This is a genomic window from Rhodococcoides corynebacterioides (assembly GCF_019834675.1).
GTDB lineage: Bacteria > Actinomycetota > Actinomycetes > Mycobacteriales > Mycobacteriaceae > Rhodococcoides > Rhodococcoides corynebacterioides_A.
In genome coordinates this window covers 1-56,941 of record NZ_JABUBU010000009.1, presented here as the reverse complement: position 1 = coordinate 56,941, position 56,941 = coordinate 1, and the positions used below count along the sequence as shown (strand labels likewise).

General features: G+C 70.8%; 56 protein-coding genes and 1 pseudogene (1 of these 57 cut by a window edge). 14 read left to right on the top strand and 43 right to left on the bottom strand.

From position 1 onward, the window contains the following. Positions 1 to 906: the 3' portion of an alpha/beta hydrolase gene (locus HQ603_RS11510; RefSeq protein ID WP_222684674.1), read on the top strand. Its footprint begins 138 nt before the window's first position; the window shows 906 of its 1,044 coding nt (coding positions 139-1,044); the start codon falls outside the window, past its left edge; it ends in the stop codon at positions 904 to 906. Beyond that, complete coding sequence (mtr, locus tag HQ603_RS11505) at positions 903 to 2,294, top strand: mycothione reductase (RefSeq protein WP_222684673.1); 1,392 nt, start codon at positions 903 to 905, stop codon at positions 2,292 to 2,294. The genes HQ603_RS11510 and mtr overlap by 4 nt, the downstream gene beginning before the upstream one ends. Positions 2,295 to 2,387: 93 nt before the next feature. Here mtr and HQ603_RS11500 read toward each other — a convergent pair whose 3' ends face one another. Further along, the gene (locus tag HQ603_RS11500) at positions 2,388 to 2,930 is read right to left on the bottom strand and encodes an alpha/beta fold hydrolase (RefSeq protein ID WP_222684672.1); all 543 of its coding nucleotides are present in this window, start codon (positions 2,928 to 2,930) and stop codon (positions 2,388 to 2,390) included. A gap of 104 nt (positions 2,931 to 3,034) precedes the next feature. Between HQ603_RS11500 and HQ603_RS11495 the strand changes: the two genes are divergently transcribed. From HQ603_RS11495 to HQ603_RS11485, 3 genes are read left to right on the top strand one after another with little or no spacing between them, the layout of a single operon-like run. Beyond that, the gene (locus tag HQ603_RS11495; protein ID WP_222684724.1) at positions 3,035 to 3,424 is read left to right on the top strand and encodes a GntR family transcriptional regulator; all 390 of its coding nucleotides are present in this window, start codon (positions 3,035 to 3,037) and stop codon (positions 3,422 to 3,424) included. Beyond that, positions 3,421 to 4,305 (top strand): ATP-binding cassette domain-containing protein, encoded by an 885-nt coding sequence (locus HQ603_RS11490; RefSeq protein ID WP_222684671.1) that lies wholly within the window; start codon positions 3,421 to 3,423, stop codon positions 4,303 to 4,305. Before HQ603_RS11495 ends, HQ603_RS11490 begins: the two co-directional genes overlap by 4 nt. Further along, a complete protein-coding gene (locus tag HQ603_RS11485) occupies positions 4,302 to 5,036 on the top strand; it encodes an ABC transporter permease (RefSeq protein WP_222684670.1) in 735 nt (244 codons plus the stop codon). Before HQ603_RS11490 ends, HQ603_RS11485 begins: the two co-directional genes overlap by 4 nt. Position 5,037: 1 nt before the next feature. On the opposite strand, the gene HQ603_RS11480 is transcribed toward HQ603_RS11485, so the two are convergent. The 7 genes from HQ603_RS11480 to dxr form a co-directional block, all read right to left on the bottom strand. After that, positions 5,038 to 6,558, bottom strand: a complete 1,521-nt coding sequence (locus HQ603_RS11480) for a cobyric acid synthase (RefSeq protein WP_222684669.1) — start codon at positions 6,556 to 6,558, stop codon at positions 5,038 to 5,040. Then, positions 6,555 to 7,412, bottom strand: coding sequence for a type I methionyl aminopeptidase (map, locus tag HQ603_RS11475; protein ID WP_222684668.1), 858 nt, complete (start codon positions 7,410 to 7,412; stop codon positions 6,555 to 6,557). The genes HQ603_RS11480 and map overlap by 4 nt, the downstream gene beginning before the upstream one ends. Before the next feature lie 20 nt (positions 7,413 to 7,432). Next, a complete protein-coding gene (locus tag HQ603_RS11470) occupies positions 7,433 to 9,226 on the bottom strand; it encodes a penicillin-binding transpeptidase domain-containing protein (RefSeq protein WP_222684667.1) in 1,794 nt (597 codons plus the stop codon). A gap of 69 nt (positions 9,227 to 9,295) precedes the next feature. Beyond that, a complete protein-coding gene (locus HQ603_RS11465; RefSeq protein ID WP_222684666.1) occupies positions 9,296 to 10,129 on the bottom strand; it encodes a GNAT family N-acetyltransferase in 834 nt (277 codons plus the stop codon). Positions 10,130 to 10,159: 30 nt separating this feature from the next. Beyond that, positions 10,160 to 11,314 (bottom strand): flavodoxin-dependent (E)-4-hydroxy-3-methylbut-2-enyl-diphosphate synthase, encoded by a 1,155-nt coding sequence (gene ispG, locus HQ603_RS11460; protein WP_308126473.1) that lies wholly within the window; start codon positions 11,312 to 11,314, stop codon positions 10,160 to 10,162. A 76-nt stretch (positions 11,315 to 11,390) separates the two neighbouring features. Continuing rightward, on the bottom strand, positions 11,391 to 12,605 hold the full coding sequence (locus HQ603_RS11455) for a M50 family metallopeptidase (RefSeq protein WP_222684665.1): 1,215 nt from the start codon (positions 12,603 to 12,605) through the stop codon (positions 11,391 to 11,393). Between the two features lie 2 nt (positions 12,606 to 12,607). Beyond that, on the bottom strand, positions 12,608 to 13,816 hold the full coding sequence (dxr, locus tag HQ603_RS11450) for a 1-deoxy-D-xylulose-5-phosphate reductoisomerase (RefSeq protein ID WP_371831043.1): 1,209 nt from the start codon (positions 13,814 to 13,816) through the stop codon (positions 12,608 to 12,610). Between the two features lie 49 nt (positions 13,817 to 13,865). On the opposite strand from dxr, the gene HQ603_RS11445 reads away from it, so the two are divergent. Continuing rightward, positions 13,866 to 14,420 carry a DUF1990 family protein gene (locus HQ603_RS11445; protein WP_308126472.1) on the top strand — a complete coding sequence of 185 codons (555 nt, stop codon included), beginning with the start codon at positions 13,866 to 13,868 and terminating at the stop codon, positions 14,418 to 14,420. Between the two features lie 108 nt (positions 14,421 to 14,528). After that, positions 14,529 to 14,804 (top strand): DUF2631 domain-containing protein, encoded by a 276-nt coding sequence (locus HQ603_RS11440; RefSeq protein ID WP_222684664.1) that lies wholly within the window; start codon positions 14,529 to 14,531, stop codon positions 14,802 to 14,804. A gap of 10 nt (positions 14,805 to 14,814) precedes the next feature. On the opposite strand, the gene rlmN is transcribed toward HQ603_RS11440, so the two are convergent. Next, positions 14,815 to 15,927: a 23S rRNA (adenine(2503)-C(2))-methyltransferase RlmN gene (gene rlmN / locus HQ603_RS11435; protein ID WP_222684663.1), complete on the bottom strand. Its 1,113-nt coding sequence runs from the start codon at positions 15,925 to 15,927 to the stop codon at positions 14,815 to 14,817. A 139-nt stretch (positions 15,928 to 16,066) separates the two neighbouring features. On the opposite strand from rlmN, the gene HQ603_RS11430 reads away from it, so the two are divergent. Next, on the top strand, positions 16,067 to 16,459 hold the full coding sequence (locus HQ603_RS11430; protein WP_222684662.1) for a LapA family protein: 393 nt from the start codon (positions 16,067 to 16,069) through the stop codon (positions 16,457 to 16,459). Positions 16,460 to 16,546: 87 nt separating this feature from the next. After that, complete coding sequence (locus HQ603_RS11425; protein ID WP_222684661.1) at positions 16,547 to 17,392, top strand: HpcH/HpaI aldolase/citrate lyase family protein; 846 nt, start codon at positions 16,547 to 16,549, stop codon at positions 17,390 to 17,392. Between the two features lie 3 nt (positions 17,393 to 17,395). On the opposite strand, the gene HQ603_RS11420 is transcribed toward HQ603_RS11425, so the two are convergent. The 7 genes from HQ603_RS11420 to rpsB form a co-directional block, all read right to left on the bottom strand. Further along, positions 17,396 to 19,777: an ATP-binding cassette domain-containing protein gene (locus tag HQ603_RS11420; RefSeq protein WP_222684660.1), complete on the bottom strand. Its 2,382-nt coding sequence runs from the start codon at positions 19,775 to 19,777 to the stop codon at positions 17,396 to 17,398. A 46-nt stretch (positions 19,778 to 19,823) separates the two neighbouring features. Further along, complete coding sequence (locus tag HQ603_RS11415) at positions 19,824 to 20,519, bottom strand: class I SAM-dependent methyltransferase (RefSeq protein ID WP_222684659.1); 696 nt, start codon at positions 20,517 to 20,519, stop codon at positions 19,824 to 19,826. Between the two features lie 13 nt (positions 20,520 to 20,532). Then, complete coding sequence (locus HQ603_RS11410; protein WP_222684658.1) at positions 20,533 to 21,414, bottom strand: phosphatidate cytidylyltransferase; 882 nt, start codon at positions 21,412 to 21,414, stop codon at positions 20,533 to 20,535. Next, complete coding sequence (frr, locus tag HQ603_RS11405; protein ID WP_068151319.1) at positions 21,411 to 21,968, bottom strand: ribosome recycling factor; 558 nt, start codon at positions 21,966 to 21,968, stop codon at positions 21,411 to 21,413. The genes HQ603_RS11410 and frr overlap by 4 nt, the downstream gene beginning before the upstream one ends. A gap of 52 nt (positions 21,969 to 22,020) precedes the next feature. Continuing rightward, complete coding sequence (gene pyrH / locus HQ603_RS11400; protein WP_068151321.1) at positions 22,021 to 22,743, bottom strand: UMP kinase; 723 nt, start codon at positions 22,741 to 22,743, stop codon at positions 22,021 to 22,023. A gap of 168 nt (positions 22,744 to 22,911) precedes the next feature. After that, positions 22,912 to 23,736 carry a translation elongation factor Ts gene (gene tsf, locus HQ603_RS11395; RefSeq protein WP_222684657.1) on the bottom strand — a complete coding sequence of 275 codons (825 nt, stop codon included), beginning with the start codon at positions 23,734 to 23,736 and terminating at the stop codon, positions 22,912 to 22,914. A 138-nt stretch (positions 23,737 to 23,874) separates the two neighbouring features. Then, a complete protein-coding gene (gene rpsB / locus HQ603_RS11390; protein WP_222684656.1) occupies positions 23,875 to 24,771 on the bottom strand; it encodes a 30S ribosomal protein S2 in 897 nt (298 codons plus the stop codon). Positions 24,772 to 24,910: 139 nt separating this feature from the next. On the opposite strand from rpsB, the pseudogene HQ603_RS11385 reads away from it, so the two are divergent. Continuing rightward, positions 24,911 to 25,519: pseudogene (locus HQ603_RS11385) on the top strand (peptidoglycan DD-metalloendopeptidase family protein); the annotation flags it as partial. A gap of 115 nt (positions 25,520 to 25,634) precedes the next feature. Here HQ603_RS11385 and HQ603_RS11380 read toward each other — a convergent pair. The 4 genes from HQ603_RS11380 to HQ603_RS11365 form a co-directional block, all read right to left on the bottom strand. Beyond that, positions 25,635 to 26,810 (bottom strand): MinD/ParA family ATP-binding protein, encoded by a 1,176-nt coding sequence (locus HQ603_RS11380; RefSeq protein WP_222684655.1) that lies wholly within the window; start codon positions 26,808 to 26,810, stop codon positions 25,635 to 25,637. Between the two features lie 139 nt (positions 26,811 to 26,949). Then, complete coding sequence (locus HQ603_RS11375) at positions 26,950 to 27,918, bottom strand: tyrosine recombinase XerC (RefSeq protein ID WP_222684654.1); 969 nt, start codon at positions 27,916 to 27,918, stop codon at positions 26,950 to 26,952. Next, positions 27,857 to 28,627, bottom strand: a complete 771-nt coding sequence (locus HQ603_RS11370; protein WP_222684653.1) for a siderophore-interacting protein — start codon at positions 28,625 to 28,627, stop codon at positions 27,857 to 27,859. The genes HQ603_RS11375 and HQ603_RS11370 overlap by 62 nt, the downstream gene beginning before the upstream one ends. A gap of 92 nt (positions 28,628 to 28,719) precedes the next feature. Next, entirely contained in the window at positions 28,720 to 29,064 is a 345-nt protein-coding gene (locus HQ603_RS11365) for a histone-like nucleoid-structuring protein Lsr2 (protein WP_222684652.1), read from the bottom strand. Between the two features lie 252 nt (positions 29,065 to 29,316). On the opposite strand from HQ603_RS11365, the gene HQ603_RS11360 reads away from it, so the two are divergent. Then, the gene (locus tag HQ603_RS11360) at positions 29,317 to 30,693 is read left to right on the top strand and encodes a DNA cytosine methyltransferase (RefSeq protein WP_222684651.1); all 1,377 of its coding nucleotides are present in this window, start codon (positions 29,317 to 29,319) and stop codon (positions 30,691 to 30,693) included. On the opposite strand, the gene dprA is transcribed toward HQ603_RS11360, so the two are convergent. From dprA to HQ603_RS11315, 9 genes are all read right to left on the bottom strand, one after another. After that, positions 30,583 to 31,680 (bottom strand): DNA-processing protein DprA, encoded by a 1,098-nt coding sequence (gene dprA, locus HQ603_RS11355; RefSeq protein ID WP_222684720.1) that lies wholly within the window; start codon positions 31,678 to 31,680, stop codon positions 30,583 to 30,585. The two genes, HQ603_RS11360 and dprA, sit on opposite strands and share 111 nt — an antisense overlap. A 38-nt stretch (positions 31,681 to 31,718) precedes the next feature. After that, the gene (locus HQ603_RS11350) at positions 31,719 to 33,248 is read right to left on the bottom strand and encodes a YifB family Mg chelatase-like AAA ATPase (protein WP_222684650.1); all 1,530 of its coding nucleotides are present in this window, start codon (positions 33,246 to 33,248) and stop codon (positions 31,719 to 31,721) included. Further along, positions 33,248 to 33,661, bottom strand: coding sequence for a YraN family protein (locus HQ603_RS11345; RefSeq protein ID WP_222684649.1), 414 nt, complete (start codon positions 33,659 to 33,661; stop codon positions 33,248 to 33,250). The genes HQ603_RS11350 and HQ603_RS11345 overlap by 1 nt, the downstream gene beginning before the upstream one ends. 152 nt (positions 33,662 to 33,813) lie before the next feature. Then, positions 33,814 to 34,119: a DUF2469 domain-containing protein gene (locus HQ603_RS11340; protein WP_027505026.1), complete on the bottom strand. Its 306-nt coding sequence runs from the start codon at positions 34,117 to 34,119 to the stop codon at positions 33,814 to 33,816. A gap of 7 nt (positions 34,120 to 34,126) precedes the next feature. Beyond that, positions 34,127 to 34,855 (bottom strand): ribonuclease HII, encoded by a 729-nt coding sequence (locus HQ603_RS11335; RefSeq protein WP_222684648.1) that lies wholly within the window; start codon positions 34,853 to 34,855, stop codon positions 34,127 to 34,129. Continuing rightward, positions 34,852 to 35,604 carry a signal peptidase I gene (gene lepB / locus HQ603_RS11330; protein WP_222684719.1) on the bottom strand — a complete coding sequence of 251 codons (753 nt, stop codon included), beginning with the start codon at positions 35,602 to 35,604 and terminating at the stop codon, positions 34,852 to 34,854. The genes HQ603_RS11335 and lepB overlap by 4 nt, the downstream gene beginning before the upstream one ends. A 118-nt stretch (positions 35,605 to 35,722) precedes the next feature. Next, positions 35,723 to 36,064 (bottom strand): 50S ribosomal protein L19, encoded by a 342-nt coding sequence (rplS, locus tag HQ603_RS11325; protein WP_068150377.1) that lies wholly within the window; start codon positions 36,062 to 36,064, stop codon positions 35,723 to 35,725. Positions 36,065 to 36,257: 193 nt separating this feature from the next. Beyond that, positions 36,258 to 37,127 carry a hypothetical protein gene (locus tag HQ603_RS11320; RefSeq protein WP_222684647.1) on the bottom strand — a complete coding sequence of 290 codons (870 nt, stop codon included), beginning with the start codon at positions 37,125 to 37,127 and terminating at the stop codon, positions 36,258 to 36,260. Positions 37,128 to 37,213: 86 nt separating this feature from the next. Continuing rightward, positions 37,214 to 39,586: a Tex family protein gene (locus tag HQ603_RS11315; protein ID WP_308126470.1), complete on the bottom strand. Its 2,373-nt coding sequence runs from the start codon at positions 39,584 to 39,586 to the stop codon at positions 37,214 to 37,216. 73 nt (positions 39,587 to 39,659) lie between these two features. Between HQ603_RS11315 and HQ603_RS11310 the strand changes: the two genes are divergently transcribed. Further along, on the top strand, positions 39,660 to 40,640 hold the full coding sequence (locus HQ603_RS11310; protein ID WP_261773712.1) for a class A beta-lactamase-related serine hydrolase: 981 nt from the start codon (positions 39,660 to 39,662) through the stop codon (positions 40,638 to 40,640). Here the strand turns inward: HQ603_RS11310 and trmD are convergent. The 8 genes from trmD to HQ603_RS11270 form a co-directional block, all read right to left on the bottom strand. After that, a complete protein-coding gene (trmD, locus tag HQ603_RS11305) occupies positions 40,637 to 41,317 on the bottom strand; it encodes a tRNA (guanosine(37)-N1)-methyltransferase TrmD (protein ID WP_222684718.1) in 681 nt (226 codons plus the stop codon). The genes HQ603_RS11310 and trmD overlap by 4 nt on opposite strands. A gap of 20 nt (positions 41,318 to 41,337) precedes the next feature. Beyond that, the gene (rimM, locus tag HQ603_RS11300) at positions 41,338 to 41,880 is read right to left on the bottom strand and encodes a ribosome maturation factor RimM (protein ID WP_222684644.1); all 543 of its coding nucleotides are present in this window, start codon (positions 41,878 to 41,880) and stop codon (positions 41,338 to 41,340) included. Positions 41,881 to 41,890: 10 nt separating this feature from the next. Beyond that, positions 41,891 to 42,133, bottom strand: coding sequence for an RNA-binding protein (locus tag HQ603_RS11295; protein ID WP_068100637.1), 243 nt, complete (start codon positions 42,131 to 42,133; stop codon positions 41,891 to 41,893). Further along, complete coding sequence (gene rpsP, locus HQ603_RS11290; RefSeq protein WP_222684643.1) at positions 42,130 to 42,588, bottom strand: 30S ribosomal protein S16; 459 nt, start codon at positions 42,586 to 42,588, stop codon at positions 42,130 to 42,132. Before rpsP ends, HQ603_RS11295 begins: the two co-directional genes overlap by 4 nt. Positions 42,589 to 42,817: 229 nt before the next feature. Further along, positions 42,818 to 43,207, bottom strand: a complete 390-nt coding sequence (locus HQ603_RS11285) for a universal stress protein (protein WP_222684642.1) — start codon at positions 43,205 to 43,207, stop codon at positions 42,818 to 42,820. Continuing rightward, positions 43,204 to 44,730: a tripartite tricarboxylate transporter permease gene (locus HQ603_RS11280; RefSeq protein ID WP_222684641.1), complete on the bottom strand. Its 1,527-nt coding sequence runs from the start codon at positions 44,728 to 44,730 to the stop codon at positions 43,204 to 43,206. Before HQ603_RS11280 ends, HQ603_RS11285 begins: the two co-directional genes overlap by 4 nt. Beyond that, entirely contained in the window at positions 44,730 to 45,266 is a 537-nt protein-coding gene (locus tag HQ603_RS11275; protein WP_308126469.1) for a tripartite tricarboxylate transporter TctB family protein, read from the bottom strand. Before HQ603_RS11275 ends, HQ603_RS11280 begins: the two co-directional genes overlap by 1 nt. After that, entirely contained in the window at positions 45,263 to 46,231 is a 969-nt protein-coding gene (locus HQ603_RS11270) for a Bug family tripartite tricarboxylate transporter substrate binding protein (RefSeq protein ID WP_222684639.1), read from the bottom strand. The genes HQ603_RS11275 and HQ603_RS11270 overlap by 4 nt, the downstream gene beginning before the upstream one ends. A gap of 131 nt (positions 46,232 to 46,362) precedes the next feature. Here HQ603_RS11270 and HQ603_RS11265 point away from each other — a divergent pair, with 131 nt between their 5' ends. Beyond that, positions 46,363 to 47,985 (top strand): sensor histidine kinase, encoded by a 1,623-nt coding sequence (locus HQ603_RS11265; protein WP_222684638.1) that lies wholly within the window; start codon positions 46,363 to 46,365, stop codon positions 47,983 to 47,985. A 30-nt stretch (positions 47,986 to 48,015) separates the two neighbouring features. After that, complete coding sequence (locus HQ603_RS11260) at positions 48,016 to 48,696, top strand: response regulator (protein ID WP_222684637.1); 681 nt, start codon at positions 48,016 to 48,018, stop codon at positions 48,694 to 48,696. A 49-nt stretch (positions 48,697 to 48,745) separates the two neighbouring features. Here the strand turns inward: HQ603_RS11260 and HQ603_RS11255 are convergent, their stop codons facing one another. The 6 genes from HQ603_RS11255 to ftsY form a co-directional block, all read right to left on the bottom strand. Next, complete coding sequence (locus HQ603_RS11255; protein WP_222684717.1) at positions 48,746 to 49,822, bottom strand: amidohydrolase family protein; 1,077 nt, start codon at positions 49,820 to 49,822, stop codon at positions 48,746 to 48,748. Positions 49,823 to 49,846: 24 nt separating this feature from the next. Then, positions 49,847 to 51,400, bottom strand: a complete 1,554-nt coding sequence (gene ffh / locus HQ603_RS11250) for a signal recognition particle protein (protein WP_222684636.1) — start codon at positions 51,398 to 51,400, stop codon at positions 49,847 to 49,849. Between the two features lie 79 nt (positions 51,401 to 51,479). Beyond that, on the bottom strand, positions 51,480 to 53,957 hold the full coding sequence (locus HQ603_RS11245; RefSeq protein WP_222684635.1) for a [protein-PII] uridylyltransferase: 2,478 nt from the start codon (positions 53,955 to 53,957) through the stop codon (positions 51,480 to 51,482). Positions 53,958 to 54,066: 109 nt separating this feature from the next. Further along, positions 54,067 to 54,405, bottom strand: coding sequence for a P-II family nitrogen regulator (locus HQ603_RS11240; RefSeq protein WP_068100623.1), 339 nt, complete (start codon positions 54,403 to 54,405; stop codon positions 54,067 to 54,069). A 1-nt stretch (position 54,406) separates the two neighbouring features. Then, the gene (locus HQ603_RS11235; protein WP_261773719.1) at positions 54,407 to 55,720 is read right to left on the bottom strand and encodes an ammonium transporter; all 1,314 of its coding nucleotides are present in this window, start codon (positions 55,718 to 55,720) and stop codon (positions 54,407 to 54,409) included. 231 nt (positions 55,721 to 55,951) lie between these two features. Next, positions 55,952 to 56,941: signal recognition particle-docking protein FtsY (ftsY, locus tag HQ603_RS11230; RefSeq protein ID WP_222684633.1), on the bottom strand; the 990-nt coding region annotated here is incomplete at its 5' end.

The following is a 56,941-nucleotide window of genomic DNA, read 5'->3' as shown; positions in this document are numbered from 1 at the left end:
GCGGTTCTCTACGTCCACGGGTTCACGGACTACTTCTTCCAGCGCCACCTCGCCGAGCACTTCGTCGACCGGGGCTACGCGTTCCACGCACTCGACCTGCGCAAGTGCGGGCGCTCCCTCGACGAGGGCCAGTCGCCGCACTTCGTCTCCGACCTCGAGCTCTACGACGAGGAGTTGAACCGCGCCCTGGCCGTCGTGCGCGAGGAGACCGGCGCCCCGGTCCTGGTGGCCGCCCACTCCACCGGCGGGTTGATCGTCCCGCTGTGGCTCGACCGTCTCGAACACGCCGGCGGCAGCGCCGCGGCCGGGGTCGCCGGGCTGATCCTCAACAGCCCGTGGTTCGACCTGCAGGGCCCGCCCCTGGTCCGCAGTGTCGGCACCGTGGCGCTCGGCGTTCTGGGCAAGGTGGCACCGAAGCGCGATCTGCCGGGCATGGGGCTCGACACGTACGGCTCGTCCATCAGCGCGCAGGCACGCGGCGACTGGAGCTACGACCTGTCCTGGAAGCCGCTCGCCGGTTTCCCCATCAAGCTGGGGTGGATCCGCGCCGTGCGCCGGGGACACGCGCGTCTCCATCGGGGCCTGGACGTCGGCGTTCCGTCGTTGATCCTGCGGTCCAAGGTCACCCGCTTCTCCAAGCAGTACATTCCCGAGGTCGACGCCGCGGACGCGGTGCTCGACGTCCGACAGATCGCCCGCTGGGCCGGCTGCCTCGGCAACCGCACCACCGTCGTGCCCGTCGAGGGCGCGCGGCACGACGTCTTCCTCTCCACCGACGAGCCCCTCGCGCGGGCGTTCCACGAACTCGACGCGTGGCTCGACGATCACGAGGCGCGGGCCGCCGCGACCGTCGGCGGTGACGCCGCGACCGGCGGCGACCACGCCGAGATGGCGACCGGCGCATGAGCACGAGGGAGCAGCACGTCGACGTCGCGATCATCGGGTCCGGCTCCGCCAACACCATCCTCGACGAGCGGTTCGACGGGTTGTCCGTCGCCATGTTCGAGGAGTCGATCTTCGGCGGCACCTGCATCAACGTGGGCTGCATCCCCACCAAGATGTTCGTCTACGCCGCCGAGGTCGCCAACACCGTGCGCCGCGCCGAGCGCTACGGCATCGACGCCCGCCTCGAGCGGGTCCGGTGGCAGGACATCGTCGACCGCGTCTTCGGTCGTATCGACCCCATCGCCGAGGGCGGCGAGAACTATCGGCGCGGCGACGGCTCCCCCAACGTCACGCTGTACTCCTCGCACGCGACGTTCGTCGGGCCGCGTCGGATCGACACCGGCGACGGTCGCATCGTCACGGCCGACCGCGTCGTCGTCGGCGCGGGGTCCCGCCCGGTGATCCCCGAAGCCATCGCCACCAGCGGCGTCCGATACCACACCAACGACGACATCATGCGGCTGAAGGACCTACCGGAACACCTGATCGTGGTCGGGTCGGGGTACATCGCCGCGGAGTTCGCGCACGTCTTCTCCGCCCTCGGCTCCCGCGTCACCGTGCTCGTCCGCAAGGACCGCATGCTGCGCAAGTCCGACGAGGAGCTCTCCGCCCACTTCACCGATCTCGCCGCGGCCAAGTGGGACGTGCGGCGCGGAGTCGAGGCCGTCGGCGCCCGCGAGGACGGCTCCACCGTCGTCGTCACGCTGTCCGACGGCTCCGAGGTCACCGGCGACGCTCTCCTCGTCGCGGCGGGTCGCGTGCCCAACGGCGACCGCATCGGCGCCGAGGCCGCCGGCATCGAGCTGCGCGACGACGGCGGCATCCGGGTCGACGAGTTCGGCCGCACCACCGCCGAAGGCGTCTTCGCCCTGGGTGACGTGTCCTCGCCGTACCAGCTCAAGCACGTCGCCAACGCCGAGGCGCGCGTGGTGCAGGACAACGTGCTGCGGCCCGACTGGACCGACACCACCGGATGGGCGACGTTCGACCACCGCTACGTCCCGTCGGCGATCTTCACCGACCCGATGATTGCCGAGGTCGGCCTCACCGAGCGCGAGGCCCGCGACCAGGGGTACGACGTCGCCGTCAAGGTGCAGAAGTACGCCGACGTCGCCTACGGCTGGGCCATGGAGGACCACGAGGGGCTGTGCAAGGTCGTCGCCGACCGCGCCACCGGGCGTCTGCTCGGTGCGCACATCATCGGCGAGCAGGCTCCGACGGTGATCCAGCCGCTCATCCAGGCCATCACCTTCGGGCAGACCGTCCGGGAGATCGCCCGCGGCCAGTACTGGATCCACCCCGCCCTCCCCGAGGTGGTCGAGAACGCGCTCCTGGGCCTCGACCTCTAGCGGTCGGCCGATCCGCGCCGGTTCCAGCACTCCGCGTCGCCTGCAGCAGCAGCGGATCACTGGAACTCGCGCGGATCGCGGCGCCTGCGGGCCCTACCAGGCGCTGGTACGCATCACGACCTCCGTGGCCAGGGCAGCGGCCGCGGCGGCGGGGTCCCCGGTGTCGAGCGGCATCACCCGATAGTCGCCGTAGACGTAGCGGCTGCTCGCCGAAGCGGCCTCCTGCGCCGACGGGTCGGTGACCACCATCGTGGTGCGCAGTTCCACTGCGGGACAGGACGTGTCGCCGTGGACGGCGGGGTGTCCGCGGTCGATCACCACCAGGCTGGACACGCGACCGAAGGTGCGGGCGGCCAGTGACCAGGCGCGGTCGGCGCCGTCTCCGCGGCCGACCAGGTTGACCCAGGGCAGTTTCAGGGCGTCGAGCAGCGCGATCAGATCGTTGTCGCCGAGGCCCACGCCTGGCTCGACCACGACGGTGCGGAGGTCGGACGTCGTGAGCCGGGATGCGGTGTCGTCGAACGAGTCCGGCGCCGCGGACGTGTCCGGAAGCAGCAGGACGGCGTGACCGGCGTCGGGTCCGTCGACTCGCACCACGACGTTTCCTGCGGGGACCGACACGGTCTGCGTCTGCATGGTCAGCGACGCTACCCGAGCGGAGTCTTGCGCCGCCGTCGTCGAGCTTCTATGGTTAATTACATGAGTAATGAACCACCCAACCAATGCACCTGGTGGTCCTCGTGATCGACGACGGTCGGCCGATCTTCCTGCAGATCGCCGAGATGATCGAGAACTCCATCATCGACGGGTCGCTCGCCGAAGAGGCGCAGGTGCCGTCGACCAACGAGTTGGCCGCGTTCCACCGCATCAACCCCGCCACCGCCGGCAAGGGCCTCGGGCACCTCGTCGCGGACGGCATCCTCTACAAGAAGCGAGGTATCGGAATGTTCGTCACCACGGGCGCCCGCGACGCGTTGCGCTTCCGGCGCCGCGAGCGCTTCGCCGAGCAGTACGTCACACCCCTGGTGGCCGAGGCCCGCAAGCTCGGCCTCGGACCCGACGAGATCATGGGCATGATCTCCGACCGCGCGGCCGCGCCGGCCCCGGCGTCACGGGAGGGGGCACGATGACCGCGCCGGTGGTCTCGGTGCGCAACGTGCGCAAGAGCTTCCGCGACGTGGACGCCCTCGTCGACGTCTCCTTCGACGTGCACGAGCACGCGATCCACGGTCTGCTCGGCCGCAACGGCGCCGGCAAGACGACGCTGCTGCAGATCCTCACGGGACAGCAGTGGGCGGACGGCGGCGAGGTGTCGGTGTTCGGCGGGAGCCCGTTCGAGAACGACGCGGTACTGCGGGACGTCTGCTTCGTCAAGGAGAGCCAGCGGTACCCGGACGACTTCCGCGTGGGACAGGTGCTCGACGCCGCCGCCGCGATCCTGCCGCGCTGGGACGAGACCTTCGCCCGAGACCTGATGGCGGACTTCGACCTTCCCCGTCGACGCAAGGTCAAGAAGCTCTCCCGCGGGATGACGTCGGCGCTGGGCGTGGTGGTCGGACTCGCCTCGCGCGCACCGCTCACCCTGTTCGACGAGCCGTACCTCGGCCTCGACGCGGTCTCCCGCCAGCTGTTCTACGACCGTCTGCTCGCCGATTACGCCGAGCATCCGCGCACGGTGGTGCTGTCGACGCACCTGATCGACGAGGTGGCCGATCTGGTGGACCGCGTGGTGGTGGTCGACGGCGGACGCATCGTGGTCGACGACGACGCCGAGGGCCTGCGCGGTCGAGCCGTCACGATCAGCGGGCGCGCCGACAGCGTGGCCGACGTGACCACCGGCCTGTCGGTGCTGCACCACGAGTCGATGGGGTCGATGGCGCGCAGCACCGTCGACGGCCCCCTCGCCGACGCGGCACTCGCCGCCGCCCGCGCCGCCGGCCTGAGTGTCGAACCGGTGTCCCTCCAGCAGTTCGTGGTCGCCAGCACCACCCGTCGAAAGGTGTCCTCGTGAGTACGGTTCTCGCTCCTCCGTCCGCCGCGGCCCCCGCCCGGTCACGCCTCACGGCCGTCGCCCGCGTGCATGCGCAGAACTGGCAGATCGCGTTCCTGTGGCCCATCGGGATCCTGGCGGTCATCGCCGGCATCACGTGGACCGTGCTCGCGCTGGTCCCCCGCGGCAGCGCGGAGGTCAACACCGGCGGCGCGTCGTTCGTGTTCTTCTTCGGCCTCGTCCTGTTCGCGCAGTCGGTCAACCAGTTCTTCCCGTTCGTCTCCGGTCTGGGCGTCACCCGCTGGGAGTTCTTCCGGGCCACCACCGCCGTCGTCGTGATCCACGCGCTGCTGTTCGGGACGCTGATGATCGCGCTGTCGGCTGTCGAACGCGTCACCGACGGATTCGGCGTCGGCATGCGACTGTTCTCGCTCAGCGCCCCCGTCGCCGGCTCCGTCGTCACGGAGTTCGCGTTCTTCGTGACGGTGATCGCGCTCGCGAACACCGTCGGCGTCCTGGCCGGCGCGATCTACCTTCGGTGGCGCGCGGTGGGAATGTGGGCCACCGGTCTGCTGGCCACCCTGGCCCTCGGCGTGGTCGTGGTCGTCTTCACGTGGCAGAGCTGGTGGGTGCCGGTGGGCACGGCGATCGCCGACGCTCCCCGGTCGGTGACGATGGTGCTGCTTCCGCTGGCGCTGACCGCGCTGGCCACCCCCGGGGTGTGGGCGGTGCTACGCCGCACCACGGTCTGACTCACCGCACGGTGAGCACCGGCAGGTCCGCGGGAACTCCCTCGGCGAGGAGCGTCGTCACGGCGTCCACGTCGAGGGAGTTCTCCACGAGATCCGCCAGCAGGTCCACCTGGGCCGTGCGCAGCGCGTCCACGTCGGTATCGGGCGCGACGACGAACCCGCGCCGACCCGCCCGGTCGGCGACGTCGGTCAGCCACGCCCGCCGGAACGCGTCGTTCTCGAGCAGTCCGTGCCAGTGCGTGCCCCACACGGCCGACCGCGCGCTGCCCTCCCCGGCGCCGTCCGCGCCGTCGAACCACGCCGGATCGGCCGAATGCACGACGCGTCCGTGATGAATCTCGTACCCGCGCAACCCGTTCGGCGACTCCACCCGACGCAGCACCTTGTCCGGCCGGAAGTCGATCTCGAGGTCGAGCACGCCGAGCCCGGCCACGACACCCGCGCCCGACTCCACCTCGTCGGCGATGCGTCGACCCAGCATCTGGTATCCCCCGCAGATGCCCAGGACCGGACCGCCGCGCTCGACCCGCCGCGTGATCTCGTCGGCGATGCCGGTGCGGCGCAACCACTCCAGGTCGTGCACGGTGGCCTTGGAGCCGGGCAGCACCACCAGGTCGGCGTCGACCAACCGTGACGGCTCGGTGGCCCAATGCACGCTGACCCCCGGTTCGCACGCCAGCGCCTCGACGTCGGTGGAGTTCGACACACGCGGCAGGCGGATCGCGGCGACCCGCAACCACTGGGTCCCGACGGGTGGACGGGGCCGTCCCACCGGAGCGTCGGCCGTCGTCCCCAACGAATCCTCCGCGTCCAGCCACAGGCCCTCGTCGAAGGGCATCACGCCGTAGGTGGGCCGGCCTGTGCGCTCGCGCAGCGTGTCGAGGCCGGGCTGCAGCAACGCCGGATCGCCCCGGAACTTGTTGACGACGAACCCCGCGATCAGCGCCTGGTCCGCCGGATCGAGGATGCCCAGGGTGCCGAAGAAGTGCGCCAGCACTCCCCCACGGTCGATGTCGCCCACCACGAGCACCGGCAGGTCCGCCGCCCGCGCGAGGCCCAGATTGGCCAGGTCCGTGGCGCGCAGGTTGATCTCGGCCGGTGACCCTGCGCCCTCGCAGAGGACGACGTCGAACTCGGCGCGGAGCGACGCCAGATCCTCCGCGACGACGGCGCGCAGCGCCTCGCGATGGGCCACGTAGTCGCGCGCGCCGACCGATCCGGTGGCCCGACCCCGGACCACCAGTTGCGACGTCCGGTCGCCACCGGGCTTGAGCAGCACCGGATTGAACCGCACGCTGGGTTCGAGGCCGCACGCCCGCGCCTGCAGCGCCTGGGCGCGGCCGATCTCTCCGCCGTCGAGCGTCACCACCGAGTTGTTGGACATGTTCTGCGCCTTGAACGGCGCGACGCGCACGCCCCGCCGCGCGAGCAGCCGACACAGCCCGGCGACCAGCACGCTCTTCCCCGCGTCCGACGTGGTTCCCGCCACGAGCAGTGCGCCGGCGAGCGGCGACGGGGTCACGGCAGGGTGAGGATCTCGGCGCCGGATTCGGTGACGACGAGGGTGTGCTCGAACTGCGCAGTCCACGACCGGTCCTTGGTGACGACAGTCCACCCGTCGTTCCACTGCTCCCAGTCGATGCCGCCGAGGTTGATCATCGGCTCGATCGTGAACGTCATGCCCGGTTCGATGACGGTGTCAACGGTCGGCTCGTCGTAGTGCAGCACCACCAGGCCGTTGTGGAACGTCGTGCCCACCCCGTGGCCGGTGAAGTCCCGCACCACGCCGTACCCGAACCGGTTCGCGTACGACTCGATGACCCGGCCCACGACGTTGAGCGCTCGGCCCGGCTTGACGGCCTTGATGGCCCGCATCGTGGCCTCGTGCGTCCGCTCGACCAGCAGCCGCGCCTCCTCGGAGACGTCCCCGGCGAGGAAGGTCGCGTTGGTGTCCCCGTGGACGCCGTCGATGTACGCGGTGACGTCGATGTTGACGATGTCGCCGTCCTGGATCACCGTCGAGTCGGGGATGCCGTGGCAGATCACCTCGTTGAGCGAGGTGCAGCAGGACTTGGGAAAACCCTTGTAGCCCAACGTCGACGGGTACGCACCGTGGTCGATCATGTACTCGTGGGCGATGCGATCGAGCGCGTCGGTGGTCACGCCCGGAGCCACGGCGTTGCCCGCCTCCCGCAGTGCCTGCGCGGCGATGCGCGACGCCACCCGCATCTTCTCGATGGTCTCCGGCGTCTGCACCCAGGGCTCCGAACCCTCGCGGGCGGTCTTCTTCCAGGCGTACTCCGGCCGCTCGATGTGCTTGGGGACGGGGAGCACGTCGGAGACGGTGCCGGGTTCGAGGACGGTGCGGACAGCCATGCCCCGAGCGTAGTCCGCGGTCAGTAGCCCTCGGGCAGCGCCGTGATCATGTCTCGCGTCACGGCGACGGCGTTGTCGGAACTGCCGCCGCGCACGACGAGCGTGGCGAACGCCAGGTCGCCGCGATACCCGACGAACCACGCGTGCGATCCGCCGTCGACCTCCGCTTCGCCGGTCTTGCCGTAGACCTCGCCCTGATCGGCGATCCGGTCGGCCGTGCCGCTGGTGACCACCGACCGCATCATGCCGCGCAACCCGTCGACGACGGCCGGATCGACCGCCGGCCGCTCCCCCTCGATCGTCGTGTCCTCGCCCTGGATCAGCCGCGGCACCGGCGTACTGCCGTGCGCCACGGTCGCCGCGGCGAGCGCCATGCCGAACGTGGACACGAGCACCTTGCCCTGGCCGAATCCGTCCTCGGTGCGCTGCACCAGATCCGGCGCGGGCGGAACCGAACCGGATTCGGTGGGTAGGCCCGTCACCGTGTACTCGGGGCCGATGCCGAACATGGCTGCCGCGCTGGTCAGGTCGTCGGGCCCCATCTCGCTGGCGAGTTTGGCGAACGAGGTGTTGCACGATCGCGTGAACGCCGTGCTCATCGAGACGTCGCCGAGCGAGAACTCGTTGTAGTTGGGCACGCTGCGCTCACCGATCACGATGCGACCGGGGCACGGCACGGTGGTGGACGGAGTCGCGAGACCCTCCGCGATGGCCGCGCCCGCCGTGACGATCTTGAACGTCGACCCCGGCGGATACAGGCCCATGGACGCGACCGGGCCGTCGCGATCGGCGGCCTCGTTCTGCGCCACGGCCAGGATGTCGCCGGTCGACGGCTGCATCACCACCATCATCGCCTGGTCGCGGGAGACGTTCACCGCGTTCTGCGCGGCCACCTGAACCGGCCGATCGAGGCTGATGCTGATGGACGGCACCGGTTCCGGCGCGGTCTCGGTGAGGACGCCGACGTCGGCGCCGTTGGCGTTGACGGCGACGACGCTCCACCCCGCCGCGCCGTCGACGCGGTCCATGACGGTCTTCTTGACCTGGCTCACCAGGTCCGGCGCGAAGGTCCGGTCCGTCGACACGAGGTCCGACTCCTCGGTGACGGCGATCCCGGGCAGGGCGCCCAGCTCGGCCGACACGGCGTCGTAGTCCTCCTCGCGCAGCGTCACCACGCGGTACGCACCGCGCGCGGCGGTCGCGGACTCGACCGTCGACTGGGCGGTGATGGACTCGTCGAACGGTCGCAGCAGTCGCTCGAGCGCACGCGCCGTCGACACCACCCGGTCCGACGCGAGCCCGTCGACGGTCCACGACACGCCGAACACGGTGCCGGGAACCAGGACGTCCGAGCCCGCGTGTTCGTTGACCCGCGCCCGCGGGGCGGCGGTGGACCGGAGCACCATCGTCTGCGTGTCGCCCAGCGACGGGTGCAGGTCGGTGGAGTTCCACCGGACCACCCAGTCACCCCCGCGGCGTCCCATCCGCAGCACCCCGTCGTAGGTCCAGGTGCGATCCCGCGGCAGGTGCCAGGTGTAGGTGTAGTCGACGGTCGCGGTGTCGCCGCTCACGGTCACCGCGCCGGTGCTCGCTTCGAGCGACTCCGCCTGCAGTCCGTCCCAGGCGGTGTCGATCGCGCCGGCCGCGAGGTCCGGTCGGTCCGTCCCGGCGGCCGCGGCCGCGCTGTCCCGCTCCGCCAGCGCGGCGACGAACGTATCGGCCGCGGACTCGGGACCCTGCGGTTTCGGGGTGCACGCACCCAGGGCCACGGCGAGCAGAACCGCGAGCATCGCGGCGACGGAACGGGAGATCATCGGGTCTCATCGTAGGACCGCGTGCCTGCCCGCCGGGCCCGACACGCAGGAGGCGGGGCTGGGCGCCGCTCAGTCCAGCAGCACGGTCGCGAAGGTTCCCACCTGCCGGAACCCCACCCGCTCGTACGCCCGCCGCGCGGGCACGTTGAAGCTGTTGACGTAGAGGCTCGCCGTGCGGCCCCCGGCGACGACGGCGGCGGCCACCGCCGCGGTGCCGATCGACCCCAGACCGCGGCCACGCCACAGTGGATGCACCCAGACCCCCTGGATCTGCCCGACGTCGCGGGAGAGGGAGCCGACCTCCGCCTTGAACACCACCTGGCCGTCCTCGAACCGCGCCCACGCACGACCGGCGGCGATCAGGTCGGCGATGCGGCGACGGTATCCCCGTCCGCCGTCACCGGCACGCGGGTCGACGCCGACCTCCTCGATGAACATCGCGACGGCCGCGGTGAGATAGACGTCGATCTCGTCGGCCGTGACGCGACGCACCTGCGGATCCCGGAGGACCGGCGGCGCGGACAGGGCGAGGAGCGGCTGCTCCGCCCGTACTTCCCGCGCCGCACCCCAGTCCGGCTCGAGCATCGACCAGATGGGCAACGTGAGCTCGGCTCGGCCGACCAGCGACGAGCACATCCGCGGCCCGCGCAGGGCGCGGTCGGCGAAACTGCGCAGATCGTCGCCCTCGCCCCGCAACGGCACCAGATTGGCGCCGGAGAAGCAGAGCGACGACGCCGGACCGCCACGCGACCAGAGTTCGCCGTGGTTGACCCTCGGCTCGATGCCGGACTCCTCGATGCGTGCCGCGACCATGCACGACGCGACGGGGTCCGACCGCAGGACGCGCAGGACCTCCTCGGTGTCGCGTCGTGTCAGCGCCTTCGCGCCGAGAAGCTTGAGCATCGGCGTCTCGCCGGGAGTCGGCCGTCGGCGTCAGCCGACGGACACCACCGGGGACGACCCCGCGTCGGCGTCGCCCTCGAAGGTCTCCGCGATCCGCATGGCCTCCTCGATCAGCGTCTCGACGATCTGCGCCTCCGGCACGGTCTTGATGACCTCGCCCTTGACGAAGATCTGCCCCTTGCCGTTGCCCGACGCGACTCCGAGGTCCGCGTCCCGCGCCTCGCCGGGACCGTTGACGACGCAGCCCATGACGGCCACGCGCAGCGGGATCTCCATTCCCTCGAGTCCCGCGGTGACCTGATCGGCCAGCGTGTAGACGTCGACCTGCGCGCGTCCGCAGGACGGGCAGGACACGATCTCGAGCTTGCGCGGCCGGAGGTTCAGCGACTGCAGGATCTGCGTGCCGACCTTGATCTCCTCGTTCGGCGGCGCCGAGAGGGAGACGCGAATGGTGTCACCGATGCCGTCGGCGAGCAGCGAACCGAAGGCGACGGCCGACTTGATGGTGCCCTGGAACGCGGGCCCGGCCTCGGTCACGCCGAGGTGCAGCGGGAAGTCGCACTGCGCCGCGAGCTGGCGGTACGCCTCCACCATGATCACGGGATCGTTGTGCTTGACCGAGATCTTGATGTCGCCGAAGCCGTGCTCCTCGAACAGCGACGCCTCCCACAGCGCCGACTCCACGAGCGCTTCCGGGGTGGCCTTGCCGTACTTCTGCATCAGGCGCGGATCCAGCGATCCGGCGTTGACGCCGATGCGGATGGGGATGCCGGCGTCCCCGGCCGCCTTCGCGACCTCCTTGACCCGGCCGTCGAATTCCTTGATGTTGCCGGGGTTCACCCGGACCGCGGCGCACCCGGCGTCGATGGCCGCGAAGATGTAGCGCGGCTGGAAGTGGATGTCGGCGATGACGGGGATCTGCGACTTGCGCGCGATCGTCGCGAGGGCGTCGGCGTCCTCCTGCCGAGGGCACGCGACGCGCACGATGTCGCAGCCCGACGCGGTCAGTTCCGCGATCTGCTGCAGGGTCGAGTTGATGTCGTGCGTCTTGGTGGTGCACATCGACTGCACGGAGATGGGGTGATCGCTGCCGACCCCCACGCTGCCCACCTGGAGCTGGCGGGTCTTCCGTCGCGGTGCGAGCACCGGGGGCGGTCCGGCCGGTATGCCCAGTCCTACGGTCACGTCTGTCCTTTCGTCGCCCGCCGGTGGCCACCGGCCGACTGCACAGCGGCCACCGGCCGACTGCACACCAGTCTAGTTACGGGAAGAGGTCGATGGGATTGACGATGTCTGCCGTGAGCGTCAACAGCATGAACGCCCCGCCGATCGCGATCACCACGTACGTCAACGGCATCAGCTTGAGGTAGTTCACCGGCGCCCCGCGACCGAGACCTCGCAACGCGCGAATGCGGTTGCGCACGCCCTCGTAGATCGTCACGGCGATGTGCCCGCCGTCCAGCGGCAGCAGCGGCAACAGGTTGAACACGCCGAGGAAGAAGTTCAGCGTCGCGAGCAGTCCGACGAACAGCTCCCACAGTCCGCGCTCGGCGGCCTGACCGCCGATGACGCTGGCCCCGACCACGGAGATCGGCGTGTCCGCCGAGCGCTCGCCACCGGTGACCGACGTCCACAGCGCGCCGACCTTCTGCGGGAGGTCGACGATCGCCTTGACCGTCTCCACGCCGGTGTACCCGGCGAACGAGATCGCGCCCGGCACGGCCGACAGGGCGTCGTACTGGATGGTCAGTGGGGTGCGCGCGACCCCGATCGCGCCGGTGGTCCGCAGCTCGGTCGCGTCGGGATCGTCCGCCGTCGCGGTGGAGAACAGGCGCTCGGTCCGCTGCACCTCGACGGGCACAGTCAGGGTGTCGCCGCCGCGGTCCACGGTCACGTCCACCGTGCCCTCGGCGTTCTGGACCGCCGCGACGACGTCCGCGAAGGTCGCCGTGGGCGTGCCGTTCACCGCGGTGACGACATCGCCGGCACGAATGCCCGCCGCGCCCGCCGGCCCCGGACCGGTGCACGGCGCGATCTCGCCCTCGGCGTCCTGCGGTGCGACGCACTGGGTGCCGGCCACGGTCGCCGAGGTGTCACGGTTCGGCAGCCCCCACCCGAGGGCCAGGGTGTAGAGCAGGGCGAAACCGAGCACGAAGTTCATGGCGATCCCGCCGAACATCACGGCCAGGCGCTTCCACGTCTTCTGCTTGTACATCGCGCGATCGACTTCGTCGGGCGCGAGTTCGTCGACCGCCGTCATCCCGGCGATGTCGCAGAATCCGCCCGCCGGGATCGCCTTCAGCCCGTACTCGGTCTCCCCGCGACGCCAGGAGAGGATCTTCGGACCGAAGCCGATGTAGTACCGGCGGACCTTCATGCCGGTGGCCTTGGCCACCCACATGTGCCCGCATTCGTGCAGTGCGATCGAGATGCCGATGCACACCGCGAACGCGACGACGCCGAGAACGAACATCATCGTCAGGAACGGCCTTTCTGTGCTGCGAGAGTGCGCGCGCGGTCACGGGCCCACGCGTCGCCCTCCAGGACGTCGTCGACGCCGGCCGGAGGTGCCGACCAGCGGTCCGCGCCGTCCTCCACGACATCGGCGACGACGTCCACGATACGAGGGAAGGACAGGGCGCCGGCGAGGAACGCCTCGGCTGCGACCTCGTTGGCGGCGTTGTACACCGCGGTGAGACAGCCGCCGAGCTCCCCGGCCCGGCGGGCGAGGGCGACGGCCGGGAAGACGGCGTCGTCCAGCGGCTCGAACTCCCAGGTGTGAGCCGACCGGAAATCCAGCGCGGGCGCGGCGTCCGCGACTCGGTCCGGCCACCCGAGGGCCAGCGCGATCGGCAGCAGCATCGACGGCGGACTGGCCTGCGCGAGGGTCGATCCGTCGGTGAAGGTGACCATCGAGTGCACGATCGACTGCGGATGCACCGTCACGTCGATGCGGTCGTACGGAATGCCGAACAGCAGGTGTGCCTCGATCACCTCGAGGCCCTTGTTCACCAGCGTGGCGGAGTTCAGCGTGTTCATCGGGCCCATGGACCACGTGGGGTGCTGGCCCGCCTGCTCGGGAGTCACCGACTCGAGACCCGCGCGGTCGCGGCCGCGGAACGGTCCGCCCGAGGCCGTCACCACCAGGCGGGCCACCTCCTCGCCGCGGCCCCCGCGCAGGCACTGGGCGAGCGCCGAGTGCTCGGAGTCGACCGGGACGATCTGGCCGGGCGCCGCCGCGTCGGTGACCAGGGACCCACCCGCGACCAGGGATTCCTTGTTGGCCAGCGCCAACCGGGCACCGGATTCGAGCGCGGCCAGCGTGGGCGCCAGCCCGAGCGATCCCACCAACCCGTTGAGAACGACGTCCGCCTCGGTCTCGCGCACCAGTCGCGTCGCCGCGTCCGGCCCCGTACGCACTCCGGGGACGTCGAGTCGCGACGCGGCGTCCGCATCGGCCACCGCCACGTCCGTCACGCCGGTCTCCGCGATCTGGCGCGCGAGCAGGTCGATCGAGCCGCCTCCCGCGGCGAGGCCGACCACGGTGAACCGATCGGGGCGCGCTGCCATCACCTCGAGCGCCTGCGTCCCGATCGACCCGGTGCTGCCGAGGACCAGCACCCGCGTCGGGCCATCGCCGCTCGCCGAACCATCGCCGCTCGCCGAACCGTCACTGTGCGTCGTCACCCGGACAGTGTGGCCGACGCACCTGACAGCCGCGTGTGAGGATGACGACGTGCCCTTCCGCGCGTCCGCCGATCCCGCCTCGTACCGCACCGCACCGTTGACGTACCCGGAGGTCGGGGGCACGGCGACGCTGCCGATGCCGCCCGGCTACCACCATCTCGAGCAGTCGCGGCACCTCGGCAGCGGTGAGCGGGTGTTCGACGACGCCGCCCGGCGCATCCTGCGCTGGGACATGCATCGCGGCGCCGGCCTCACGGTGCGCGCCACGTCCACGGAGGCGGAACCCGGGGCGATCGTCGTGCTCGGGCTCGGCCCGATCCGGATCCCCTGCCGTGTGGTCGACGTCGTGGACGCCCGGCCGGACGACGGCACTCGCGAACGCGGCTTCGCCTACGGAACGCTCCCCGGCCACCCGGAGCGCGGCGAGGAGCGGTTCGTCGTGCGGTTCGACGAGCGCACCGGCGCGGTCACGGCGCACATCCGGGCGTTCTCCACGGCGGGGAACGCGGTGGTCGCCCTCGGCGGTCCGCTGAACCGGCTGGTGCAAGGTGTGGCCACTCGGCGCTATCTGGCCGCGCTGGTCACGGGCGACTCGGCGCCCTGAGCGAGCCGCTACGACGACCGGTCGTACGCCGCGATACGATCACCGCACGTCTCGCCCCGGGAGTCGCGGGCCACCCGCCGACCCCGACGAACATCAGGAGGAACGGTCGTGACCGGAAGCATCGAGCCGCGCTCGGACGTCGAACGCGTCCCCGCCACGAACGTCCACGTCGCCGAGGTTCCGTCCGCCGCGTGGGGATGGAGCGGTGAGGCTCCGAAGACCTTCCGCATCGCCGGCTGGGTCGTCTCGGTGTTCCTGCTGGTCATGATCATCGGCAATCACACGGGCCGGGTCGAGGACCTCTGGCTCGTCGGGTTCGCCGTACTGCTGTGGATCGTCCTGATCCGCGACGCCCTGCTGCGCCGCAAGCCGCGCCGCGGCTGACCCTTCCGGCTCAGTTCTCCGCGGCCAGCTGGCCGCACGCCGCCGCGATCTCCTGTCCGCGCGTGTCCCGCACGGTGCAGGAGACGCCGCCGGCGCGGACGCGGCGCACGAACTCCTCCTCCACGGGCTTGGGGCTCGCGTCCCACTCGCTGCCCGGCGTCGGGTTCAGCGGGATCAGGTTCACGTGGACCAACGCGCCCAACGCCTTCTTCAGCTTCTTCGCGAGCAGGTCCGCTCGCCACGGCTGATCGTTGACGTCACGGATCAGCGCGTACTCGATGGACACGCGTCGTCCCGTCGCGTCGGCGTAGTACCGCGCGGCGTCCAGCACCTCGGCGATCGACCACCGGTTGTTGACCGGCACCAGGGTGTCGCGCAGCTCGTCGTCCGGGCAGTGCAGGGACACCGCGAGCGTCACCGTCAGCCCCTCGTCGGCGAGCTTGCGGATCGCCGGCGCCAGCCCCACGGTCGACACCGTCACCGAGCGCTGCGAGAGGCCGAGGCCCTCGGGTGCCGGTGAGACGATGCGCTTGACGGCCGCCACGACCCGCTTGTAGTTGGCCAGCGGCTCCCCCATCCCCATGAACACCACGTTCGACAGGCGGCCCTCGCCTCCCTCGACCACACCGTCGCGCAGATCCGCCGCCGCCGAGCGCACCTGATCGACGATCTCCGCGGTGGAGAGGTTGCGCTGGAGGCCGCCCTGCCCGGTCGCGCAGAACGGGCACGCCATGCCGCACCCCGCCTGACTGGAGATGCACAGGGTGGCGCGATCCGGGTAGCGCATCAGCACCGATTCGAGGAGGGTGCCGTCCCCCGCGCGCCACAACGTCTTGCGCGTGTCCCCGCCGTCGCAGGCCACGTGCTTGACCGGGCTCAGCAACGTCGGGAACAGCGCGGCACCGACCTTCTCCCGCACCGACGCGGGCAGATCGGTCATCTTGTCGGCGTCGGCCTGCAGTCGCCCGTAGTACTGCCGGGCGAGCTGATCGGCCCGGAAGGCCGGGAGACCGAGCTCGACGACGGCGGCGCGACGCTGCTCGGCGTCGAGGTCGGCGAGGTGCGTCGCGGGCATGCCGCGGCGGGGGGCGTCGAAGACGAGGGGAAGAGCGGTGGGTGCCATAGTGCCTCCAGTGTCTCACTGCGGAGTGACGAGCACGGACGGCTCGCATCGCGCGGATCGCTCGGTCGCATCGCAACCGGGCTTGGTACCCCCGGCTCGGTAGGGTGCAAACACCCCCGGCCCGGGTAATCATTCCCTCATGTCACGCACCTCGCCCGGCGCCGCCGATTCCGCCGCGTCCGACCCCGTCGATTCCCCGTCGTCCGCGCTGCCCGGTACCGGGCCTGCCGGTGGAGCCGATCTCGCCACCACCGACACCCGTCCGCCGGTCGGGAAGACTCCCGACGGCGTCAAGCACACCCGAGCGGCCGCGCTGTACACGGGACTGGTGGTCGGCGCGATCGTGCTGGTCGTGCTGATGGTGTTCATCCTGCAGAACCTCGACAGCGTGCCCATCCACCTGTTCGGCTGGACCTTCGACCTGCCGGTCGGCATCGGCATGCTGCTGGCCGCGGTGGCCGGCGCTCTCGTCATGGCCGCCGCCGGCGGCGTGCGGATCCTGCAGGTGCGTCGGGCGGCGAAGCGTAAGTAGCGTCACACGGCGTGGTGAATGTTCGGTGCCACACGTGAACACTATTGACGCAACCTTCCCCGATCGGCTGCGGCGATGCACAGTGGAATGGTGACGACCTTCCTGGAGAACCCTGTGTCATCAGTCGCTGCGGACCGGGCTCGGTCGTGGCTGCTCGTCCCCGGAAGCAAGCCCGAGCTGTTCGGTCCGGCCGTGGAGTCCGAGGTCGACGCCGTCATCCTCGACATCGAGGACGCGGTCTCGCCCGCCGGTAAGCCCGCCGCCCGCGATGCCGTCGTCGCCTGGCTGCGCAGCGGTCGCCGCGCCTGGGTCCGCGTGAACGACGCCACCACCCCGTTCTGGGCCGACGACCTCGACGCCCTGCGCGGCATCGACACCCTCGAGGGTGTCATGTTGGCCAAGACGGAGAGCGGGAGCCAGGTCGAGGCCACCGCCGCACGCCTCGGCGACGGGGCACGCGTGGTGGCGCTGATCGAGTCGGCGATGGGCCTCGAGGCCGCGCCGGAGATCGCCCGCGCGGACGCCACGTTCCGTCTCGCGTTCGGCAGCGGCGACTTCCGCCGCGACACGGGCATGAGCGCCGAGCCCATGGCCATGGCCTACCCCCGTGCGCGCCTCGTCGTCGCGAGCCGCGCGGCGCGGCTCGCCGGGCCGATCGACGGCCCGACGCTCACGGTCGACGACGAGCATCTCGCGCGCGACAGCCGTGTCACCGTGTCGATGGGCATGACCGGCCGCCTCTGCATGCACGCCGGCCAGGCACCCGTCGTCAACCGGGAACTCGCACCGTCCGTCGACGACGTCGCCTGGGCGCGCGAGACGATCGCCAGCCTCGGCGTCGACGGCGAGAACGTCCGCGACGGCAGCGATCTCCCCCGCCTCGCGCGCGCCAAGAAGATCACCGATCAGGCCCGGGCCTTCTCCATCGGCTGACCGTCACGGCCGGACGTACTCGGCCAGGTGCCGACCGGTCAGGGTGGACCGGTCGGCGACCAGCGCGGCGGGCGTGCCCTCGAACACCACCTGCCCGCCGTCGTGACCGGCGCCGGGCCCGAGGTCGACGATCCAGTCCGCGTGCGCCATCACCGCCTGGTGGTGTTCGATGACCACCAGCGACGTCCCGGCGTCGATCATGCGGTCCAGGAGCGCCAGGAGTTGCTCGACGTCGGCGAGGTGCAGACCGGTCGTCGGCTCGTCGAGAACGAGAACTCCGCCCTTCTCCCCCATGTGCGTGGCCATCTTCAGCCGTTGACGCTCGCCGCCGGAGAGGGTGGTCAGCGGCTGACCCAGCGCCACGTACCCGAGCCCGACGTCCGACAGGCGCGTCAGAATCCGGTGAGCGGCGGGCAGGGCCGCGTCGCCCTCCCCGAAGAACGACGACGCGTCCGCGACGGACATCCCCAGCACCTCGGCGATGTCCCGTCCGCCGAGCCGGTAGTCGAGCACCGAGGCCTGGAATCGGCGGCCCTCGCACAGCTCGCACGGTGTGGCCGTCCCGGCCATGATGCCGAGATCGGTGTAGATCACGCCGGCGCCGGTGCAGGCCGGACACGCGCCCTCCGAGTTGGGGCTGAACAACGCCGGCTTGACGCCGTTCGCTTTCGCGAAGGCCTTCCGGATCGGCTCGAGCAGTCCGGTGTAGGTGGCGGGGTTGCTGCGACGGGACCCCCGGATGGGGCTCTGGTCGACGGTCACGACGCCGTCCCGCCCGGCCAGCGAGCCGTGGATCAGCGAGCTCTTGCCGGATCCGGCCACTCCCGTGATCACCGTCAGCACTCCGGTGGGGATGTCGACGTCGACGCCGCGCAGATTGTGCGCGGTCGCGCCGCGGATCTCGAACGCACCCGTGGGCGTCCGGACTGTGTCCTTCAGCGCGACACGATCGTCGAAGTGCCGGCCGGTCACGGTGTCACTGGCGCGCAGGCCCGCCACGTCGCCCTCGAAACACACCGTGCCGCCGGCGGTTCCGGCGCCCGGACCGAGGTCGACGACGTGGTCCGCGACGGCGATCGTCTCGGGCTTGTGCTCGACCACCAGGACGGTGTTGCCCTTGTCCCGCAGCGAGAGCAGCAAGTTGTTCATCCGCTCGATGTCGTGCGGGTGCAGCCCGGTGGTCGGCTCGTCGAAGACGTAGGTCACGTCCGTCAGGGACGATCCCAGGTGGCGGATCATCTTCACGCGCTGCGCCTCGCCGCCGGAGAGCGTGCCGGCGGGACGGTCCAACGAGACGTATCCCAGGCCGATGTCGACGAACGAGTCCAGCGTCCGCCGCAGGGTGGTGAGCAGCGGCGCGACCGACGGCTGCTCGAGGTCGGCCACCCACCGGGCGAGGTCGGTGATCTGCATGGCGCAGGCGTCCGCGATGGACACCCCGCCGATTCGAGACGACCGGGCCGCCTGGGTCAGACGGGTGCCGTCGCAGTCCGGACACGTCGCGAAGGTCACCGCACGCTCGACGAACGCCCGGATGTGCGGCTGCATGGACTCCACGTCCTTGGCCAGGAACGACTTCCGGATCTGCGGGATCAGCCCCGAGTACGTGAGATTGATGCCGTCGACCTTGATCTTGGTCGGCTCGCGATGGAGCAGGTCGTCGAGCTGCCTCTTCGTGAACTTCGCGATCGGCTTGTCGGGGTCGAACCAGCCGCAACCACGGAAGATGCGGCCGTACCACCCGTCCATGCTGTAGCCGGGGATCGTGATGGCGCCCTCGTTCAACGACTTCGACGCGTCGTACAGCGCGGTGAGGTCGATGTCGGACACCGACCCTCTCCCCTCGCACCGCGGGCACATGCCGCCCGTGATCTCGAAGCTGCGACGCTCCCGGGTCTCGCGCCCGCCCTTCGAGACGGTCACCGCGCCCGCTCCCGAGATCGACGCGACGTTGAAGGAGAACGCCTGCGGGGATCCGATGTGCGGATCGCCCAGCCGACTGAACAGGATGCGCAGCAGGGCGTTGGCGTCCGTGACGGTGCCGACCGTCGACCGGGGATCGGAGCCCAGGCGGGACTGATCGACGACGATGGCCGTGGTCAACCCGTCGAGGACGTCGACGTCCGGTCGGGCCAGGGTGGGCATGAACCCCTGGACGAAGGCGCTGTAGGTCTCGTTGATCATGCGTTGCGACTCGGCCGCGACCGTGCCGAACACCAGCGAACTCTTCCCCGAGCCCGACACGCCGGTGAAGACGGTCAACCGGCGTTTGGGAATGCGCACACTGACGTCGCGCAGGTTGTTGACGCGAGCGCCCTGGACCGTGATGACGTCGTGGACGTCGGCGGGGTGGGTGTCGCGGGAGGGCGTGTCGGTCCGACTCATCGATGCTCCTCGCTGCAGTGATCGACCAGCAACAGACCGTAGCGCGTCAGCGGAGGTCGAGCGACGTCCGTCGTCGGACGTGGATGCGGTACCCGACCTCGAGGGTGCATCCGGAGACCTCGCGCCGGGCGCGGTCCGCCGTCGCGCGGGAGAATTCGATGCCGAGCACCGCGTCGAGCGTCCGACGGTCGTCGAAGACCCACCAGGTGCGGACGCGCCGATCGTCGAAACCCTGCGCGGCGAAGAAGCGCTCGACCGCGACCGGGTCGTACCGCGGCAGGTCCCGACGCATCCAGTCGCCGTACGGGGGCACGGTGGCGTCCAGATCGACGATCACCAACGCGCCGCCGGGCCGCAGCACGCGCAGGGCCTCGGCGATTCCCGGCCCGCAGCCCGGGCCGAAGAAGTAGGCGGTCCGCGCATGGACCAGATCGACCGACGCGTCGGCGAGGGGCAGCGCGTCGGCGCGGCCCTCGGCCACCCGCACGTGCCGCGCCCGGGCGGTGCGGCGACGAGCGCGCTCGACCAGCGGCGGATGCGGCTCGACGCCGACGACGCTCCGGGCACCCGCCGCGAACATCGGCAGGTGGAAGCCGGCTCCGCACCCGACGTCGACGACGTCCCGTCCGTCCCACGGAACGACGCTCCGCAGCACGCTCTCGACGAGCCCGTCGGGATCCTGGGCACGGTTCTCGGCCTCGTAGACCTCCGGCCAGTGCCAGATGTTGGGGCTCGGCACCACGCCCGAGCGATGCTCAGACGAACGCGGCAAGAACCAACCAGGTGACCAGGATCGACGGCAGCACCGAGTCCAGGCGGTCCATCAGCCCACCGTGGCCGGGGAGCATGGTGCCCATGTCCTTGATGCCCAGCTCGCGCTTGACCTGGGACTCGACCAGATCACCGAGCGTCGCGGAGAACACCACCAGAACACCGAGCAGCACGCCGATCAACGGGTTCGCATCCAGCAGGAAGGCCACGGTGCAGGCGGACCCGATCACGCACAGCAGCAGCGAGCCGCCCAGTCCCTCCCAGGACTTCTTCGGACTGATCGCCGGCGCCATCGGGTGCCGGCCGAACAACACGCCGGCCGCGTACCCGCCGACGTCGGAGCACACCACCGCGATCATCAGCACCAGGACACGGGCGCCGCCGTCGTCGTCGATGCACAGCAGCGCCGCGAACGCGCCGAACATCGGCAACCACGACAGCACGAAGAGCGACACGGCGCAGTCACGCAGGTAGTTGCGGGGCGCCTCGTGCAGCCCACCGGACAGCAGACGCCACACCATGGTCACCAGCACCGACGACGCGAACGCGGCGAACGCGCCCGTGGCCCCGAGAGGCAGGGTCAGCCAGATCATCACCTGACCGCCGACGATCAACGGGATGCGCGGCACCAGGATGTCGGCCTCGCGGAGCCGCTTGGTGACCTCCCACGACGCCACCGCGACCGCGACGGCGGCCACGCCGACGAAGGCGATGGGGACGAAGACGAGGACGACGATGAGCATGACGCCCAGTGCTCCGCCGACCGCGATCGCCGCGGGCAGATCGCGACCGGCCCGCGATGTGGACTTCGCCGTGGTCGTCCGGGCCGCCGGATCGCCCTGCTCGGGTTCGCTCACGGAGGTCATACCTCCATCAGTTCCGCTTCCTTGTTCTTCACGATCTCCTCGACCTGCGCGACGTACTTCGACGTCGTCTTGTCGAGTTCCGCTTCCGCGCGGGTCACGTCGTCCTCGCCGGCTTCGCCGTCCTTCTGGATGCGCTTGAGCTCGTCCATCGCCTTGCGGCGGACGTTGCGGATGGACACCTTGGCGTCCTCGCCCTTGCCCTTGGCCTGCTTGACGAACTCGCGGCGACGCTCCTCGGTGAGTTGTGGCACCGAGATGCGGATGATGTGGCCGTCGTTCGTCGGGTTGACCCCGAGGTCCGAATTGCGGATCGCCGTCTCGATGGGACCGAGCTGACTCTGCTCGTACGGCTTGACGATCACCATGCGCGCTTCCGGCACGTTGATGCCCGCGAGCTGCGTGATGGGGGTCAAGGCCCCGTAGTACTCCACCATGACCTTGGCGAACATGCCCGGGTTGGCGCGGCCGGTCCGGATCGAGGCCAGGTCGCCCTGCGCGACCGAGACGGCCTTCTCCATTCGCTCCTCGGCATCGAAGAGTGCTTCGTCGATCACGACCGTTCCTTCCGATAGTTCGCTCGCCCGGTCACTGACCGGGGCCGGATGACTACTTGACCAACGTGCCGATCTTCTCACCGGCCACCGCACGTGCGATGTTCCCCTCGGTGAGCAGATTGAACACCATGATCGGCATTCCATTGTCCATGCAGAGGCTGAACGCGGTGGCGTCCGCGACCTTCAGACCCTTCTCGATCACCTCGCGGTGGGTGATCTCGGTGAACATCGTGGCGTCGGGGTCCACCTTCGGGTCGGCCGAGTACACGCCGTCGACCGCCTTGGCCATGAGAACCACCTCGGCACCGATCTCGAGGGCGCGCTGCGCGGCCGTGGTGTCGGTGGAGAAGTAGGGCATGCCCATGCCGGCGCCGAAGATGACGACGCGCCCCTTCTCGAGGTGACGTTCCGCGCGCAGCGGGATGTACGGCTCGGCGACCTGGCCCATGGTGATGGCGGTCTGCACGCGCGTCGTGATGCCCTGCTTCTCGAGGAAGTCCTGGAGTGCGAGGCAGTTCATGACGGTGCCGAGCATGCCCATGTAGTCCGAGCGCGAGCGGTCCATCCCGCGTACCTGCAACTCGGCGCCGCGGAAGAAGTTGCCCCCACCGATGACCACGGCGACCTGGGCGCCGGACCGCACGACCTCCGCGATCTCCTCGGCCACCTTCTGCACGACGTCGGGGTCGAGACCGACCTGCCCGCCGCCGAACATCTCACCGCCGAGTTTGAGCAACACTCGTCGGAAACCGGGTCGCGCCGTCTCGTCGGTCACGATACCTCTCCTGTCCGTCGTGGAATCGGGTGCCTGCAGGGCATCTTGCCCCATGGTCCGGTGGGTCGGCGGCGCCGCCCGCACTCCACAGCGGACGGTGCCGCCCACTCGAGGTGAGTGGACGGCACCGTCGACGCCGATCGTGGCGGTTCGGCTACGACCGTCGGCTCAGTTGGAGCCGACCTCGAAGCGCACGAAGCGGGTGATGGTGACCCCGGCGTCCGCCAACATCGCCTTGACCGACTTCTTGCTGTCCTGCACGGACGACTGCTCGGTGAGCACGACGTCCTTGTAGTACCCGTTGACGCGACCCTCGACGATCTTGGGCAGCGCCGCCTCGGGCTTGCCCTCCTCGCGCGCGGTCTGCTCGGCGATGCGACGCTCGCCCTCGACGACGTCCTCGGGGACCTCGTCGCGCGTGACGTACTTGGCCTTGAGTGCGGCCACCTGCATCGCGGCGCCGCGAGCGGCCTCCGCGGCGGCGTCGCCCTCACCGGTGTACTCGACGAGCACGCCGACGGCGGGGGGCAGGTCCGCGCTGCGCTTGTGCAGGTAGGTCGCGACCGGGCCGTCGAAGGAGACGACGCGACGGATCTCGAGCTTCTCGCCGATCTTGGCCGAGAGCTCCTGCAGTGCGGTGTCGACGGTCTTGCCGTTCAGGTCGAGCGCCTTCAGCGCGTCGACGTCGGCCGGCTTGCCCTGCGCCGCGACGTCCGCCACGGACTGCGCGAACGCCTGGAACTCCTCGTTCTTGGCGACGAAGTCGGTCTCGGAGTTGATCTCGACCAGGACACCGTCCTTGGCCACGACCAGTCCCTCGGCGGTGGACCGCTCGGCACGCTTGCCGACGTCCTTCGCGCCCTTGATGCGCAGCTGCTCGACGGCCTTGTCGAAGTCGCCGTCGTTGTCGGCGAGCGCGTTCTTGCAGTCCAGCATCCCGGAGCCGGTGAGCTCACGGAGCCGCTTGACGTCGGCGGCGGTGTAGTTCGCCATCTGGTCCAGCCTCCCAGTAGAAGTTCGAGTGAAAGATCGATCAAGAGCCCGTCCCGGTGTCTCACACCGGGGTGAACGCGGGGTGACACAGAACGAGACCCGGCGTACCGCGAGGGGTGCGCCGGGTCTCGTCTGGCATCAGCTCTGGGCGTTCGACGCGTCCGCGGCGGGAGCCTCGGCGGCCGGAGCGTCCGTGACCGGAGCGTCCGTCGCGGCGGGGGTCTCCGCAGCGGCCTGCTGCGTGGCCTCGGCGGCCGGGGACGCCTGTGCGAGCTGCTCGAGCTCCCACTCGGCGAGGGGCTCGCCGGCGCCGACCTCGGGCTTGTCGTCCGCGCCGGAGTTGCGGCCGGCACGGGCCTGCACACCCTCGGCCACGGCGGACGCCACGACCTTGGTCAGCAGTGCGGCGGACCGGATCGCGTCGTCGTTGCCCGGAATCGGGTAGTCGACCACGTCGGGATCGCAGTTGGTGTCCAGGATCGCGATGACCGGGATGTTCAGCTTGCGAGCCTCGCCGACGGCGATGTGCTCCTTGTTGGTGTCGACGACCCACACGGCCGACGGCACCTTGCCCATGTCGCGGATACCGCCGAGGGTGCGGTCCAGCTTGGTCATCTCACGCGTGAGCATGAGGATTTCCTTCTTGGTGCGACCCTCGAAGCCACCGGTCTGCTCCATGGCCTCGAGCTCCTTGAGGCGCTGGAGGCGCTTGTGCACGGTGGAGAAGTTGGTGAGCATGCCGCCGAGCCAGCGCTGGTTCACGTAGGGCATGCCCACGCGGGTGGCCTCGGCCGCGATCGATTCCTGCGCCTGCTTCTTGGTGCCGACGAAGAGGACGGTGCCACCGTGGGCGACGGTCTCCCTGACGAACTCGTACGCCTTGTCGATGTACGTCAGCGTCTGCTGCAGGTCGATGATGTAGATGCCGTTGCGGTCGGTGAAGATGAATCGCTTCATCTTCGGGTTCCAACGGCGGGTCTGATGCCCGAAGTGCGCGCCGCTGTCGAGCAGCTGCTTCATGGTCACAACAGCCATGGCTGTGCGTCTCTCTTTCTCTGCCGGTTGATGCACGGTGTTCGACCCCGCGAGGGGTCGAGGTAATCCGTGCCCTGGCACTCGCCGTTCGCCGGAACCCGTGGAAGACGGGACCAGCCGACGAACACGTACCCGAGCGATGGCCGGGTGCGACGAGCGCGCGAAGTCGACCTGTACGGACAGGTCGCATCGATCAGTGTACGACGCGTCCGCCGCAGGTCATAACCGGCCGTCCACAGCCCGCCCGCGCCGGACCGCGCCGTCCCCGGGACGCCCCGCGCGGCGGCGGCGGGCCCGCGGCGACGGGCAGGGTCGTGCCATGCCGATTCTCGCGCACACCCGCGTCCGGTCCGCCGGTCGTTCCGGGGCGGTCGTCCTGCTCGTCCTGCTGGTCCTGCTAGTGCTCGGCTCCCTGTCCGCGGGTGCCTCCGCCGCGGATCCCCGGCCGTTCCGGTGGCCGCTGGATCCGCGGCCCGTCGTCGTCACGGCGTTCGCACCGCCGCCGGAACGGTGGCTGCCCGGCCACCGCGGACTCGATCTCGACGGCGGTCCGACGCCGGAGCCGACGGTGCTCGCGGCGGGCGACGGAGTGGTCGTGTTCGCCGGCGTCGTGGCCGGTCGCGGTGTCGTCTCGCTCGACCACGGCGACGTGCGCACGACGTACGAACCCGTCCGACCCCTCGTCTCCCGGGGCGCCCGGGTCCGCGGGGGACAGCCGATCGCCGTGCTCGAGGACGGCCACGCGTCGTGCCCCGTGGCACGGTGCCTGCACTGGGGCGCCCGACGCGGCGACACCTACGTGGACCCGGCGTCGCTCCTGCGGGCCGGTCCGATACGGCTGAAGCCGACGGCGCGGCGGTGGGTCACCAGGCGCGCAGGGCGTCCGGGGCGGCCGGGACCGCGTGCCGGCCACCGGCGGCCGGGAAGTCGTCGGCCATCATCGCCGCGAGTTCGACGAAGGCGTCCCGGGTGCGTGGGCGCAGCCGGTCCAGCTCGACCACCGACCCCTCCGCGAGATGCTCGTCGAACGGGATGACCACGACGGCGCGGCACCGCGCCAGGAAATGACGCTTCAGTTCGTCCATGTCGATGCTCGCTGCACCCGGCCGGTTCGCGCTGACGACCACCACCGTGCGCTCGACGAGGTGCGCGTAGCCGTGCAGACCGAGCCAGTCGAGGGTGGCGGCGGCGCTACGGGCCCCGTCCACCGCGGGCGAACTGACGAGGACCAACGCGTGGGCGAGGGACAGCACCCCGTCCATGGCGGAATGCATGATGCCCGTTCCGCAGTCGGTGAGCACGATGCCGTAGTGCGTGCACAGCGTCTCCACCACCGCGCGGTAGTCGCGGTCGGTGAACGCCTCCGAGGCGGCGGGGTCACGCTCCCCCGCCACGACCTCGAGCCGGGACGACGACTGCGAGGTGTGCAGGCGGATGTCGGCGTAACTGCGGATCCACGGACGCGCGGCCAGCAGGTCGCGCACCGTCGACGTGGTCTGACGCGGGACTCGCTCGCCGAGCGTGCCGAAATCCGGGTTGGCGTCGACGGCCACGACGTTGTCGCCGCGCATGGACGCCAGCACCGACCCCAGTCCGACGGTGACGGTGGTCTTGCCGACGCCGCCCTTGAGCGACAGCAGCGCGATCCGATAGTCACCGGACACGGGCTGGGTGATGCGCTCGCGCAGGTTCCGGCGCCGCACCTCGGCGGCCGACGCGCGTCGGCCCAGCATCGTGTCGACGGCCCGACGCCATCCGGTGGGCGCCGACGGCGACCCGCTCGGCACGGGACCGGGTCGAGGTCCCGTGCCCTGCGACCCGATGCCCGCGGAGCCGTGGGACCGGGTGTGCCCGGGGCCCGGGTGTGCGGGGTCCTGGTATCCGTAACCCTGGTAACCGGCACCCTGATAGCCGGGGTTCTGGTGTGCGGGGCCCGGCGCCGGGTGAGGGCTGGGCTGGGGCGCGGGTTCGGGCGTGGATTCGGGCGGCAGCCACGCCCCGTCCGTCTCGTCGAATCGGGCCGGGTCGAATCGGGTCATCACGCCTCCCCTCGTGGGTCCCGGCGCGGCCTCCCCCGTGCGCGCGCCCGTCGGGACGAAACGCTACCAAAGGGCCCCCGGGCACCGGGTTCGACAGGGAACCGGGTCGACGCGAGGCCGCCGCTCCGTCTCTCGGCGTCTACGCGCGCGGGTGCGCCCGGTCGTGCACGGCGCGCAGTCGATCCACCGACACGTGCGTGTAGAGCTGGGTGGTGGCCAACGACGCGTGACCGAGCAGTTCCTGCACCACGCGCAGATCCGCCCCGCCCTCGAGCAGGTGCGTCGCGGCCGAGTGACGCAAGCCGTGGGGTCCCAGATCGGGGGCTCCGGGCACCGCCTCGAGAACCCGGTGGACGACGGTCCGGGCCTGACGCTGGTCCAACCGGCCGCCGCGCGTCCCGAGCAGCAGCGCGCTGCCCGAGCGCGGCACCCACAGCGCCGGGCGCCCCACGTCGAGCCAGGTGCCGAGCGCCCGGTCCGCCGGCAGCCCGAACGGCACGACGCGCTCACGGTCGCCCTTGCCCAGGACCCGGATCACCCGGCGATCGCGATCGACGTCGTCGACGTCGAGCCCGCACAGTTCACCGACACGGATACCCGTCGCGTACAGCAGTTCCACGATCAGGTGGTCCCGCAGCGCGAGCGGGTCGTGTTGTTCGGCGCCGAGCGCGGCGGCGGCGAGCGCGTCCGAGGCCTCGCCCGCCCGCAACACGCCGGGCAGGGTTCGGTGCGCCGCCGGGGCCACGAGCGAGGAGCCGGCGTCGGCGGCGGTCAGCTCGGCGTCGGCGAGCCACGCGGTGAACGTGCGTATCGAACTCACCCGGCGGGCGACGGTGGTCCGCGCGGACCGTCGGGAGACGTCGGCGAGCCAGGCGCGCAGCGCGCGTCGGGTCAGCACGTCGTCGAGACGCACGGCGGGGTCGTCCGGGTCGACGTCCAGGAACGCGAACAGCGAACCGACGTCGGACAGATACGCCCGCACCGTGTGCGCCGAGCGCCCCCGCCGGTAGGTCAGGTGGTCGGCGAACCGCGCGAGAAGAGCCGAGTCAGGCTTCGGCGGCCGCGAGTTCCCGCTTCCACGTACGGAATCCCTCTTCGCTCCGGCCACGACGCCAGTATCCCGAAATCGAGGCCCACTCGGCCGGAACGCCACGCTCGCGCCGCAGATACGGGCGCAGATGATGCATGACGGTCTCCGCCTCGCCGTGGACGAAGACCTGTACCGGACCGGGCCGCCAGTCGATCGCGCGCACCGCGGTCACCAGCGGAGCGTCTCCGCCGACGACGTCGGCGGGCGCCACGTCGGCCGTGGCACCCCGATGCACCCATTGCACGTCGATTCCGACCGGCGCCGCGATCGGCACCTCCTCGCCGGGACCGGCCACCTCGATCACGGCCACACCGCGGGCGTCGCCGGGCATCGCGCGCAGCGCGGCGGCCAGGGCGGGCAGGCCGGTCTCGTCCGCGGCCAGCAGATGCCACTCGGCGTCCGCGCGGGGGGCGTAGGCACCGGCGGGTCCGAAGAACGAGAGCTGCTGTCCCGCCGCAGCGCTCGACGCCCAGGGTCCGGCCACGCCGGTGTCGCCGTGCACCACGAAGTCGATGGCGATCTCCCGCGCGACGGGGTCCACGACACTCACCGTGTAGGTCCGCAGGACGGTCTCACCGGCCACGTCGAAGTGCAGCTTGACGTATCCGTCGGTGAACTCGACGGGCTCGAAGTCGTCGAAACCGGGGTCGCCGAGGACCACCCGGACGAGGTGGTCCGTCAGTCGCTCGGTCCGCCGGACCGTCAGGGTGGTGATGCGTCGTGCCACGAAGTCTCCGATCGCGCGCCGTGCGCGCCGTCGAGTAAGTCTTACCTAAGTCTCACTCGAGGGTAACGCACGGTCGCGTCGACCGGGGTCCGTCAGTGAGCGGCGTCGTACGCGTCCTGGATCTCCTGGCTGATGCGACCGCGCGTGGAGACCTCGAAGCCGTTCTCCTTGGCCCAGGCCCGCACGTCGCTCAGGTTCTGCCGGCTCTTGCTCCCGCCGCCCGATCCGGAGGCGCGACGGGTCTTCCGGCCGCCGACCTTCTCGGCGTGTTCGATCCAGAAGGCGAATTGGTCGTACAGCTCGTTAGCGTGCTTGTGATTGAGATCGATGGAGTAGGAGACCCCACCGACGGAGAACTCGACCGTTTCGCCCTGTCCGTCCTTGATCAACGATCCGTCGACATCGTCGATCATTTGCACCGTCGTCCGCCGCGCCATTTCTCGCTCCTTCGTCAGCCCCCGTGAATTGTTTCGAAGATAACAGATCGCCGGGGTCGATCCGGGCGCGGACTCGGCATCGGTCGGGCGGTTTCGTCGAAAATCACGCAACGGCCGTTGCATTTCGCCGCACGCGATTCGCGAAACCCCGGCCGACCGCGGCGACGCAGCGCACGATCGGTGCCCGGTAAACTCGCCGGACGACACTCCCGTCGAGGTCGTCGACGGCGAGCCGGGGAAAGGACCGAGTCCATGGCGCAGAACGGAATTGCGCCGACCGGTCGTTACGATTCGCCCGGTCGGTTCACCTTCCTGGACCTGTTCAGCGGTTCGGGTGGCATGAGTTGCGGTTTTCACCGGCACGGCGCGTTCGAGGTCGTGGGCGCCGTGGACGCGCAACTCGGAAAACCGTCCAGTCCGCGCGGGTCGCTCGAATGCAATTCCTCCTACGCCGCGAATATCGGCCGCGCGCCCCACGAAGTGGATCTGGGCATCGTTTCGGCGCGAGAGTTGTCCGCGCTGATCGCCCCGGCGCTGGCCGGACGGCCCCTCGACGTCCTCAGCGCCTGCCCACCCTGCACCGGGTTCTCCCGCGCCAATCCGACGAATCACGCTCGCGACGATCCCCGAAATTCGTTGGTGGCCCGCGTCGCCGACATCGTTCGGGAGTTCCGGCCCGCGGTCGTCGTGATGGAGAACGCGCGCGAATTGGTCGGGGGCAATTTTCGCGGTCACCTCGAGGCGCTGCGCCGGAGCCTGGAGGCGGACGGATACGTCGTGGACGCCACCGTGCACATGTTGTCCGACCTTGGATTGCCGCAGAAGCGGGAGCGCTCGGTGATCGTCGCGGTGCGCGGCGACCGCCCGGCGATCACCCTCGGCGATCTCTGGGCCGGGTGGAGCGTCCGGCCGGAGGCGGTGACCGTGCGGCGCGCGATCGGCGACCTCCCGCCCGTGGAGGCCGGTGTCGCCCACCCCGACGACCCCCTGCACGTCTCCCCCAGCATCGGTCGCGAGTCCACCCGCCGCCGCCTGCGCGCGATCCCGCACGACGGGGGGTCGTGGCTCGATCTGGGATCGACACCCGGCGGCGAGGCCCACCTCACGCCGGCGATGCGGCGGTCCATCGCCGCAGGCCGGCTCGGATCGCACCCCGACGTCTACGGGCGTCTGTGGTGGGACCGCCCGGCCCCCACCGTCAAACGCGAGTGCGGCCACTTCGGCAACGGGCGCTACACGCATCCGGAGCAGGACCGACTCTGCACGGTGCGAGAACTGGCTCTGCTGAACGGCTTTCCGGCGGACTACCGGTTCCGGGCACGCTCGCTGTCCAACCTGTACCGCCACATCGGTGACGCCGTGCCGCCGCTGATCTCGGCGCAGCTGGCGACGATCGCCGCGTGGATGCTCGGCGACGACCACACGCGCGTGCCCACCCCGCACGACGCCGTGCTGGCGGGCACGTCGCTGCGCATGGCGGACATCGTGAGCGACCCCGCGCTCGACGCGGCCCCGGTGTCACCCGCTCACTCGGACCCACCCGGTTCTGCCCCGACGGACGTACCCCTCGACCTCGAGGACCACCAACGCCGACCGCACCGCGGCCACCGGCACGCCGGAGGCGAGTGAGATCTCCTCCGGCCCGGCCGGCCCCGCCGTCGGCAGTGCCTCCAGGGTCAGCGCCGCCGTCTCCGGGAGCGCGTCGAGCCGCCGACCGAACAGCGAGTCCCGCTCGTCCGACTCCGACGCTCCCGATCCCACCGGACCGATCTCGGAAACCACCTCCTGCGCCCCGGTCACCAGGATCGCTTCCCCCTCCCGCACCATGCGATGACATCCGGCCGAGGAGGCGGACGTCACCGGACCGGGTACCGCCACCACCGGCCGCCCCACCGCCCGCGCCCACGACGCGGTGTTCCGCGCGCCGCTCCGCCACCCGGCCTCGACCACCACCACACCGTCCGACAACGCGGCGACCAGACGATTGCGGGCGAGGAACCGATACTTCGCCGGGGTGGTCCCGGGCGGGTACTCGCTGACCACCGCGCCCTGGTCGGCGATGCGGTCCAGCAGACGAGCATGGCCGGACGGGTAGGCCCGGTCCACCCCGCACGCCAGGACGGCCACCGTTGTCCCTCCCACCCCGAGGGCCGCGCGATGCGCCGCACCGTCGATGCCGTACGCGGCACCCGAGATCACCGTCCACCCGTCCACCGCGAGGTCCCCCGCGATCTCCGCCGTCACGTGATCGCCGTACGACGTCGCGGCGCGGGTCCCGACGATCGCCACCGCCCGTTCGGTACACGTCGCGAGGTTCGCCGACCCGAGCACCCACAACGCCAGGGGCGCGGCGGCATCGCGCCGCGCCACCGCATCGAGTCGATCGAGGCCGGTGACGCGCCACGCCGGCCATTCCGGATCGGTCCGCACCACCAGTCGCCCACCGAGCCGGGTCAGCGTCGCGAGCGCCTCGGCGGGGTCGACACCCGCCCGCGCGGCCACGCGGTCGCGCAGCGCGCCCGGGACGTCACCCGACCGCACCGCGGACGCGGCGTCGACCACACCCCGCCGGGCGACGAGCCGGTCGAGGTCGGGTGAGGGACCGAGCGCCACCATCGACAGGTACGCCCACGCCGTCCGCTCCTGCTCCGTCGTCACGTGCGTGCTCCCGTCGTGTCGGCCGGACTCTGCTCGCGGAAGGACATCGCCGCGAGCACGCAGTCGACCTGCGGCACGGGCGCGCCCTGGAGGTCCGCGAGGGTCCACGCCACGCGCAGGATGCGGTCGGCACCGCGTGCGGTGATCGCGCCGCGCCGCAGCGCCCGTTCGATCGGGGTCAGGGCGTCGCGGGACAGCCGGAACCGTTGTCGCAGAGCCGCTCCCGGCACCTCCGCGTTGGTGTGCCAGCCGTGCTCGCGCCACCGCTCGCGCGCCGCCGCCCGCGCTGCGGCGACCCGGTCGCGCACGTCGGCCGAACTCTCCCCCGGCCCGTCGGCCAGCAGACCCCCCGCGTCCCCGTGCATGGCGAGACGCAGGTCCACCCGATCCAGCAGCGGGCCGGACAGCTTGCCCAGATACCGGCGCCGCGCCGCCGGAGCACACACGCACGCCGCGGCGCGCGGGGCGGCGCACGGGCACGGATTCGCCGCGAGCACCAGTTGGAAGCGGGCGGGATACCGCGCGACGCCGTCCCGTCGGGCGATGCGGACCTCGCCGTCCTCGAGCGGGGTCCGCAGCGCCTCGAGGACGCGCACCGACATCTCCGCACATTCGTCGAGGAACAACACGCCGTGGTGCGCGCGACTGACCGCACCGGGTCTCGCCACTCCGCTGCCGCCGCCGACGAGCGAGGCCACGGTGCTGGTGTGGTGCGGCGCGACGAACGGCGCCGCGGTGATCAGGGGGCGCTCCGGCGTGAGCGTCCCCGCCACGGAGTGCACGGCGGTCACCTCGAGCGCCTGTTCCTCGGTCAGCGGGGGCAGCAATCCCGGCAGTCGTCCGGCGAGCATGGTCTTCCCGATGCCGGGCGGCCCGGTCAGCATGAGGTGGTGGGCACCGGCGGCCGCCACCTCCACCGCCCAGCGCGCGTCCGCCTGACCGGCGACGTCGGCCAGGTCCTCGTAGCGGTCGGCTCCGACCTCGGTCGCCGATTCGGGAACGGCGAGATCGCCGCGGCCCCGCATCCAGTCGACCACCTCGCGCAGATGCGACGCACCGCGTACCTCGATGCCGCTCACCAACCCGGCCTCGGCCAGACTGCCGGTGGGCACGATCACCCGGGTCCGCTCGGCCCGGCGCGCGGCCAGCACCGCGGGCAGGATGCCGCGTACCGTCCGCACCCGCCCGTCCAGAGCCAGCTCCCCCAGCAACACCGTGGTGAGCAGCGGGTCCGCGGGAACCACCCGCGCGGCACCGAGCACCGCGCAGGCCATCGCCAGGTCGTAGACGGACCCCACCTTCGGCAGCGTCGCCGGCGACAGCGCGAGCACCACCTTGGACACCGGCCAGTCCTGACCCGAATTGGTCACCGCGGCCCGCACCCGATCGCGGGACTCCTGCAGCGCGGTGTCGGGCAGGCCGACGACGTGCACCCCGGGCAGCCCGCGACCCACGTCGGCCTCGATCTCCACCAGAACGCCGTCGATCCCGGTGACCGCCACGGAGAACGCGCGCCCGAGCGCCATCAGAACGCCCCCGGCAGGTGCGTGATGCGCGGGTCGGCGCCGTCGGTCACGATGACCTCGACGATGTCGAACCGCACCGGAACCCAGGGACCCGCTCGCTCGGCGAGCCACAGTCCCGCCAGACGGTGCAGCCGCGCCGCCTTGGCCGGCGTGACGGCTTCCGCCGGGGTACCGAACGCCGTGCCCGACCGCGTCTTCACCTCCACGAACACCACGGTGTCGCCGTCCGCGGCCACGATGTCGATCTCGCCGTGCCGACTCCGCCAGTTGCGGGTCACCACGTCCAGGCCCACCGCCGTCAGGAACGTCGCCGCGGCGTCCTCCCCGAGCCGCCCCACGTCCTGCGCGGCCGATCGAGCGGCCCCCTGCTGCGACCGCCGATCACGTCCGGCCGTACTCGTGTCCCTGCCCACGTGTGTCCACCCCTCGCCCCGCGCACCGACCGTCGATGCGGGGACTCACTGTGGCGGAGATCGACGACGACGAACCGGCGTCGAGCAGGGTCGATGATCGACCTGTGGAGAACGCGCGCCCCGGGGACACCCGAGACCGCGGGTGGCGAGTTCTACTCGGGCAGACGCAGATCGGGCTTGTCGAGCTCCTCGATGTTCACGTCCTTGAACGTGATGACGCGGACGTGCTTGACGAACCGTGCGGGTCGGTACATGTCCCACACCCAGGCGTCCGACATCCGCACCTCGAAGTAGATCTCCCCGTCGGCGTTCCGCGGAATCATCTCCACCGAGTTGGCGAGGTAGAAGCGTCGCTCGGTCTCCACCACGTAGGTGAACTGGCCGACGATGTCGCGATATTCGCGGTACAGCGACAACTCCATCTCGGTTTCGTACTTCTCGAGATCCTCGGCACTCATGCTCACATCATCCCGCATCGACCGCGGTCGGTCGTACCCGCCCCGCTGTGTCTCCGGCACCGGCGTTCTCGAGGCAGGCGACGTTGGCCCACGACCGGCGATGGTGGTCGCACGGGCCGAGCCGCGCGAGGGCGTCGGTGTGGGCGGTGGTGTTGTAGCCCTTGTGCACCGCGAACCCGTAGCCGGGGCGCTCGACGTCCAGTCGCCGCATGATGCGGTCGCGGTGGACCTTGGCCAGCACGCTCGCCGCCGCGATACACGCCGCCGTGGCGTCGCCCCCGATCACCGGCAGCGACGGCACGGGCAGGCCGGGCACCCGGAATCCGTCGGTGAGGACGTAGCCGGGGTCGACGGACAGTCCGGCGACCGCCCGGCGCATGCCCTCGATGTTGGCGACGTGGATACCGATGCGGTCGATCTCCTCGGCCGGCACGGTGACGATGGAGTAGGCGGTGGCCCAGCGAATCACCTGCGGGAACAACGCTTCTCGGGTCGGCTCGGTGAGCTTCTTGGAATCGTCGATAGCCTCGAGCGCCGTCCGTGCGCGATCGCCGAGAATGCAGGCCGCCACCACCAGGGGGCCGGCGCACGCCCCGCGGCCGGCCTCGTCGACTCCCGCGACCGGTCCGAGCCCGCTGCGCAGCAGCGCCGATTCCATCGTGCGCAGTCCGCCGGCGCGTCGGATCACCGTCCGAGGCGGCCACGACGTACGCGAGAGTCGGACGAGCGTGGTCACCGCTGCTGGATGTCCGGATCGTCGATGAGACCCCAGCGTCCCGGCGGCAGGACGATCGCCTGCGCCTTGCCGATGACGTTGTCGAGCGGGACGGTGCCCTGCAGCTCGTCGGCCACGTGGTAGCGGGAGTCGGCGGAGTTGCTGCGGTTGTCCCCCATCACCCAGACGTTGCCTTCGGGCACGGTGACCGGGCCGAAGCATCGGCCCGAGCGGATGGGGGTGTCGCACGTGGACGAGCCGGGAACGAAGTCGAAGTCCATGGTGACGTAGGGCTCCTCGAGCGGCTGACCGTCGACCAGCACGCGGCCCTGCTCGTCGCAGCACTCCACGGTCTGACCGCCCGTCGCGATGACGCGCTTGACCAGGTCGTTCTCGTCGGGCGCGACCAGCCCCACCAGCGAGCCCAGTTCCTGGGCGCCGCGCACCACGACGTTGGACGACCGGGTGGAGACGTAGTCCCCGTCCCACGAGGGCGGCCCGCGGAAGACGACGACGTCACCCGGCCGGGGATCGCCGAACCGGTAGGACATCTTCTCGACCACGATGCGGTCGCCGGTGCAACCGTTGCACCCGTGCAGAGTGGGTTCCATCGACTCGGACGGAATGAGATAAACCCGCGCGACGAACGTCTGCAGCAGGAAGCTCAGGACCAGGGCGACCAGGATCAAAATGGGAAGTTCGCGCCAGAACGACCGCTGCTTCCCGGACTCCCGCCGGGCTCGCCGGCCGTTCTCGTCGTCTCCGGTCACCGGGGTCTGCGAGTCCGTCACGCGTACACACTAGCGGGCCCGCGAACGACGACGGCCGGGCCTCGGGAGTACGTTCCCGAGAACCCGGCCGGTCGATGCAGCGGTCGGCGCGACGAGGTCAGCGCTTTTCCTTGATCTTCGCGGCCTTGCCACGGAGCTCGCGGAGGTAGTACAGCTTGGCGCGACGCACGTCGCCGCGAGTCAGCACCTCGATCTGGGCGATGTTGGGCGTGTGGACGGGGAACGTGCGCTCCACGCCGACGCCGAAGGACACCTTGCGGACCGTGAAGGTCTCGCGGATGCCGCCACCCTGACGTCGAATCACGACGCCCTTGAAGATCTGCACGCGCTCCTTGGAGCCCTCGATGACCTTCACGTGCACGTTCAGAGTGTCGCCGGGGCGGAACTCGGGGACGTCGCTCCGCAGCGACTGCTTGTCCAGGAAGTCCAGGGTGTTCATGTCTCATCCTTGCTGTGACGTTCGCCGAGCAGAGGACCCGAGCGGCGACCGCCGATCGCGAGATCGACGGCGCTCGACTGGTTCGTGCTCCGAATGGGTGTCCCCCGCCGTCCGAGCACGCCGCAGCGCACCCGTCCTCGGGCAACCCCACAATTGTGCCAGAGGAGGCGGCGACTGCGGAAATCGCGGCCGCTCACCCGGCGGCGACGCTCTCCCGGTCGGAGTCGGTGGCCCTCTCGGCGTGCGGGGGCGGAGCCGGGACGACGATGCGGTCGAGCACGTCCTCGGCCGCGGTCCGGACGTGCTCCGCGTCGGGTCGTCCCGCGATGAGATCCTGCGTCCAGATCTTGGCTCGCACGACGGGTCGGCGGACGTTCCGCTCGCGCCGCACGGCCCGCGCCATGCGCTTGGGTCGGCGGGTGTAGCGCCACCGGGCCCACGGCGATCCCGGCCGACCGAGCCGGAGGGCCCCGATCAGCAGCAACGGCAGGAAGAACAGTCCCACGAGGCCGGTCCAGATCTTGCCCTTGGCGAGCACGATGGCGGCCAGCAGGAGATTCAGCGCGGCCAACGCGACGATGAGCGCGCGCACGACCGGATTCGGATCGTCCCGGAACCCCGCGACGTCGAAGAACTCGAGCGGCTTGAGGCCGAACAGCAGCATGATCGTGACCGCCACGGCCACGAAGACGGCGTCCACCGAGGTCCGTCCCTGCTCCGCCCAGTACACGTCCTCGAGGTAGAAGATGAGGGCGAACTCGTCGAGCACCAGGGCGGCGCCGATGCCGAAGAACGTCGCCAGCACCGCGCCGGTGGTCTGTGTCCCGTCGGTGTACACCGCGATGAGCGCGACGCCGGAGACGAGCATGCACACGGTGCCGAAGACGACGTGGTGCACGTGGTGTCCGCCGGGCGTGACGTTGCCCGGCCACCACCGCACCTGTGCCCGGATCATGCGCACGCTGAAGCGGATGAACGCGAAGCCGACGACGAAGCCGGCGAGGAAGAACAGCAGTGGAATGCGGCCCTCGGCCGACACGTGATCGATCCACCGCGTGATCATCCTCGGCCACCTCCCACCGATCACCCCTCACCGCCGACGGGTGCCGGCAGTCTACCGCCGCGCACCCGCCGCAGGTGGAAGTCCGATCAGCCGAGACCCGCGCGACGCAACGCGTCGGCCATCGACCCGGTCGACGCCGGAGCCGACTCGCGGCGACCACCGCGGGAGCGGCCCTGGTCACCGCCGCGGGAGCGGCTCTGATCACCGCGGGAGCGGCCCTGGTCACCACGGGAGCGGCCCTGATCACCGCGGGTGCCCGGCTCGCCACCGCGCGGCCGGCCCCGATCGGGAGTCGAGGAGGCGCCGGGCTCGTCGTCGAGCCGGAGGGAGAGTCCGATGCGCTGCCGGGGGACGTCGACCTCCATCACCTTCACCTTCACGACCTGTCCGGACTTGACGACGTCGCGGGGGTCCGAGACGAAGGAGCGGGACATCGCGGAGACGTGGACCAGCCCGTCCTGGTGGACGCCGACGTCGACGAACGCCCCGAACGCGGCCACGTTGGTCACGACGCCCTCGAGCACCATGCCGGGGGTCAGGTCGGCGACCTTCTCGACGCCGGCGGCGAAGGTCGCGGTGGTGAACTCCGGCCGGGGGTCGCGGCCGGGCTTCTCGAGCTCGCCGAGGATGTCGGTGACGGTGGGCAGACCGAACCGGTCGTCGACGAAGTCCTGCGGTCGCAGTGACCTCAGGACCGACGCGTTGCCGACGACGTCCCGCACGCCCACCCCGGCCGCGCCCGCGATGCGGCGGACCACCGGATAGGCCTCGGGGTGCACGCTGGACCGGTCCAGGGGGTCGTCCCCGTCGGTGATGCGCAGGAAGCCCGCGCACTGCTCGAACGCCTTCGGGCCGAGGCGGGGCACGTCCTTCAGCGCGGCGCGGGACCGGAACGGCCCGTGCGTGTCCCGGTGTCCGACGATGGCCTCCGCCAACCCCGGCGCGACACCGGAGACCCGCGCCAGCAGGGGCACGGAGGCGGTGTTGACGTCGACGCCGACGGCGTTCACGGCGTCCTCGACCACGGCCCCGAGCGAGCGCGCGAGCATCGTCTCGGACACGTCGTGCTGGTACTGGCCGACTCCGATCGACTTCGGGTCGATCTTCACCAGTTCGGCGAGCGGGTCCTGCAGGCGCCGGGCGATGGACACGGCGCCGCGAATGGACACGTCGAGGTGCGGGAGTTCCCGCGAGCCGTACTCCGAGGCCGAGTACACCGACGCCCCGGCCTCGGACACCACGGCCTTGGTGAGTCCGGCGTCGGGCAGCGCGGCGACGAGTTCGGCGGCCAGCGCGTCCGTCTCGCGCGAGGCGGTGCCGTTGCCGATCGCGATCAGGTCGACGCCGTGCCGCGACACCAGTCCGGCGAGGGTCGCGAGCGACTCCGCCCACTTGCCCTGGGGCTTGTGCGGGTAGACGGTCTCGTGGGCGACGACCTTTCCGGTGGCGTCGACCACGGCCACCTTGGTGCCGGTGCGGTACCCGGGGTCGAGCCCCATCGTGGTCCGGGCTCCCGCGGGCGCGGCGAGCAGCAGGTCCTTGAGGTTGGAGGCGAACACCTCGACGGCACGTTCCTCGGCGGCCTGGCGCAGGCGCTGGCGGGCGTCGAGTCCGAGCCCGACGAGGATCTTGGTGCGCCAGGCCCACCGCACCGTGTCGAGGAGCCAGCGGTCGGCCGCACGGCCCCGGTCGGCCACGCCGAACCGAGCGGCGATGCGCGTCTCGTAGACGGTCGGGGTGCCGCGGGGGATCTCGTCGTCGTTCGGCTCGGGGTGCATCGTCAGCGACAACACCTCCTCCTTCTCGCCGCGCAGCACGGCGAGAACGCGGTGGGACGGCACCGTGGTGAACGCTTCGGAGAAGGCGAAGTAATCGGAGAACTTGGCGCCCTCCGCCTCCTTGCCCTCCCGCACGGTCGCGGTCAGCCGCCCGCGCGTCCACAGCAGCTCGCGCAACTCGCCCACCAGATCGGCATCCTCGGCGAACTGTTCCACCAGGATGGCCCGGGCGCCGGCCAGTTGCTCGTCGTCGAACGTCGCCGGGTCGGTGGTCGGGTCCCCCAGCAGAGCGTCGGCGACGGGCTGGTGCCCGGCCTCGCGGGCGATCTGGGCCTTGGTGCGGCGCTTCTGCTTGAAGGGCAGGTAGATGTCCTCGAGGCGCGCCTTGGTGTCGGCCTCGGCGATGGTGGCCGCGAGATCGTCGGTGAGCTTGCCCTGGCTGCGGATCGCCTCGAGCACGGCCCGTCGCCGCTCGTCGAGTTCGCGGAGGTAGCGCAGCCGCTCCTCGATCGTTCGCAGCTGCGTGTCGTCGAGAGTGCCCGTCGCTTCCTTGCGGTAGCGCGCGATGAACGGGACCGTGGCGCCCCCGTCGAGCAGATCGACGGCCGCGCGTACGCGCTCCTCGGCCACGTCGAGCTCGTCGGCGATCCTGCGGTTCACTGATGTCGGGGCGGTCGTCACGGCGATGGACCCTACCGCGCCCGGTATCGTCGTCCGTAGTCCCGCACGTGCGGGCGGGAGGTTCGGGAGTTCGGTGAATTCGGCGTCGTCGTACGGTTTCGGCCGGTCCCGGGAGCGACGGCTCCCCCTCGGCCGGGTGGCGCGGTGGGCCGTGGTCCCGGTCGCCGCGATGGCCGTGGCGTGCGGCACCCCCTCGGGCGCGATGGTGACCGACGCGCCACCGGCGCCCCCGTTCCCCGCGCCGGAGATGAGCATGGCCCCGGATCCGGCGGACCGTCTGCAACAGGCGGTCGACGGCGCGGCCGAGCGGGGCGCCACCGTGTCCATCGCCTACCTCGACCGGCAGACCGACACCTACCGCGGCATCGGCGACGACGATCCGGTCGAGACCGCGTCGGTGGTCAAGCTCTTCGTCGCCGACGACCTGTTGATGCGGTCCTCCCGCGGCGAGATCGACCTGCCGGCCGAGGTGCGGGACCGGATCGCGCCGATGCTGTCGTCGTCGGACGACGATGCGGCACAGGTGCTTTGGGACTACGCCGGAGGCAGCGACCTGGTGGGCCGGGTGGCCGAGCGCTACGGCTTGACGGCCACCACCGCGTCGGACGACGGAATCTGGTGGAACACCCGCACCACCGCCCGCGACCTGATCGGCTACTACGACGGGCTGCTCGACGGCCGCGGTGGGCTCTCCCCCACCGACCGCGACACCGTGACGACCGACCTCGAGCGCTACACCCCGTTGGGCGCCGACGGCTACCCGCAGACGTTCGGCATCCCCCGCGCCCTGTCCGGTGAGACGACGCGCGGCGTGAAGCAGGGCTGGATGTGTTGCGTGGACGGTCGGTGGATCCACCTGAGCACGGGCTTCGTCGGCGCCGACCGGCGTTACGTGCTGGCCGTGCTCTCGCGCGAGGATCCCTGGTACGGCGCCGCGGGCGGTCGGGAGGACACCACGGACACCGACGTCGTCGACGACGACGGCGCCAAGCACGCCCGCATCACCGTGACCGGCGCGGTGACGATCCTGTTCCCCGATGGGGTGATCGACTAGAGCAGGTCCGGCCGACGCTCGCGGGTGCGTTCCCGCGACTGCTCCCGGCGCCACGCCTCGATCCGAGCGTGGTTGCCGGACAACAGCACCGGAGGAACCTCGAGGTCGCGCCAGACGGCGGGACGGGTGTAGCCCGGTCCCTCCAGCAGACCGTCGGAGAACGAATCCTGTTGGTGCGACTGCTGATTGCCGAGCACACCGGGGATCAGCCGGGTCACGGCCTCGGCCATGACGAGGACCGCGGCCTCCCCGCCGATGAGGACGTAGTCGCCGATGCTGACCTCTTCGACCCGCATCCGCCGGGCGGCGTCGTCGAACACGCGCTGATCGATTCCCTCGTAGCGACCGCAGGCGAACACCAGATGCCGCTCCCGCGACCATCGTTCGGCGGTGCGCTGGGTGAACGGCACCCCGGCCGGGGTCGGCACCACCAGAATCGGATCGTCCGCGTCCGCCGTCACCGCGTCGAGCGCGTCGCCCCACACGGTCGGCTTCATGACCATGCCGGGACCACCGCCGTACGGCGAGTCGTCGACGGCCTTGTGGACGTCGTGCGTCCAATCCCGTAGATCGTGCACGCCCAGGGACACCAGCCCGCGCTCGATGGCCTTGCCCAGCAACGCCGTTCGCAGGGGTTCGAGGTACTCGGGGAAGATGGTGACCACGTCGAGCCGCAGCGCGGCCCCGCTCGGGTCGGTCACGTGTCGCTCAGCAGGCCGTCCGGCGGGTCCACCTCGACGACGCGCTCGTCACGCGAGACCCGCGGCACCATCGCCGCAACGAACGGAATGAGCACCTCACCGCGATCGGACCCGGCGGGACGCACGGACAGCAGTTCGCCGGCGGCGGAATGCAACACCTCGCGCACGGTGCCGATCACCTCGCCGGCGCGCGGACGACCGTCCGCGTACCGCACCGTCATGCCCTCGAGTTCGTGGTCGTAGAACTCGTCGGGGTCCGACGACTCCGGCAGGTCCGCGGTGTCGACCACGAAGAGGGTGCCGCGCAGCGCATCCGCCGACGCCCGGTCGGACACCCCGGCCAGACGCAGCAGAAGCCGCCCGGAATGATCCCGGGCGGCTTCCACCACGTGCTCGGACGTCGTCGCGACACCGCGCGAGCGACCGCGGAGGACGGTGCCCGGAGCGAACCGCTGGTCGGGCTCGTCCGTCCGCACCTCCACGACCACCTCGCCGCGTACACCGTGCGACTTGGCCACTCGGCCGATCACCAGTTCCACGGGCGGGAACTCAGCGATCGGTGTCGATGACGTCGACACGAATGCCGCGCCCACCGATGCCGGTGACCAGGGTGCGAATGGCCGTGGCGGTACGACCGCCGCGACCGATGACCTTGCCGAGGTCGTCCGGGTGGACGTGGACCTCGACGGTCCGCCCGCGACGTCCGGTGATCATCTCGACCCGGACGTCGTCGGGATTGGAGACGATGCCGCGCACGAGGTGCTCGACGGCGTCGGCGACCATCGCGCTCACTTGTCGGCGGACTCGTCGGTCGCGTCGGTGGCCTCGGCCGAGGTGGCCTCGGCGTCGTCGGCCTTGGCCGCCTTCTTCTTCTTCGGCGTGGTGGCCTCGGCGACCGGCTCGTTGTCGGCCGCGGCGAGGGCGGCGTTGAACAGGTCCAGCTTGGACGGGCCCTGCTCCTTCACCTTGAGGGTGCCCTCGGCGCCCGGCAGGCCCCTGAACTTCTGCCAGTCACCGGTGATCTTGAGGATGGCCTCGACGGGCTCGGTCGGCTGAGCGCCGACGCCCAGCCAGTACTGCGCGCGCTCGGTGTCGACCTCGATCAGGGAGGGCTCTTCCTTCGGGTGGTACTTGCCGATCGTCTCGATCGCGCGGCCACCACGACGGGTACGCGCATCGGCGACGACGATGCGGTACTGCGGGTTGCGGATCTTGCCGAGACGGGTGAGCTTGATCTTGACTGCCATGGAGAACAGAGCCTCTTTCGTGGTGGTCGCCGGGGCGACCGGAGTTGGTCACGGCGCAATTCAGCGGTGCACACGGCGCGTGCACCCGGTTTTGCGATGAAGGGGTGTCGTGACCGCCGCGCGGTACGTAACCGGAGACGGGCGGACAGCGGTCCATTCTGCCAGACCACTGCCCGCCCGTACCAATCCGACCGGCCTCCGGCCTGCCCGCCCGTACCAATCCGGTCGTTTACTCCGCCGGCTTCACCGCCAGCACCGGCTTGTCGCACTGCAGCAACAGTCGCTGGGCCGTGCTGCCCATGAGCAGCTTGCCCACCGGCGAGCGGTGCCGGATGCCGATGACGAGCAGGTCGGCGTCCTCGCGGTCCATCGCGCCCAGCAGGGCCTCCACCGGGTCGACGGACACGTCGCTCTCGATCTCGTGCTCGACGCCCGACGCCGCGAGGGTCGATTCGAGTGCGTCGACGTCGCTGTCCCCGGCGAACTTGGTGTCGACCAGGGCGTCGCCCCGCGTCGCGTTCACCACGCGCAGCCCGGTGTTCCGGACGCGGGCCTCGGCGATGCCGTGGTCCAGCGCGGCGGACCCGTAGCGATCCGGGGTGTAGCCGACGACGATCATGCGTTCTCCTTCTCTCGGGTGGTCTCCGTGACGGGGGTGCCGACGCGGCCGCGGACGAGGCGACCGAGGTACGGCGCGACGAGCAGGACGGCGATGACGACGTACACGGCGACCGCGATGGGCTCGGTGAACACACCGCTCCAGTTGCCTTCGTTGAGCTGCAGCGTCTGACGGAGCTGACGCTCGATGCGCGGTCCGAGGATGACGCCGATGATGAGCGGCAGCACGGGCAGGCCGAACCGTCGCATCATCAGTCCGAGCAGACCGAACACCAGCAGCAGGGCCAGGTCGAGCCACTGGAGGTTGACCGCGTAGGCGCCGAGCACGGCGAAGAACAGGATGCCGGCGTAGAGGTACGGACGCGGCGTGCGCAGCAGCTTCGCCCAGAGCGGGGCCAGCGGCAGGTTCAACGCCAGCAGCAGGAAGTTGCCGATGAACAGGCTGGCGATCAGCGTCCAGACCAGCAGCGGTTCCTTGTCGAAGAGCGTGGGCCCGGGCTGGATGCCGTAGGACACGAACGCGGTGAGCATGACGGCCGCGGTGGCGTTGGTGGGCAGACCCAGCGACAACATCGGCACCAGCGTGCCCGCGGCAGACGCGTTGTTCGCGGCCTCCGGTCCGGCCACGCCCTCGATGGCGCCCTTGCCGAACTGCTCGGGGTGCTTGGTCAGCTTCTTCTCGGTGATGTACGACAGGAAGGTCGGCAGCTCGGCGCCGCCGGCGGGCAGGGCGCCGAACGGGAATCCGAAGGCGGTGCCGCGCAGCCACGGCTTCCAGGACCGCTTCCAGTCGCTCTTGCCCATCCACGGGCGGCCGACCGGGATGACCTCGGCGGGCTTGCGACGCAGGTGCGCGGCGACCCACAGTGCCTCGCCGAGGGCGAAGACCGCGACCGCGATGACGACGATGTCGATGCCGTCCGAGAGCAGCGGGATACCGAACGTCGCGCGGGGCTGACCGGTGAGGAAGTCGATTCCGACCAGACCGATCGACAGACCCAGCAGGAGCGAGATGCACCCGCGCAGCTTCGACGAGCCGAGGACGGCCGTGACCGCCACCAGAGCCAGCAACATGATCGCGAGATACGACGGCGCACCGAGCGAGACGGCGAAGCGCGAGACGATCGGGGCGAAGAGCACCAGCAGGAGCGTGCCGATGGTGCCGGCGACGAAGGATCCGATGGCCGCGGTGGCGAGCGCTTGCGCGGCTCGCCCGGCCTTGGCCATCTTGTTGCCTTCGAGGGCGGTGATGACCGACGACGATTCACCGGGCGTGTTCAACAGGATCGACGTCGTCGATCCGCCGTACATTCCGCCGTAGTAGATGCCGGCGAACATGATGAACGCCGCACTGGGACTGACGTTGTACGTGATGGGGAGCAGCAGGGCGACGGTCATGGCCGGCCCGATGCCGGGCAGGACGCCCACGGCGGTGCCGAGCAGGACGCCGATGCAGGCGTACAGCAGGTTCATCGGCGTCGCCGCCTGGGACAGGCCCTCCAGGAGCCAGTTCAGATTGTCCATCAGAGAATTCCGTCCAGAATGCCTGCGGACAGCGGGATTCCGAGTCCGACGTAGAACGCGTAGAAGCTCACCAGCGAGAGCACCAGGCCGATCGCGAGGTTCCGGATCCAGTGCCGGTTGCCGAGAATCGTTGCGGCACCACCGAACAGCAGCGCACCCATGATCACCCAGCCGAGCACGTCGACCAGTGCGATCGTGGCCACGAAGAGCGCGACGAGCAGTCCGACCGTCTTCCAGTCGGCGGGCGACGAGGTGTCGACGTCCTCACCGCTCTCCGGCTCGGCCTGCGACCCGCGCAGCGTCGCGATGCCGAGGGCGACGGCGCAGACCAGCAGCCCGATGCCGATCACCATCGGGAAGAGCTTGGGGCCGACGGGGTCGACCTTCGCGAACTCCGCCGTGAGGTTGGTGGCGTCGACGAGGAGGAACACCCCGACCACCACCAGGACGGCGCAGACGCCGAACTGGGCGAGGTCGCGAGGTCGACGGGCGGGCGTGTCACCGGACTCGGGTGGCCGGTTCACCGTGGCGGTCACACCAGCCCCAGCTCGGTCAGGGTCGACTCGACCCGGCGATCCTGCTCCTGCAGGAACGTCTCGAACGCCGGTCCGGTCTCGAACGCGTCGGTCCATCCGTTGGACACCAGTGCTTCCTTCCATGCATCCGTGCCGTGGAGGTCGGTGAGCGCCTCGACCATCTCGGCGCGCACCTCCTCGGACAGCCCGGGAGGCGCGAGAATGCCGCGCCAGTTGGTGAATTCGAGGTCGATGCCGGCCTCGCGCAGCGTCGGCGCGTCGACCCCCGGGACGCGCTCGGAGCCGGACACGGCGAGCACGCGCACCTGGCCGGACTCGATCTGGTCGACGTACTCGCCCAGGCCGGAGGTTCCGGCGGCGATCTTGTTCCCCAGCAACGCCGTCAGCAGGTCGCCGCCGCCGTCGTAGGAGATGTAGTTCACCGCGGTGGGGTCGATGCCCACCGTCTGCGCGACCTCCATCGGGAACAGGTGGTCGGGGCCGCCGGGCGACGAGCCGCCGCCGACGGTGATCGATCCGGGGTTCGCCGACCAGGCGGCGACCAGATCGCCGACGGTGCGGAACGGCGAGTCGGCCGGGACCAGGATGCCTTCCTGCTCCTCGATCATCTTGGCCAGCGGCGTCGCGTCCGAGACGCGCGCGGCGGATCCGTTGGTGTAGACGGCACCGACGACGCCGAGGCCCATCATCATCATGAGGTCCTCGTTGCCGGTCTCGTTCATCAGACGCGCCATGGCCACGGTGCCGCCGGCACCGATGACGTTGAACACTTCGACGCGACCCGTGATGTCCTCGTCCTCCATGATCTTCACGGCGGTGCGCGCGGTCAGGTCGTACCCGCCGCCGGGACTGTTGGGCACCATCATGCGCAGGCGGTGCAGGCCTTCACCCTCGTCGCCGCGGGTCACTCCGCAGGACGCCACCAGGAGCAGCAGCGCCAGGGCGGCGATCAGCCTTCTCGGCATCGATCCTCGATTCGTCTCGTTCGTGCATGTCAGACTGTGATCGAGAGCAATCATGTGATGCCGCGTGATCCGGGTCACCTATTCGGTAGCAACGAAAGTAGTGTTCTTTGTGGTCGCCATCCCGTCGCGTCGTGCGGCCTGCCCGCGTTCGGCTGCGCCGTCGCCGTCGCACCCTGGCCGGCCAGGTGCTGATCCTGCAGCTGGCCGTCGTGGCCGTCGTGCTCGGCGCCGTCGCGGCCGTGTCGGTCCACCAGTCCACCCGGGAGTTCCGTGACCTGCAGGGCGGTCGGATGCTGTCCGTCGCCGAGTCGCTCGCCTCGACCCCGATCGTGCGCGAGCAACTCGACGCTCCCCTGGTCGAACAGGTGCTCGCGCCGGACGTCGACCGCGCCGCCGCTCTCTCCGGGGCGACGGTGGCCGAGATCGTCGCCCCCGACGGTCGGGTCCTGGTGTCCACCGATCCCACCCGCGTCCGCGGTGTGGCCGACCTCGGCGACAGCGACGCCGTCCGCGGCCGGGGATGGTACGGCGACGTGACCGTCGACGGCCGGACCTCGATCGCGGGGCACGTCCCGGTTCTCGACACGGACGGTCGTGTGCTGGCCGTGGTCACGGTGTCGGAGAACTACCCGTCGACGTGGATGCTGTTGTCCGGCTCCGGCGCTCGGTTGCTGATCTACCTCGGCATCGGCGCCGGCCTGGGCGCGGTCGGGTCCGTCCTGCTGTCCCGCCGCGTCCGCCGACACACGCTGGGCCTCGAGACCGCCGAGATCGCGACTCTCGCCGATCATCGAGAAGCATTGCTGCACAGCATCCGTGAGGGCGTCATCGCCGTCGACACCGACGGTCGCATCACCATGATCAACGACAGCGCCGTCGCGTTGCTCGGTGTGGAGCCGGGCGTCGTCGGCCGTCCGGTGGACGAGGTCGGCATCGACCCGGGTCTCGCCGCGGTGTTGCTCGGACAAGGCGAGGTCGAGGACCTGGTGATCACCACCGCGACCCGCGTCCTGGCCGTCAACCGCCGCAGCGCCACCATCCGCGCGACCGGCCGCGGCGCCGGGCGGGGCGGACAGAGCATCGGTACCGTCACCACCATGCGTGACAGCACCGAGCTCGCGTCGATGCAGAGCCAGCTGACCTCGCACAAGTCGGTCACCGACACCCTGCGCGCCCAGACCCACGAGTTCGCCAATCAGCTGCACACCATCTCCGGTCTGGCCCAGCTCGGCAGCTACGACGAGGTGACGGCGCTGGTGGGCACCCTCACTCGCCGTCGCGCCGAGATCAGCGAGTCCATCACCGCCCACGTCCACGACCCGGCCGTGGCCGCGCTGTTGATCGCCAAGACGTCGCTGGCCGCGGAGGTCGGGGTGCGGCTCGACCTCGACCCCGCCTCGCACCTGCGCGCGCTGGACCCGGCGCTGTCCACCGACGTCATCACCGTGGTCGGCAACCTGGTGGACAACGCGCTGGACGTCTCGCGCGATTCGGGGGCGGAACGCATCGTCGTCCGGCTGCAGGACCGGCCGGACCTGCTGGTCGAGGTCACCGACTCCGGCCCGGGTGTGCCGCCGGAGATGCGGGACGTGGTGTTCTCACGCGGCGTGACGAGCAAGCCGGACACCCCCGGCGGTCGGGGCATCGGGCTCGCCCTGGTCAGATTGGTCAGCGTGCAGCACGGCGGCACCGCCGTGGTCGACGACGCCGACACCGGTGGCGCCCGCTTCCGCGTCCGCATCCCGCTCGGCTGACCCCCCGTTCCCGGGAAGAGAGGACCCCCCGTGCCGACCGTTCTCGTGGTCGACGACGACTTCATGGTCGCCGACATCCACCGTCGGTTCGTCGATCACACCGACGGATTCACCGCCGTCGGGGTCGCGCACACCGCTGCCGCCGCGCTGACGGCCGTCGCCCAACTCGATCCCGATCTCATCCTGCTCGACGTGCATCTGCCGGACACGTCCGGACTCGACGTGCTGCGCCGTCTCCGCGCCGAGAAGAACCCGGTGGGCGTCATCATGATCACGGCCGCACGGGAACTCGACACCGTGGCCGACGCCCTCAGCGGTGGTGCGGCGGACTACCTCATCAAGCCCTTCGAGTATCCGCAGCTGCGGGACAAGCTGGAGTCCTTCCGCGCGCGGACCGAAGCGCTCGAATCCGGTGCAGCGGACCAGGATCTGGTCGATTCCCTCTTCGGCGGCGCCGCGGCCGACCCACGCCCGGAGGCGCGCCCGCTACCGTTGCCGAAGGGCCTCTCGGCGGAGACGGGACGGCTGGTGTTGGACGCCGTGGCCGCGGCCGCCGAACTGTCCGCCACCGAATGCGCCGAGGCCGTGGGCATTTCGCGGGTCAGTGCCCGCCGCTACCTCGAGCACTACCTGGCGAGCGGCGCCCTGACGGTGCGTCTGCAGTACGGGCGGGCCGGCCGCCCGGAACGCCGCTATCGCTCCGGTCGGTAGCAATCGAGACAGCTACCGCTCCGGCCGGTAGCACTGAGTAGAACCGGCGTCACCACACGCGGCCGCGCAGCACCACCACGTCGGGAGCGGAGAGCACCTCGGGACCGAGCCGTGGGTCCTCCGCGAACCCGATCAGATCGGCCGGGGCGCCGTGCTCGACGGAGGCGTGGCCGAGCCACCGCCGCGCCGCCCAGCTCGCGGCGCCGAGCGCCTCGGTCGGCGTCATGCCGACTCCCACGAGCGCCGCGACCTCGTCGGCGACGCGGCCGTGTTCGATGCCGCCGCCGGCGTCGGTTCCGGCGTAGATCGGCACTCCGGCGTCGTGGGCGCGTCCGACGGTGTCGGCCACGCGGGCGTGCAGGTCGCGCATGTGGCGGGCGTAGACGGGGTACTTGCCCGCACTGTCGGCGATCGACGGGAACGTCTCGATGTTGATGAGCGTGGGCACCAGCGCCGTGCCGTGCTCGACCATCGCGGCGATGGTGTCGTCGGTCAGCCCGGTGCCGTGCTCGATGCAGTCGATGCCCGCCGCGATCAGCCCGGGCAGGGCGTCCTCGCCGAAGACGTGCGCGGTGACGCGCGCGCCCTCTCGGTGCGCCGCGTCGATCGCCTGCCGCAGGATGTCGTCGCTCCACAGCGGGGCCAGGTCGCCGACACCGCGGTCGATCCAGTCGCCGACGAGCTTGACCCACCCGTCCCCCAGGCGGGCCTGCTGGGCCACCGCCTCCGGCAGCTGCGACTCGTCCTCGAGGTCGACGGGCAGACCGGGGATGTAGCGCTTCGGCATCGCGATGTGCCGGCCCGCCCGGATGATTCGCGGCAGGTCCTCGTGGTCGTCGAGCTCGCGGGTGTCGACCGGCGAGCCGGCGTCGCGCAGCAGCAGAGCGCCCACCTCGCGCTCACGGGTGGCCTGCGCGATCGTTCCCGGTGGGTCCTCGTGGCCGCCGCCGTACCGGATGCCGACGTGGCAGTGCGCGTCGACCAGACCGGGCACGATCCACCCGCCGTCGGCGACGGTGACGGCGCCGGGAACGGGGTCGAGGGAGATCAGCCCGTCCCGCACCCACACGTCGGTCGGCTCGGCCGACTCCTCGTCACCGCCGAGCAGGACTCCGCGCAGGTGCAGGTTCGGACCGATCCGCACGGCCGACTACTTCTTCGGCAGCTTCAGCTGCGAGAGGTCGAGGCCCTCGAGTCCCGGCGGCAACTGGTCGAGACCCTTGGGCATCGAGGACAGGTCGGGCATCCCGGCGGGCAGGCCACCGGGGAACCCGCCCCGCACCTTCGGCGGAGTCGGACCGCGGCCACCCTTCTTGCCCTTCTTGCCCTTCTTCGACCGCTGGACCTGCTTGCGCGCCCCCGGCATGCCCATCCGGCCCGCCATCGACGCCATCATCTTGCGGGCCTCGAAGAACCGATCGACCAGCTGGTTCACGTCCGACACCTTGACGCCCGAGCCGTTCGCGATGCGGAGGCGACGGGAGGCGTTGATGATCTTCGGATCCGCACGCTCGGCCGGCGTCATGCCGCGGATGATGGCCTGCACGCGGTCGAGTTGCTTGTCGTCGACGGACGCCAACGCGTCCTTCATCTGACCGGCGCCGGGCAGCATGCCGAGCAGGTTGCCGATCGGGCCCATCTTGCGGATGGCCATCATCTGCTCGAGGAAGTCCTCGAGGGTGAGCTGGCCGGAGCCGATCTTCGCCGCGGTGTCCTCGGCCTGCTTCGCGTCGAATACGGTCTCGGCCTGCTCGATCAGGCTGAGCAGGTCACCCATGCCGAGAATGCGGCTCGCCATGCGGTCCGGGTGGAAGACGTCGAAGTCCTCGAGCTTCTCGCCGGTCGAGGCGAACATGATCGGTCGGCCGGTGACCTCGCGCACGGACAGGGCCGCGCCGCCGCGCGCGTCGCCGTCGAGCTTGGTCAGGACGACGCCGGTGAAGCCGACCCCGTCCTGGAACGCCTCCGCGGTGCTGACTGCGTCCTGACCGATCATCGCGTCGAGCACGAACAGCACTTCGTCCGGCTCGGTCGCGTCGCGGATGCCCGCGGCCTGGCCCATCAGTTCCGCGTCGATGCCCAGGCGACCCGCGGTGTCGATGATGACCACGTCGTGCTGCTTGGCGCGGGCCTCGGCGACACCGGCGCGGGCGACCTCCACCGGGTCGGCCGCGGACACGCCGAGCGCGTTCGCACCGCCGCCGATCGAGGTGCCGGGGTGTGGAGCGAACACGGCGGCGCCGGCCCGCTCGCCGACGATCTGCAGCTGCGAGACGGCGCCGGGACGCTGGAGGTCGCACGCCACCAGCAGGGGCGTGTGGTTCTGCGTCTTCAGCCAGCGGGCGAGCTTGCCCGCCAGGGTGGTCTTACCGGAACCCTGCAGGCCGGCCAGCATGATGACGGTCGGCGGGTTCTTCGCGAACGTCAGCCGCCGGGTCTCGCCGCCCAGGATGGCGACGAGCTCGTCGTTGACGATCTTGACGACCTGCTGCGCCGGGTTCAGCGCGGCCGAGACCTCCGCACCCTTCGCGCGCTCCTTGATGCGAGCGATGAACGCTCGCACCACGGGCAGCGCGACGTCGGCGTCGAGCAGGGCCAGTCGGATCTCCCGGCACACCGCATCGATGTCGGACGCCGTCAGCCGACCTTTGCCTCGCAGATCCTTGAGGCTTCCGGTCAATCTGTCGGACAGTGATTCGAACACCGATGACGCTCCTGAATTTCCGCGGACGACGTGCCCGCCCAGCCTAACGGTCCGCGCCGACGGCCGTGGCGACCAGGTGCTAGGGCCGGTCGTCGTCCTCCGTGGGCGGAGCGGGGGCGGGAACGACGGCGAGCAGCCCCCGTTCGATCTCGGCGCGCAGGACCGGCGCGGGTTCCCCGGCGGCGGACAGATCCACCCCGAAGGCGTCGATCACCGACGTGCCCCGGGTGGCCACCTTGGCCCACCGGACGTCGGTGCCGTGCGTCTCGAAGACCGCGGCCAGCCGGCACAGCAGCCCCGGACGATCCTCCGCCCGCACCTCGACGACTGCGTGGCCGGGCTCGTCCCCCTCGAACCAGAGGATGCGCGGCGGCGCCTGGGCGTGCAGCGGCATCCCGCCGACGGCGCGGGTCCCGTCGGCCGGGTCGGGCAGGAGCCCCGGCGTCGCGGCCGACCGCGCGTCGGCCTCCTTGGCGTCGAGCCGTTCCAGCAACGGCAGGTCGCCGTCCAACGATCGGATGAGTTCCTGCCGCAGCAGGCCCGGTTCGGGCGGGCTGCCGAAGGCGGGCGTGACGACGAAGCGGTTCACCGCGTGGCCCTGCGCACTCGTCACCGACGCGGACAGCACCCGCAGCGACGCGAGGGCCAGCACCCCGGCCGCGTTGGAGAGCAGGCCGCGCCGGTCGGGGGCGACGACGGTGACGTCGAACGTGTGCGGGGAGTCGGTCGGGGCCAGGTCGACCACGACGCCCTCGTCGGCTCGGCCCAGCAGCTCGGGATCAACGGGATCGGGCTCGGGCAGCTCCTCCCCCGCCACCACCAGCCGGCAGCGGTGCACCAGGTCCCCGATGAGCGACGCCTTCCACTCGCCCCAGACGCCGGGTCCCGTGGCGAGCGAATCGGCCTCGGCGAGGGCGTGCAGCAGTTCGAGCAGCCGGGCGTCGCCGCCGAGCGTGTCGACGACGCGCGCGACGGTGGCGGGATCGTCGAGGTCGCGACGGGTCGCCGTGTCCGGCAGGAGCAGGTGGTGTCGCACCATCGCCACCACGACGGCGAGGTCCGACGGCCACAGCCCGAGACGGCGACCGATCTGTGCGGCGATGTCCGCCCCGACCACGCTGTGGTCGCCGCCCCGGCCCTTGCCGATGTCGTGCAGCAGCGCGCCGAGGACCAGCAGGTCCGGGCGGGCCACCCGGGTGGTCAGGCCCGACGCCACGGCGGCCGTCTCGACCAGGTGCCGGTCGACGGTCCAGGTGTGGACGGCGTCGCGCGGCGGAAGATCGCGCACCGCACCCCATTCCGGCATCAGCCGGCCCCACAGCCCCGTCCGGTCGAGCGCTTCGATCACCGCGACGGCCCGCTGACCCGATCCGAGCACCACCAGCAGGTCGTCCAGCGCTTCCTTCGGCCACGGCTCACGCAGTTCCGGTGCGCTGTCGGACAATCGACGCAGTGTCGACGCGGACATGGGCAGTCCGGTCACCGCGGCCGCCGCGGCGACCCGCATGATCAGTCCGGGGTCCTTGGTCGGGCGCGCGTCCCGAGCGAGGACCACCTCCCCCGCGTGTTCCACGACGCCCTCGTCCAGAGGCCGACGCACCGTGACCAGTCGCAGCCGTGAGAGTCCGCGCCGCGGAAGCGCGTTCGCCGCGGTGCGAAGCCCGACGTCGACGGAGTACCCGATGGTGCGGGCGGCGTCGGTGAGCACGCGGGCCAGATCGAACCGGTCGCCGAGGCGCAGCGCGGCCGCGATCTCGTCGGCGTCCTGGGCCCGCAGGTGGTCACGTCCGCGGCCGGCGACCCGGTGCAGTTCCGTGCGGACGTCGAGAATGCGCCGATGTGCTTCGCGCACACCGCCACTCGCCGCGTCCGTCCCGATCGAGCCCGGTCCCGGCATCGCGTCGGTCACCTGTGCCAGGGACAGCGCGTCGAGCAGTTGCACGTCACGCAGGCCACCGCGACCGCTCTTGAGGTCGGGTTCGGCACGGTGCGCGATGTCGCCGCTGCGGCTCCACCGCGCGCGGGCCGCCTCCTCGAGCGACGGGAACCGTTCGCGAATCCCGGTGCGCCACTGGCGGGTGATGCCCGAGATCACCGCGGTGCTCAGTTCCCGATCCCCGACGACGTGCCGAGCGTCGAGCAGGCCGAGCGCGGCCGTCAGGTCCGTCGCCGCCACGTCGAGCGCCTGGCCGGGCGTACGCACGCTGTGGTCGAGTCCGATGTGGGCGTCCCACAACGGATACCAGAGCTTGTCGGCGACGTCGGAGACCAGCGCGGGGTCCATGTCGTCGTGCAGCAGCACCAGATCGAGGTCCGAGTACGGCAGCATCTCGCGGCGCGCGAGCCCGCCCACCGCGAGGACGGCGAAACCGCTGTCCGGCGAGATGCCGACCTCGGACGCCGTGGTGGTGAGCCACAGTTCGAACAGATCGGTCAGCGCCTCGCGCAGCGCCGGCGCGGCGAGGCGGCTGCGGCCCCGCCCCTCGAGGAGCTTGGCCCGCGCTCGCACCAGGTCGGTCGCCCCGGTGGTGGTCCCACCCGTTCGGTCCGTCGACATCTCGTGTCCTCTCGCTTCGCCTGATGAACGGTCGCCTCACGAGACCGGCCGTGACCCCACCTCGTCGTCGAGTGGGATCACGGCCGGTCCGAGCGTGATGTGCGGTCGATCAGAGCGCGTCGGTGCCGCGCTCCCCCGTGCGGACGCGGACGACGGCCTCGACCGGGGACACCCAGACCTTGCCGTCACCGATCTTGCCGGTGCGTGCCGCCTCGACGATCACCTCGACCACCTTGTCCACGGCCGCGTCGTCGACGACGACCTCCACCCGCACCTTCGGGACGAAGTCGACCGAGTACTCCGCGCCGCGGTAGACCTCGGTGTGGCCCTTCTGCCGGCCGTAGCCCTGGACCTCGCTGACCGTCATGCCGAGGATTCCGGCCTGCTCGAGTCCGGTCTTGACGTCCTCGAGGGTGAACGGCTTGACGATTGCGGTGATCAACTTCATCTCACGCCTCCTTGGCGGGCACGCGGCCCATGGAAGATCCGCCGAGGGCTGCGAAGTCGTAGCCCGTCTCGGCATGTTCGGATTCATCGGCTCCGAGCGACTCGCCCTCGTCGTCGATACGCAGGCCCACGGTGTACTTGACGATGAGCGCCACGATGGTCGTTCCCACCAGAGAGTAGAGCAGGACCGCACCGGCACCGATGATCTGTGCCCACAGCTGGGACGCGCCGCCGCCGTAGAACAGTCCGGCGACACCGGCCGGGGCCTCCTCGGTGGCGACGAAGCCGACCAGGATCGTGCCGACCAGACCGCCGACCAAGTGGACGCCGACCACGTCGAGCGAATCGTCGTAACCGAAGCGGAACTTCAGCCCGACGGCGAGGGCGCAGAGCACACCCGAGACCACGCCGATGACGAGCGCACCGAGGATGTTGACCGAGCTGCAGGCGGGGGTGATGGCGACCAGGCCGGCGACGATGCCCGACGCGCCACCGAGCGAGGTGGCGTGCCCGTCGCGGATGCGTTCGGTGAGCAACCAGGCGAGCATGGCGGCCGCGGTGGCGGCGATGGTGGTGACGAAGGTGGCGCCAGCGACACCGTTCGACCCGACGGCGGAACCGGCGTTGAAGCCGAACCAGCCGAACCACAGCAGGCCGGCACCGAGCATGACGAACGGAAGATTGTGCGGGCGGAACGGCGTCTTCGGCCATCCCTTGCGCTTGCCGAGGATCAGCGCGAGCACCAGACCGGCCGCGCCGGCGTTGATGTGCACCGCGGTGCCACCGGCGAAGTCGATGGCCTCGACCTTGTTGGCGATCCACCCGCCGGTCTGCGTGGTGACCTCGTCGAAGGAGAACACCCAGTGCGCGACGGGGAAGTAGACCAGCGTGGCCCACAGGGCGGAGAAGAGCATCCACGGTCCGAAGCGGAGGCGGTCCGCGACCGCACCGGAGATCAGGGCCACCGTCAGGATCGCGAACATGGCCTGGAAGGAGACGAACACCGTGGCGGGGATGGTGCCCACCAGCGGGATCGCGGCGTCCACCACGGCGCCGGCCTCGTCCTCGCCGGCGAGGTAGGTTCCGCCGAACAGCCCCTTCAGCCCGAAGAACTGGGTGGGGTCACCGACGATGCCGGCTTTGTCCTCGCCGAAGACCATCGAGTAGCCGTACAGCACCCACAGCACACCCACGACCCCCATCGCGGACACGCTCATCATGATCATGTTCAGCACGCTCTTCGCACGGACCATGCCGCCGTAGAAGAACGCCAGTCCCGGAACCATGAGCAACACGAACGCTGCGCTGGTCAGCATCCATGCGGTGTCACCGGTGTCGGGTGCACCGATTACGGGGAAATCCACCTCGAGCCTCCTCTAGTACCTCGGCCCAGCCGACGGTGGCTGAATACCTGAGGGAAAGAGTGCTCAGTGGCTGTTTCGGCGGCGACACCACGGAGTTTCGGCCGTGTGAACGCCGCGCCCGATCATGTTGCGAACGTGTTGCGCGGGAGTGCCGAGCCGGACCCGAGCCGGACCCGAGCCGGATCAGCCCAGCAGCGCGTCCACGAAGGCGGCCGGATCGAAGGGCGCCAGGTCGTCCGCGCCCTCGCCGAGGCCGACCAGCTTGACGGGTACACCGAGCTCGCGCTGCACCTGAAAGACGATGCCGCCCTTGGCGGTTCCGTCCAGCTTGGTCAGCACCACACCGGTGATGTCGACCACCTGGGCGAACACGCGGGCCTGCGCCAGACCGTTCTGACCGATGGTCGCGTCGAGGACCAGCAGGACGTCGTCGACCGGGGCCTTCTTCTCGATGACGCGCTTGACCTTGCCGAGCTCGTCCATGAGACCGGTCTTGGTGTGCAGGCGGCCCGCGGTGTCGACGAGCACGCAGTCGACGCCGTCGGCGATGCCACGGCTGACCGCGTCGAATGCGACCGCGGCCGGATCCGCCCCTTCCTTGCCGCGGACCACGTCGGCGCCGACACGCTCCGCCCACGTCTGCAGCTGGTCGGCCGCCGCGGCGCGGAAGGTGTCGGCCGCGCCGAGAACGACGCGTCGACCGTCGGCCACCAGGACGCGGGCGAGCTTGCCGGTGGTGGTGGTCTTGCCGGTGCCGTTGACGCCGACGACCAGGAGCACCGACGGACGGTCACCGTGCGGGAGGGCCCGGATGGATCGGTCGAACGACGGCGTGAGCTGATCGATCAGCACCTCGCGGAGCAGCGCGCGCGCCTCGCTCTCGCTGCGGACGTTCCGCACGGCCATCTGCTCACGCAGCGTGGCGACGATCTCGCCGGTCGCCGCGCTGCCGAGGTCCGCGACGAGAAGCGTGTCCTCGACCTCCTCCCACGAATCCTCGTCGAGGTCGCCGCCGCCGAGCAGGCCCAGCAGCGAGCGACCGACCGCGTTCTGGGACCGGGACAGACGCCCGCGCAACCGGTGCAGACGACCCTCGGTGGGGTCGATGTCGTCGATCGCGGGCGTCTGTCCCGGTCCCAGAACGCGGTCGGTCGCTCGCTGCTGGGCCTGCTC

Coding starts and splice junctions, on each gene's coding strand:
- mtr (WP_222684673.1), top strand. CDS start 903: ATGAGCACGAGGGAGCAGCACGTCGACGTCGCGATCATCGGGTCCGGC.
- HQ603_RS11500 (WP_222684672.1), bottom strand. CDS start 2,930: ATGCAGACGCAGACCGTGTCGGTCCCCGCAGGAAACGTCGTGGTGCGA.
- HQ603_RS11490 (WP_222684671.1), top strand. CDS start 3,421: ATGACCGCGCCGGTGGTCTCGGTGCGCAACGTGCGCAAGAGCTTCCGC.
- map (WP_222684668.1), bottom strand. CDS start 7,412: ATGGCTGTCCGCACCGTCCTCGAACCCGGCACCGTCTCCGACGTGCTC.
- HQ603_RS11470 (WP_222684667.1), bottom strand. CDS start 9,226: ATGATCTCCCGTTCCGTCGCCGCGATGCTCGCGGTTCTGCTCGCCGTG.
- HQ603_RS11465 (WP_222684666.1), bottom strand. CDS start 10,129: ATGCTCAAGCTTCTCGGCGCGAAGGCGCTGACACGACGCGACACCGAG.
- HQ603_RS11455 (WP_222684665.1), bottom strand. CDS start 12,605: ATGATGTTCGTTCTCGGCGTCGTCGCGTTCGCGGTGTGCATCGGCATC.
- rlmN (WP_222684663.1), bottom strand. CDS start 15,927: ATGGCACCCACCGCTCTTCCCCTCGTCTTCGACGCCCCCCGCCGCGGC.
- HQ603_RS11430 (WP_222684662.1), top strand. CDS start 16,067: ATGTCACGCACCTCGCCCGGCGCCGCCGATTCCGCCGCGTCCGACCCC.
- HQ603_RS11425 (WP_222684661.1), top strand. CDS start 16,547: ATGGTGACGACCTTCCTGGAGAACCCTGTGTCATCAGTCGCTGCGGAC.
- HQ603_RS11420 (WP_222684660.1), bottom strand. CDS start 19,777: ATGAGTCGGACCGACACGCCCTCCCGCGACACCCACCCCGCCGACGTC.
- HQ603_RS11410 (WP_222684658.1), bottom strand. CDS start 21,414: ATGACCTCCGTGAGCGAACCCGAGCAGGGCGATCCGGCGGCCCGGACG.
- tsf (WP_222684657.1), bottom strand. CDS start 23,736: ATGGCGAACTACACCGCCGCCGACGTCAAGCGGCTCCGTGAGCTCACC.
- rpsB (WP_222684656.1), bottom strand. CDS start 24,771: ATGGCTGTTGTGACCATGAAGCAGCTGCTCGACAGCGGCGCGCACTTC.
- HQ603_RS11380 (WP_222684655.1), bottom strand. CDS start 26,810: ATGACCCGATTCGACCCGGCCCGATTCGACGAGACGGACGGGGCGTGG.
- HQ603_RS11365 (WP_222684652.1), bottom strand. CDS start 29,064: ATGGCGCGGCGGACGACGGTGCAAATGATCGACGATGTCGACGGATCG.
- HQ603_RS11360 (WP_222684651.1), top strand. CDS start 29,317: ATGGCGCAGAACGGAATTGCGCCGACCGGTCGTTACGATTCGCCCGGT.
- dprA (WP_222684720.1), bottom strand. CDS start 31,680: ATGGTGGCGCTCGGTCCCTCACCCGACCTCGACCGGCTCGTCGCCCGG.
- HQ603_RS11350 (WP_222684650.1), bottom strand. CDS start 33,248: ATGGCGCTCGGGCGCGCGTTCTCCGTGGCGGTCACCGGGATCGACGGC.
- HQ603_RS11340 (WP_027505026.1), bottom strand. CDS start 34,119: ATGAGTGCCGAGGATCTCGAGAAGTACGAAACCGAGATGGAGTTGTCG.
- rplS (WP_068150377.1), bottom strand. CDS start 36,064: ATGAACACCCTGGACTTCCTGGACAAGCAGTCGCTGCGGAGCGACGTC.
- HQ603_RS11320 (WP_222684647.1), bottom strand. CDS start 37,127: ATGATCACGCGGTGGATCGATCACGTGTCGGCCGAGGGCCGCATTCCA.
- rpsP (WP_222684643.1), bottom strand. CDS start 42,588: ATGGCAGTCAAGATCAAGCTCACCCGTCTCGGCAAGATCCGCAACCCG.
- HQ603_RS11285 (WP_222684642.1), bottom strand. CDS start 43,207: ATGATCGTCGTCGGCTACACCCCGGATCGCTACGGGTCCGCCGCGCTG.
- HQ603_RS11280 (WP_222684641.1), bottom strand. CDS start 44,730: ATGGACAATCTGAACTGGCTCCTGGAGGGCCTGTCCCAGGCGGCGACG.
- HQ603_RS11270 (WP_222684639.1), bottom strand. CDS start 46,231: ATGCCGAGAAGGCTGATCGCCGCCCTGGCGCTGCTGCTCCTGGTGGCG.
- HQ603_RS11245 (WP_222684635.1), bottom strand. CDS start 53,957: ATGTCGACGGACCGAACGGGTGGGACCACCACCGGGGCGACCGACCTG.
- HQ603_RS11240 (WP_068100623.1), bottom strand. CDS start 54,405: ATGAAGTTGATCACCGCAATCGTCAAGCCGTTCACCCTCGAGGACGTC.
- HQ603_RS11235 (WP_261773719.1), bottom strand. CDS start 55,720: ATGCTGACCAGCGCAGCGTTCGTGTTGCTCATGGTTCCGGGACTGGCG.